43 protein-coding genes, 2 pseudogenes and 1 riboswitch (1 of these 46 cut by a window edge) are annotated in these 57,166 nt (G+C 68.7%); of the genes and pseudogenes, 26 read left to right on the forward strand and 19 right to left on the reverse strand.

Going from position 1 to position 57,166, the window contains the following annotated elements:
* Positions 1 to 191 precede the first annotated feature (191 nt).
* Complete coding sequence (locus LRH25_RS30990) at positions 192 to 1,448, forward strand: hypothetical protein (protein ID WP_141289442.1); 1,257 nt, start codon at positions 192 to 194, stop codon at positions 1,446 to 1,448.
* The gene (locus tag LRH25_RS30995) at positions 1,441 to 2,331 is read left to right on the forward strand and encodes a WcbI family polysaccharide biosynthesis putative acetyltransferase (protein WP_141289443.1); all 891 of its coding nucleotides are present in this window, start codon (positions 1,441 to 1,443) and stop codon (positions 2,329 to 2,331) included. The genes LRH25_RS30990 and LRH25_RS30995 overlap by 8 nt, the downstream gene beginning before the upstream one ends.
* A gap of 28 nt (positions 2,332 to 2,359) precedes the next feature.
* Here the strand turns inward: LRH25_RS30995 and LRH25_RS31000 are convergent, their stop codons facing one another.
* The 4 genes from LRH25_RS31000 to cysD form a co-directional block, all read right to left on the reverse strand.
* On the reverse strand, positions 2,360 to 3,904 hold the full coding sequence (locus LRH25_RS31000; protein ID WP_141289444.1) for a DUF1501 domain-containing protein: 1,545 nt from the start codon (positions 3,902 to 3,904) through the stop codon (positions 2,360 to 2,362).
* Positions 3,905 to 3,912: 8 nt separating this feature from the next.
* On the reverse strand, positions 3,913 to 5,901 hold the full coding sequence (locus tag LRH25_RS31005; RefSeq protein ID WP_231013146.1) for a DUF1800 domain-containing protein: 1,989 nt from the start codon (positions 5,899 to 5,901) through the stop codon (positions 3,913 to 3,915).
* Positions 5,902 to 6,160: 259 nt separating this feature from the next.
* Entirely contained in the window at positions 6,161 to 8,065 is a 1,905-nt protein-coding gene (gene cysN, locus LRH25_RS31010; RefSeq protein ID WP_141290682.1) for a sulfate adenylyltransferase subunit CysN, read from the reverse strand.
* 45 nt (positions 8,066 to 8,110) lie between these two features.
* Positions 8,111 to 9,970, reverse strand: coding sequence for a sulfate adenylyltransferase subunit CysD (gene cysD, locus LRH25_RS32910; protein WP_310742454.1), 1,860 nt, complete (start codon positions 9,968 to 9,970; stop codon positions 8,111 to 8,113).
* 119 nt (positions 9,971 to 10,089) lie between these two features.
* Here cysD and cysQ point away from each other — a divergent pair, with 119 nt between their 5' ends.
* The 3 genes and pseudogenes from cysQ to LRH25_RS31030 all read left to right on the forward strand — a co-directional run.
* Positions 10,090 to 10,878: a 3'(2'),5'-bisphosphate nucleotidase CysQ gene (gene cysQ / locus LRH25_RS31020; RefSeq protein WP_141291934.1), complete on the forward strand. Its 789-nt coding sequence runs from the start codon at positions 10,090 to 10,092 to the stop codon at positions 10,876 to 10,878.
* A 37-nt stretch (positions 10,879 to 10,915) separates the two neighbouring features.
* The gene (locus tag LRH25_RS31025; RefSeq protein WP_231013147.1) at positions 10,916 to 13,018 is read left to right on the forward strand and encodes a capsule polysaccharide biogenesis protein; all 2,103 of its coding nucleotides are present in this window, start codon (positions 10,916 to 10,918) and stop codon (positions 13,016 to 13,018) included.
* A gap of 647 nt (positions 13,019 to 13,665) precedes the next feature.
* Positions 13,666 to 14,499, forward strand: a pseudogene (locus LRH25_RS31030) (capsular biosynthesis protein); the annotation flags it as partial.
* A 56-nt stretch (positions 14,500 to 14,555) separates the two neighbouring features.
* Here the strand turns inward: LRH25_RS31030 and metH are convergent.
* Positions 14,556 to 17,276: a methionine synthase gene (metH, locus tag LRH25_RS31035; RefSeq protein WP_141288618.1), complete on the reverse strand. Its 2,721-nt coding sequence runs from the start codon at positions 17,274 to 17,276 to the stop codon at positions 14,556 to 14,558.
* A gap of 152 nt (positions 17,277 to 17,428) precedes the next feature.
* Positions 17,429 to 17,505, reverse strand: a riboswitch (S-adenosyl-L-homocysteine riboswitch).
* 205 nt (positions 17,506 to 17,710) lie between these two features.
* Between metH and LRH25_RS31040 the strand changes: the two genes are divergently transcribed.
* Both LRH25_RS31040 and LRH25_RS31045 read left to right on the forward strand, forming a co-directional pair.
* On the forward strand, positions 17,711 to 18,727 hold the full coding sequence (locus LRH25_RS31040) for a DUF3466 family protein (protein ID WP_141288615.1): 1,017 nt from the start codon (positions 17,711 to 17,713) through the stop codon (positions 18,725 to 18,727).
* 170 nt (positions 18,728 to 18,897) lie between these two features.
* A complete protein-coding gene (locus tag LRH25_RS31045) occupies positions 18,898 to 19,500 on the forward strand; it encodes a cyclic nucleotide-binding domain-containing protein (protein ID WP_141288616.1) in 603 nt (200 codons plus the stop codon).
* Positions 19,501 to 19,519: 19 nt separating this feature from the next.
* On the opposite strand, the gene LRH25_RS31050 is transcribed toward LRH25_RS31045, so the two are convergent.
* Positions 19,520 to 20,971: an HD domain-containing phosphohydrolase gene (locus LRH25_RS31050; protein ID WP_231013148.1), complete on the reverse strand. Its 1,452-nt coding sequence runs from the start codon at positions 20,969 to 20,971 to the stop codon at positions 19,520 to 19,522.
* A gap of 137 nt (positions 20,972 to 21,108) precedes the next feature.
* On the opposite strand from LRH25_RS31050, the gene LRH25_RS31055 reads away from it, so the two are divergent.
* A complete protein-coding gene (locus LRH25_RS31055; protein ID WP_141291106.1) occupies positions 21,109 to 21,873 on the forward strand; it encodes an alpha/beta fold hydrolase in 765 nt (254 codons plus the stop codon).
* 21 nt (positions 21,874 to 21,894) lie between these two features.
* On the opposite strand, the gene LRH25_RS31060 is transcribed toward LRH25_RS31055, so the two are convergent.
* Positions 21,895 to 22,959 (reverse strand): homocysteine S-methyltransferase family protein, encoded by a 1,065-nt coding sequence (locus LRH25_RS31060; RefSeq protein ID WP_141291108.1) that lies wholly within the window; start codon positions 22,957 to 22,959, stop codon positions 21,895 to 21,897.
* Positions 22,960 to 23,130: 171 nt separating this feature from the next.
* Between LRH25_RS31060 and LRH25_RS31065 the strand changes: the two genes are divergently transcribed.
* The 6 genes and pseudogenes from LRH25_RS31065 to LRH25_RS31090 all read left to right on the forward strand — a co-directional run.
* A complete protein-coding gene (locus LRH25_RS31065; protein WP_375142194.1) occupies positions 23,131 to 24,432 on the forward strand; it encodes a cyclic di-GMP phosphodiesterase in 1,302 nt (433 codons plus the stop codon).
* On the forward strand, positions 24,429 to 26,555 hold the full coding sequence (locus LRH25_RS31070) for an EAL domain-containing protein (RefSeq protein ID WP_231013149.1): 2,127 nt from the start codon (positions 24,429 to 24,431) through the stop codon (positions 26,553 to 26,555). Before LRH25_RS31065 ends, LRH25_RS31070 begins: the two co-directional genes overlap by 4 nt.
* A 60-nt stretch (positions 26,556 to 26,615) precedes the next feature.
* Positions 26,616 to 26,933: a DUF1840 domain-containing protein gene (locus LRH25_RS31075; protein ID WP_141291894.1), complete on the forward strand. Its 318-nt coding sequence runs from the start codon at positions 26,616 to 26,618 to the stop codon at positions 26,931 to 26,933.
* Between the two features lie 2 nt (positions 26,934 to 26,935).
* Entirely contained in the window at positions 26,936 to 27,595 is a 660-nt protein-coding gene (locus tag LRH25_RS31080; RefSeq protein WP_231013150.1) for a histidine phosphatase family protein, read from the forward strand.
* Between the two features lie 147 nt (positions 27,596 to 27,742).
* Positions 27,743 to 28,831, forward strand: coding sequence for a sterol desaturase family protein (locus LRH25_RS31085; protein WP_231013164.1), 1,089 nt, complete (start codon positions 27,743 to 27,745; stop codon positions 28,829 to 28,831).
* Positions 28,832 to 28,949: 118 nt separating this feature from the next.
* Positions 28,950 to 29,981: pseudogene (locus LRH25_RS31090) on the forward strand (sterol desaturase family protein); the annotation flags it as partial.
* Between the two features lie 90 nt (positions 29,982 to 30,071).
* Here the strand turns inward: LRH25_RS31090 and LRH25_RS31095 are convergent.
* From LRH25_RS31095 to LRH25_RS31120, 6 genes are all read right to left on the reverse strand, one after another.
* A complete protein-coding gene (locus tag LRH25_RS31095; protein ID WP_141289540.1) occupies positions 30,072 to 30,863 on the reverse strand; it encodes an L-iditol 2-dehydrogenase in 792 nt (263 codons plus the stop codon).
* Between the two features lie 96 nt (positions 30,864 to 30,959).
* Positions 30,960 to 32,198, reverse strand: a complete 1,239-nt coding sequence (locus LRH25_RS31100) for a hypothetical protein (RefSeq protein WP_141289539.1) — start codon at positions 32,196 to 32,198, stop codon at positions 30,960 to 30,962.
* Positions 32,199 to 32,397: 199 nt separating this feature from the next.
* Positions 32,398 to 33,894 carry a choice-of-anchor tandem repeat GloVer-containing protein gene (locus LRH25_RS31105; protein ID WP_141289538.1) on the reverse strand — a complete coding sequence of 499 codons (1,497 nt, stop codon included), beginning with the start codon at positions 33,892 to 33,894 and terminating at the stop codon, positions 32,398 to 32,400.
* 368 nt (positions 33,895 to 34,262) lie between these two features.
* Positions 34,263 to 35,141 (reverse strand): EamA family transporter, encoded by an 879-nt coding sequence (locus LRH25_RS31110; protein ID WP_141289537.1) that lies wholly within the window; start codon positions 35,139 to 35,141, stop codon positions 34,263 to 34,265.
* Positions 35,138 to 35,701 (reverse strand): phosphonate degradation HD-domain oxygenase, encoded by a 564-nt coding sequence (locus LRH25_RS31115; RefSeq protein ID WP_231013151.1) that lies wholly within the window; start codon positions 35,699 to 35,701, stop codon positions 35,138 to 35,140. The genes LRH25_RS31110 and LRH25_RS31115 overlap by 4 nt, the downstream gene beginning before the upstream one ends.
* Entirely contained in the window at positions 35,682 to 36,386 is a 705-nt protein-coding gene (locus tag LRH25_RS31120) for a phosphonate utilization associated transcriptional regulator (protein WP_141290865.1), read from the reverse strand. The genes LRH25_RS31115 and LRH25_RS31120 overlap by 20 nt, the downstream gene beginning before the upstream one ends.
* Before the next feature lie 135 nt (positions 36,387 to 36,521).
* On the opposite strand from LRH25_RS31120, the gene LRH25_RS31125 reads away from it, so the two are divergent.
* The 6 genes from LRH25_RS31125 (at position 36,522) to LRH25_RS31150 (ending at position 44,221) form a co-directional block, all read left to right on the forward strand.
* On the forward strand, positions 36,522 to 37,556 hold the full coding sequence (locus LRH25_RS31125; RefSeq protein WP_141290867.1) for a putative 2-aminoethylphosphonate ABC transporter substrate-binding protein: 1,035 nt from the start codon (positions 36,522 to 36,524) through the stop codon (positions 37,554 to 37,556).
* 17 nt (positions 37,557 to 37,573) lie between these two features.
* Positions 37,574 to 38,701: a putative 2-aminoethylphosphonate ABC transporter ATP-binding protein gene (locus LRH25_RS31130; protein ID WP_231013152.1), complete on the forward strand. Its 1,128-nt coding sequence runs from the start codon at positions 37,574 to 37,576 to the stop codon at positions 38,699 to 38,701.
* 10 nt (positions 38,702 to 38,711) lie between these two features.
* Positions 38,712 to 40,454, forward strand: a complete 1,743-nt coding sequence (locus tag LRH25_RS31135) for a putative 2-aminoethylphosphonate ABC transporter permease subunit (protein ID WP_141291094.1) — start codon at positions 38,712 to 38,714, stop codon at positions 40,452 to 40,454.
* 40 nt (positions 40,455 to 40,494) lie between these two features.
* The gene (locus LRH25_RS31140) at positions 40,495 to 41,607 is read left to right on the forward strand and encodes a TIGR03364 family FAD-dependent oxidoreductase (RefSeq protein WP_231013153.1); all 1,113 of its coding nucleotides are present in this window, start codon (positions 40,495 to 40,497) and stop codon (positions 41,605 to 41,607) included.
* Positions 41,608 to 41,626: 19 nt separating this feature from the next.
* Complete coding sequence (phnX, locus tag LRH25_RS31145) at positions 41,627 to 42,457, forward strand: phosphonoacetaldehyde hydrolase (RefSeq protein ID WP_141287079.1); 831 nt, start codon at positions 41,627 to 41,629, stop codon at positions 42,455 to 42,457.
* Between the two features lie 63 nt (positions 42,458 to 42,520).
* A complete protein-coding gene (locus LRH25_RS31150) occupies positions 42,521 to 44,221 on the forward strand; it encodes a Na/Pi cotransporter family protein (RefSeq protein WP_141287080.1) in 1,701 nt (566 codons plus the stop codon).
* A gap of 190 nt (positions 44,222 to 44,411) precedes the next feature.
* On the opposite strand, the gene ruvB is transcribed toward LRH25_RS31150, so the two are convergent.
* Positions 44,412 to 45,476: a Holliday junction branch migration DNA helicase RuvB gene (ruvB, locus tag LRH25_RS31155; RefSeq protein WP_141287081.1), complete on the reverse strand. Its 1,065-nt coding sequence runs from the start codon at positions 45,474 to 45,476 to the stop codon at positions 44,412 to 44,414.
* 219 nt (positions 45,477 to 45,695) lie between these two features.
* Between ruvB and LRH25_RS31160 the strand changes: the two genes are divergently transcribed.
* On the forward strand, positions 45,696 to 47,126 hold the full coding sequence (locus LRH25_RS31160) for a serine hydrolase domain-containing protein (RefSeq protein WP_231013154.1): 1,431 nt from the start codon (positions 45,696 to 45,698) through the stop codon (positions 47,124 to 47,126).
* 35 nt (positions 47,127 to 47,161) lie between these two features.
* Here the strand turns inward: LRH25_RS31160 and LRH25_RS31165 are convergent, their stop codons facing one another.
* Positions 47,162 to 47,563 carry a FlxA-like family protein gene (locus LRH25_RS31165; protein ID WP_141287085.1) on the reverse strand — a complete coding sequence of 134 codons (402 nt, stop codon included), beginning with the start codon at positions 47,561 to 47,563 and terminating at the stop codon, positions 47,162 to 47,164.
* A gap of 96 nt (positions 47,564 to 47,659) precedes the next feature.
* Positions 47,660 to 48,673, reverse strand: a complete 1,014-nt coding sequence (locus LRH25_RS31170) for a LacI family DNA-binding transcriptional regulator (protein ID WP_141287087.1) — start codon at positions 48,671 to 48,673, stop codon at positions 47,660 to 47,662.
* Between the two features lie 400 nt (positions 48,674 to 49,073).
* Between LRH25_RS31170 and LRH25_RS31175 the strand changes: the two genes are divergently transcribed.
* On the forward strand, positions 49,074 to 49,730 hold the full coding sequence (locus LRH25_RS31175) for a Crp/Fnr family transcriptional regulator (protein ID WP_141287089.1): 657 nt from the start codon (positions 49,074 to 49,076) through the stop codon (positions 49,728 to 49,730).
* A gap of 51 nt (positions 49,731 to 49,781) precedes the next feature.
* Positions 49,782 to 50,270, forward strand: coding sequence for a copper chaperone PCu(A)C (locus tag LRH25_RS31180; protein WP_141287091.1), 489 nt, complete (start codon positions 49,782 to 49,784; stop codon positions 50,268 to 50,270).
* 12 nt (positions 50,271 to 50,282) lie between these two features.
* On the opposite strand, the gene ruvA is transcribed toward LRH25_RS31180, so the two are convergent.
* Positions 50,283 to 50,855, reverse strand: coding sequence for a Holliday junction branch migration protein RuvA (ruvA, locus tag LRH25_RS31185; RefSeq protein WP_141287093.1), 573 nt, complete (start codon positions 50,853 to 50,855; stop codon positions 50,283 to 50,285).
* Between the two features lie 36 nt (positions 50,856 to 50,891).
* Between ruvA and LRH25_RS31190 the strand changes: the two genes are divergently transcribed.
* On the forward strand, positions 50,892 to 51,887 hold the full coding sequence (locus LRH25_RS31190) for a PhoH family protein (RefSeq protein WP_141287095.1): 996 nt from the start codon (positions 50,892 to 50,894) through the stop codon (positions 51,885 to 51,887).
* Entirely contained in the window at positions 51,887 to 52,357 is a 471-nt protein-coding gene (gene ybeY, locus LRH25_RS31195; RefSeq protein ID WP_141287097.1) for an rRNA maturation RNase YbeY, read from the forward strand. The genes LRH25_RS31190 and ybeY overlap by 1 nt, the downstream gene beginning before the upstream one ends.
* A 16-nt stretch (positions 52,358 to 52,373) precedes the next feature.
* Here ybeY and LRH25_RS31200 read toward each other — a convergent pair whose 3' ends face one another.
* A complete protein-coding gene (locus LRH25_RS31200) occupies positions 52,374 to 53,633 on the reverse strand; it encodes a sensor histidine kinase (protein ID WP_231013155.1) in 1,260 nt (419 codons plus the stop codon).
* Complete coding sequence (locus LRH25_RS31205) at positions 53,623 to 54,948, reverse strand: sigma-54-dependent transcriptional regulator (RefSeq protein WP_141290839.1); 1,326 nt, start codon at positions 54,946 to 54,948, stop codon at positions 53,623 to 53,625. Before LRH25_RS31205 ends, LRH25_RS31200 begins: the two co-directional genes overlap by 11 nt.
* A 236-nt stretch (positions 54,949 to 55,184) precedes the next feature.
* On the opposite strand from LRH25_RS31205, the gene LRH25_RS31210 reads away from it, so the two are divergent.
* On the forward strand, positions 55,185 to 57,166 hold the 5' portion of the coding sequence (locus LRH25_RS31210; protein ID WP_231013156.1) for an ABC transporter permease. Its footprint extends 409 nt past the window's final position; 1,982 of the gene's 2,391 nt are visible here — the first part of the coding sequence; its start codon is at positions 55,185 to 55,187; its stop codon lies off the right edge, out of view.

Genomic DNA, 57,166 nt, shown 5'->3' on the forward strand with positions numbered 1-57,166 from the left:
TGCAACGTGACCGCTGCGGCTCAAGGAATCAAATGACTGCTGTCGCTGCGCTTGAAATGGATTTTGCAGGGCCGACTATTGAGCCCGAGCATCCGAGGCGTGCAAAGAGGCGCCGGGCCCGGCGCGCGCCGCTGGCCGCGTGTTAGGGTGAGGGTTGATCCGCCGCGCATGGGGCGCAGCCGCCTTTCCGCATGAGCTTGTTGATTTCGCTGGGCTTCGACGACCGCATCGAGGCCGACTCCTACGAGGCCGGCCCGCTGAGCTGCCTGAACGCCGCCGCGCTGTGGCGCGAGCAGGTGCTGCAAGGCAAGGCGCTCGAAACCCGGCTGGAAGCGGGCATGGACGCGCTGATGCGCGCCAGCCCAGCGGCCGAGCCACCGCGTGCGCTGATGTCCAACGAGCCCTTGCAGCAGGACCTGCGCGCTGCACTGGCGCGTGGCACGGCCGCCGAGCCGGCCTTGCAGCATTGGCTGCAGGACCTGGTGGTGCTCTACACCCACATCGTGCGAAAGCGCCAGTTGCGCACCGAGGCTTTTTTCGAAGTGCCCATGCCGGCGACCGAGCGCTGGGAACCGCGCTTCTACGCCCGCTACGGCAATGTCGAGCTTCGCGTGATCCAGAACTGGATCGAGCGCCAGCCCGAACTGCGCGAGGCATTGCAAACCGTGCAGGCCGGGCTGGACGACGCGAACAGCATGTACGCGCCGCGCAAGCTGGGCCGTTGGCTGAGCGCCGATGACCTGGCCTTCAACCTGCGCGCCCTGATGACCAACGCCGGCTTCTACGCCGACCTGGACCAGCCCTGGCGCTCGCTGGCGCCGTGGTGCGAGACCTACCTGGCCGCACTCGGCGGGGCCGATCACCTGTTCCCCTATCCCGGCGCGTACCCAAACTTCTGGCCGGTGCAGGCCCACCTCTGGCAGCGCGATGGCCGCGTCGCCGGCCCGGTGCGCTTTCCTGCGCCGGACCGCTTCTACGCCATGCTGGCTGGCCGCAAGCTGCTGTTTGTCACGCCCTTTGCTGACGAGATCGCCGGCCTGCGGGACAGCGGCAGGCTGTTTGGCCTCTACAAGGACCTGCCCATCCCCGACTTCGCGCTGCAGACGCTGCCGGCGCCGATGTCGGTCTACCCGCAGCGCCCGGATGCCGGCTGGCACGACAGCTTCGAGCGCCTGAAGCAGCAGGTGGATGAGGCCTTTGCCCGCCACGAGTTCGACCTCTTCTTTGCGTCCTGCGGCTGCTATGGCCTGCCGCTGACCCACCATGTGCATCGCACACACGGCTGCGCGGCGGTCTACTACGGCAACCACCTCAACACCTTGCTGGGCGTGCGACAGAAGTGCAATGACGGTTTCCTGCCCGAGCGGCGGCTGGACGCCAACTGGGCCGTGAGCCGGCTGGGCGAGATGGAGAACCTGGCGCGCATCGACGGAGGCCGTTATGCCTGATGCCGAGCTGAAGATTGCCGTCGTCGGCAACTGCCAGGCCAGGCCGCTGGCCCAGTACCTGGGGCAGCTGAGCAGCCGGGTCACGGTGCACAGCGTGGCCGTGGTGCACTTGCTGAAAGATGCCGACGAGTCGGTCTACACGCCCGAGTTCGAGGCTGCGGACCTGATCCTGGCGCAGCAGGTGGCCGACGGCTACCCCTGCGGGTTCGTCACCACCAGCGCCTTGCAGGCCAGGTACGGGGGCAAGCTGCGCAGCTGGATCAACCTCTATTACGCCGGCTACAACCCGGAGCTGACCTACATCCGCCCCAGCACCGGCGGTGCGCTGCATGGTCCGCTGGGGGACTACCACCACCGGTTCATCTTCGAGGGCTGGAAGTCCGGGCAGTCGGTGGCCGAATGCGAGCAGCGATGCCTGGACGTGGCGCTGCACGGCAAGCGCTTTGCCGACGCCGCCGAGGCCCCATGGCCGGAGCTGGAGCGGCGCGAAGCCACGGCAGACGTGAAGATCCTGGACTACCTGCGCGAGCACGTGCTGCGCAGCCGGCTGTTCCACACGATGAACCATCCCACGCGGCAACTGCTGCTGGAACTGGCGACCCGGGTGCTGAAACTGGAAGGCCTGGCGGTGGATGGTGTCGGGCCTGGCGCAGCCGAGCCGCTGGGCCAGTTCCGCCTGCCGGTGAATCCGTTTGTGCGCGCCAGCCAGGCGCCCGGATTCGATGGACCCGACCACTACCGTGGCCTGGCTGTCCAGGAAGAAGGCGGGCGCATCATCGGCTTCAAAGGGCCACACGAGTACGCGCTGGCAGCGCTGATCGAAGGCTTCTACCGCCTCTACGACCAGCGCGCCGAGGTGCTGAAGAACGCCCGCATCCGCTGAAGCGGACGTCGGCGCGGCACCGTGAAGTTCAGCCCAGGAAGCCCAGCGTGCGGTCCGCTGCGGACCAGTTGCCCAGGCGCGGCAGCATGTCCAGCAACTGGGCGTCGCTCAGGCCCAGCCAGCGGCCCATGGTGGCGGCGTAGCGCTCCACCGGCATCGAGGGCAGCAGGGCGCCCTGGCTGAGTTGGTCCGGGCTGTCGAACACGCCGTTGCCGCTGGACTTGCCGTAGACCGGCAGCGTGCCGTAGACATCGCCACCGCGCACCGCGCCGCCCATCACGAAGTGATGCGCGCCCCAGCCGTGGTCCACGCCGTCGCCGTTGCTGCTCAGGTTGCGGCCGAAGTCGCTGGCAGTGAAGGTGGTCACGCCGTCGTCCACGCCCATGGCTTGCAGCGCCTTGTCGAAATAGCCCAGGCCGTGCGAGAGGCGGGCCAGCGCAAGCGCGTGGCGGTCGGGCTGGGTGTCGTGGGTGTCGAAGCCGCCGATGCCGACAAAGAAGACCTGGCGCGAGACGCCCAGCGTCTGCCGCGCGGCGATCATGCGGGCCACGGCCTGCAGCTGCTGCGCCAGCGGGTTCACGGCCATCGCGCCGGTGCTGGGGTTGGCATGCATCAGCAGCGCGTCGGTGGCCTGGTTGGTGCCGCTGCCCCAGGGGCCGGCGTCCATCGCCGGCAGGGCGTTGCGCAGCGTGCCTTCGGCGGTGGCCGAGCGGCCCACGACCGCGGCATATTCGCGCTCCAGCACCGAGTTGTTGCGGCTGCTGCTCATCAGCGACACCAGTTTCTGTTGCACCGTGGTCGAGCCGAAGGCGGCGCCCGAGCTGCTGCCGATGCGGATCGCGCCGCCCTGCGAGAGCTGGTAGGCGCGGGCCTGCTGGCCGGCCAGCCACACGGCGTTGCCGTAGATGGACGTGGCGGTGAACATCGAGTTGCCGTTGCCGCTCAGCAGCTGGTCGGCCATGCGGCCGCCCCAGCCGGCGGTGGCGCCTTCGGTGGCCAGCGACTGCCAGGTGCTTTGCTGGTCGTTGTGCGAGAACAGCTTGACCGGCTTCTGGCCGGTGCCGGCCATGTACTGGGCCTTGGTCAGCGGTGCGACCAGCGGGCCGACATTGGCGACCACGCCGGCACGGCCCTTGTTGAACAGCGCGGCCACTTCGGTCATCGCCGGGTGCAGCGCCAGCGTGCGGCCTTGCGCATGCACCGGGTTGATGGGCAGCACACCGCCCAGGCGGGTGTGCACGGCGGTGCTGGTCGGGTCGGCCGGCGTGCCGGCGGCGCCCAGCACCAGTGCGTTGTTGGACGCGCTTCGCGCGGCGGCGTAATTGGCCCAGGAGGCGCTGTCGGTCGCCAGCACGGTGTTGTAGGCGTCGTTGCCGCCGTACAGGAAGACGCAGACCAGCGCGCGGTAGCTGCTGCCGACGGCGGCGCTGGCCTGGCTCATCGCGGCCAGGTTCAGGCCCAGGCCGCCAGCGGTGGAGCCGGCCAGGCCCATGGCGCCAAAGCGCTTGAGCAGTTCGCGGCGGGTGGTGCGGGGCAGGGCGTCCAGCGGGGATTTGGCGGAAGACGAGGACATGATGCGGCTCACTTCTGGACGATGAATTCGGGACTGGTCACGGCCAGCAGCAGCGCAGCGCGCACCCGGTTGAGCTTGGCGGCCGCCACCTTGTCGGCATTGCTGGCGGTGGCCTTGGGAATGGCAATCGAGTTGATCGCCTCGGTCATGCCGGTGATCAGTGCGGCCGGCGGCGTGCCGGTGATCAGCCGGTCGCAGACCTTGCGGGCCAGCGTGTCGGCGTTGGCGGCCAGCGCCACGTCGGCGCTGTAGTCGGTCTGCACGTCCAGGCCGGTGGTCGTGCCGACGGTTACCTTCACGCCGGCGCCGTTGGCCAGGATGTTCATCATCGCGGTGGCATAGCCGGCCACGCTGGTTTCGGTCGTGGCCTGCATTTCCGGCAGCGTCAGGCTGCGCTGGGCTGCTTCGCCGCCTGGCGGCACATAGCCTGGCCGGTAGAAGTTGAAGACAGAAGGCGCCTGCAGCGGCACCTGGCCGATGGTCGCGGCCGGATCGTCCCAGGCGCCGGTCTGCATCAGGCCGCTCAAGGACCTGGTCGGGTAGGCGCGCAGCAGCGCCGTCAGGCGCAGCACCGGCTCGCGCAGCTTGCCGTAGGCGTCGCCGCCAGCCAGCGTGACGGAGCGGGCTTCGTCGTCGATCAGGATGGCGCGCACGACGGCCTTCAGGTCGCCGCGCACGCCAGCGCCGTTGTTCGTGAAGACCTTGGCCACGCGCTGCACGTAGGCGGTGCTGGGGTGGCTGGTGACCAGGCGCTGGATCAGCTGGCGGCCGATGAACGGTGCCACGTTGGGATGGTTGAACAGCGTGTCCAGTGCGGCCTTGCGGTCGGCGGCCATGTCAGGCGTGGCCTGCGCGGCAATGACGCTGCCCAGGATGCGCTTCTCAACCGTCGAGTGCTGGCTGGCGTAGGCCTGCATCGGCAGGATCAGCCGGTTGGGCGACAGCGTGACGCCGGAGGCATAAGGGCCGAAGGCGTTCGGATCGGTGGCGGCCCAGTTGTAGCCGGTGAACACGGCCGACATGCCGAGGATGTCGTCGGTGTTGTAGGTCTCGATGGCGCGGCCGTTGGCGTCCAGCTTGGGCGTGCCGTCCAGGTTCAGCTGCAGCAGGCCGATGGAGAATAGCTGCATCAGTTCGCGGCCGAAGTTCTGGTCCGGCGTGCTGCCGGTCTTGGCGTTGGCTTTCTGGCTGCCAAGGTGCGACAGGTACAGGCCCATCGCGGGGTGCAGGGCGACGTCGTCCAGCAGCGTGCGGAAGTTGCCCAGCGCGTCCCGGTTGAGCATGTCCAGCCAGCTGGCCACGGCCTGCGAACGGCCGGCGCTCAGCTCCTGCATCGAGACGACGAAGATCTCCGACAGTGCAAACGCCACGCGCTGGCGCAGCTGGTCGTCGTTCTTCAGCGCGGCCGTGTAGAAGGACGCGGCAATGGTCGGGTTGCTGGCGGTGCTCTTGGCGTTGGCGGCCTGGATGCTGGTGTTGTCGCTGGCCCAGCGCGTGGTGTGGGCGGCGCGCACCGGCTTGGCCAGCTGCTCGTCCAGCCAGGCGGCCTGGCCAATGCTCATCGCGCGGCTGAGGTCGGCGTCGGTCGGGCCGAAGCTGGCCTGGGTCAGCAGGCGAAAAGCCTGCGGGCGGGTCGCCGGGCCGCTGTAGGGCGTGGCCGTGGCGGCGGCGGCTTCGCTGACCTGGTTGTCCTGGGCCGCGGTGTCGACCGGGGTGTCGGGGGTGGTGGTCTCGGTGGTCGTCGTCGTGCCGGACGTGTCGCCGGTGGCCACGTTGCCGGTGTCTGTGCCCGTGGTCGGCGCAGGGGTCGGCTCGGTGGGCGTCGACGTGCCGGCGCTGGCTTCGCCGCCGCTGCTGGCGGTTGCGGTGCCGGTGCCGGCGTCACCGCCGCCGCCGCAGGCGGTCAGCACGGCACACACGGTGGCCATCAGGGTCCAGCGCCACGGTGGGGCGCTGGGGCGCAGGGAGGAAGAAAGGTGGTGCAGTGTGCCGGCCATGAGAAACCCCGGGGTAACAAGAACCTGGGGGCACACATGGGCTGGCCCCCGACCCTTGTGGTTTCGGCGGCGGAGGGCGGTGACTGAAGTGCCGCGGGCGGCAACAGCGGGCCGGTGCGGTCAGATTGCACGCGGTTGGCCGGTACGGACTGGCATGAAAAAACCCCGCCGCGGCCAGGGCCGGGGCGGGGTTTCGGGGTCAGGGCGTGCCGCGGGGGCCGTGCCTGGCAGCGGTGGCGGGCAGGCCCGCCAGCGGGTCTCAGTCGATCATGCCCAGCGTGCGCAGGCGGGCGATGATCTCGTCGGCGGCCTGGTCGGCGCTGATGACGGCGGTGTTGACGCGCATTTCCGGGTTCTCCGGCACTTCGTATGGCGAGCTGATGCCGGTGAAGTTGGCGATCTCGCCGCGGCGGGCCTTCTTGTACAGGCCCTTGACGTCGCGGTCCTCGGCCACGTTCAGCGGCGTGTCGACGTGGATCTCGATGAACTCACCTTCGCCCAGCAGGCCGCGGGCCATTGCACGTTCGGACTTGAACGGCGAGATGAAGGCGGTCAGCACGATCAGGCCGGAATCGACCATCAGGCGCGCCACTTCGGAGACGCGGCGGATGTTCTCCACGCGGTCAGCCTCGGTGAAGCCCAGGTCCTTGTTCAGGCCGTGGCGGATGTTGTCGCCGTCCAGCAGATAGGTGTGGCGGCCCATCGCGTGCAGCTTCTTCTCGACCAGGTTGGCAATCGTCGACTTGCCGGCGCCCGACAGGCCGGTGAACCACAGCACGCCCGGCTTCTGGCCCTTGGCGGTGGCGCGCGCAGCCTTGTCCACGTCCACGGCCTGCATGTGGATGTTGTGCGAGCGGCGCAGCGCGAAGTGCAGCATGCCCGCGCCGACCGTGTTGTTGGTCAGGCGGTTGATCAGGATGAAGCCGCCGGTGTCGCGGTTGGCGGTGTACGGATCGAAGGCAATCGGGCGGTCCAGCGCCAAGTTCACCACGCCAATCTCGTTGACCTCCAACTGCTTGGCGGCCAGGTGCTCCATCGTGTTGACGTTGACCTTGTACTTCGGCTCGGTGACGGTGGCCGTCACCAGCTGGGTGCCGATCTTCAGCAGGTAGGGCCGGCCCGGCAGCATCGGCTCGTCGGTCATCCAGACGATGGTGGCTTCGAACTGGTCGGCCACTTCGGCGGGAGACTCGGCGGTCGAGATCACGTCGCCACGCGAGATGTCGATCTCGTCTTCCAGCGTCAGCGTGACGGACTGGCCGGCCACGGCCAGCGGCAGGTCGCCGTTCATCGTGACGATGCGCTGGACCTTGCTTTCCTTGCCCGAAGGCTGGGCGCGGATGCGGTCGCCCGGCTTGATCATGCCGCCGGTGATGACGCCGGCGAAGCCGCGGAAGTCCAGGTTCGGCCGGTTGACCCACTGCACCGGCATGCGGAACGGTTCCTTCTGCAGGCGCTCCTCGTCGATTTCGCAGGTTTCCAGGAAGCCCAGCAGCGTCGGGCCGTGGTACCAGGGCGTCTTCTCGCTGGCGACGATCATGTTGTCGCCCTTCAGGCCAGACAAGGGGATCGAGGTGATGTCGTTCAGGCCGATCTGCTTGGCGAACTCGCGGTATTCCTCGTCGATCTGCTTGAAGACCTTCTCGGAGTAGTCGACCAGGTCCAGCTTGTTGATCGCCAGCACCACCTTGCGGATGCCGATCAGGCTGACCAGGTACGAGTGGCGGCGGGTCTGCGTCAGGATGCCCTTGCGCGAGTCGACCAGGATCACGGCCACGTCGGCGGTTGAGGCGCCGGTGATCATGTTGCGGGTGTACTGCTCGTGGCCGGGGGTGTCGGCGACGATGAACTTGCGGCGGTCGGTCGAGAAGAAGCGGTAGGCCACGTCGATCGTGATGCCTTGCTCGCGTTCGGCGGCCAGGCCGTCGACCAGCAGCGCGAAGTCGATGTCGCCGCCTTGCGTGCCCCATTTCTTCGAGTCGTTCTCGATGGCGGCAAGCTGGTCTTCGAACAGCATCTTCGACTCATACAGCAGCCGGCCGATGACGGTCGACTTGCCGTCGTCCACCGAGCCGCAGGTGATGAAGCGCAGCAGGCTCTTCTGCTCATGCTGCTTCAGGTACTTCTCGATGTCGACCGAGATCAGGTCCGAGGTGTGGGCCATGGTGATTCCTTGAATTTGGTGCGGTAAAGAAGAACGGGCGGCGGCTTAGAAATAGCCTTCCTGTTTCTTCTTTTCCATGGACGCGGCGCTGTCGTGGTCGATCATGCGGCCTTGACGCTCCGAGGTCTTGGTCAGCAGCATTTCCTGGATGACGTCCGGCAGCGTGGCGGCTTCGGATTCGACGGCACCCGACAGCGGGTAGCAGCCCAGCGTGCGGAAGCGCACGCTCTTCATCATCGGCACTTCGCCTTCGCGCAGCGGGAAGCGGTCGTCGTCCACCATGATCAGCGTGCCGTCGCGTTCCACGACCGGGCGCTTGGCCGCGAAGTACAGCGGCACGATGGGGATGTTCTCCATGTAGATGTACTGCCAGACGTCCAGCTCGGTCCAGTTGGAGATCGGGAAGCAGCGGATCGACTCGCCCTTCTGCTTGCGGCCGTTGTACAGGCGCCAGAGTTCCGGGCGCTGGTTCTTCGGGTCCCAGCGGTGCTGTGCCGAGCGGAACGAGAAGATGCGTTCCTTGGCACGGCTCTTCTCTTCGTCGCGGCGGGCGCCGCCGAAGGCCACGTCGAAGTTGTACTTGTCCAGCGCCTGCTTCAGGCCTTGCGTCTTCCACATGTCGGTGTGGATGGACGAGCCATGGGTGAAGGGATTGATGCCCATCTCCATGGCTTCCGGGTTGTGATAGACCAGCAGGTCCATCCCGGTTTCCGCGGACATGCGGTCGCGCAGCTCGTACATCGCCCGGAACTTCCAGGTGGTGTCCACGTGCAGCAGGGGGAAGGGCGGCGGGGCCGGGTAGAAGGCCTTCCGGGCCAGGTGCAGCATCACCGCTGAGTCCTTGCCAACGGAGTAAAGCATCACCGGGTTGTCAGCCTCGGCGACGACCTCGCGCATGATGTGGATGCTCTCGGCTTCCAGGCGCTGCAAATGGGTCAAGCTCATGGTGGTGGTATCCGTGGTGGGCTGGGAAAAGAGAGAAGGGACAGCGGCCGCCGCCGGGCGGGCCGGAAGGATCGCTGGGTGCGGGCGCGGCGCCAGGAAGGCGGCCGCGGTCTTGGTTGCCACGGCTGGGGCCGCGGACGTGGGTTTGCTGACCGCCGGCTCAGCATCTGCTGCGCGCGGCGGCACCTCGGCGGCGCTGCGGGCCTGCGGTGCGACCGGGCAGGTGTGCAGCGCCAGGCGGGCTTGATGCGCGGCCTGCCAGGCCGCGACCGACGGTGCGCGGCTCAGGTCGGGCCCTTGCAGGTAGACGGTCCAGTGGCCGGGCGTGGCGCGCAGCAGCCGGTCGAGAAAGTCGAGGTAGGTGTCGGCCGAGGCCAGCTTGGTCACCGGCAGCCAGCTCAAGGTGCCACGCGGCGAGATCGCGACGATCAGGCCGCCGGGCGCCGGCCGGTCCGGGTGGTTCAGCGTGCCGGCCCAGGCCAGGTGGCGCTGGCGGCTGCGGGTGGCGTGCAGGGCCGGATCCCACTGCTCGGCCACCCAGGCGCGGCCGGCTTCGCTTTGGGCAGCCAGTTCGCGCAGCGGGTGCATCGCCAGGCCCCAGCGCTCCAGCAGCCGGGCCAACGCACGCGGCTGCAACTGGGCGCCAAAACGCTGCCCGGCCAGCGCCTGCACAGCATTGGCATCCCATAACAGTGACGGGCTACCGGCTTTTTCGGGTGGCTGGCCCAAAGCGGCGGTGCGCAGTGCCTCTTCCTGTTGCAGACTCAGCACCCGGCCATCGCCCTTGGGCCGGCCGCGGGCGCCGACGTCGATCGCCGCCCAGCCGCCCGCCGTGAAGGCCTGGCAGGCCTTGATGATGGTGGGCACGCTGAGGCCGGTCTCGGTTCGGATCTGTGCCAGGCTGCGGCCGTCCACCCGCAACTGCACCGCGCGGCGACGGCGCAGGTTCAGTTGTTGCATGTCGGGGGTGGAGGCGGGCACGAACTGAGGTCAATAAATGTTTTAGGGAGTTTATTCTGCCACTCGACATGCACAATGCCGTATCCCTCATTTGAAAACCTCATCTGAAAGTAACTTCCATGAGCATTGCTACCGCTGACGCCGCCGGCCTGTTGTCCCAACTGACGCCCCTCATCCGCGACGCCGGCAAGGTGATCATGGACATCTATGCCACCGACTTCGATGTGACCAAGAAAGGCGACGAGTCGCCGGTCACCCAGGCCGACCAGAAGGCGGAAGACGTCATCCTGGCCGGCCTCGCGAAAATCGCGCCAGGCGTGCCGGTCGTTGCCGAAGAAGCCGTGGCCGCCGGCAAGATCCCGGATGTGAGCGACCGCTTCTTCCTGGTCGACCCACTGGACGGCACCAAGGAATTCATCAGCCGCAACGGCGAGTTCACCGTCAACATCGCGCTGATCGAAAACGGCAAGCCGGTGCTGGGTCTGGTGTTCGCGCCCGCTGTCGGCGGTGCTGCCGGCCGCCTGTTCACCGGCGCGGCCGGCCTGGGTGCCTGGCTGGAAGACGCCGAAGGCAAGCGCGAGATCAAGACCCGCGCGGTGCCGGCCGAAGGCCTGACCGTGGTGGCCAGCCGCTCGCATGGCGACGAAACCGCGCTGGACGCTTTCCTGAACGGCCGCACCGTGGCCTCGCGCACCAACGCCGGCTCGTCACTGAAGCTGTGCCTGGTCGCTGCCGGCGAGGCCGACCTGTACCCGCGCCTGGGCCGCACGATGGAATGGGACATTGCCGCAGGCGACGCCGTGCTGCGCGCCGCCGGGGGCCGCGTCACCGTGGTGGCCGATGGCGCCGACCTGCGCTACGGCAAGCCCGGCTTCGACAACCCGCACTTCGCGGCCTCGGGGTTCTGATCGTTTCCGCGGCCCGCCTCGCGGTGGGCCCTTTCGTGTGACTTCGCCTGACTGGTTGGCTTCGCTGCGCTGTGCCGTGCTGCACGGTCGCGGCGTGGCCGGTGTCAGCACGCTGCCGGCGCTGCTCGCGGATCTGCAACTGGTCTCGCCGCGCCAGGCCGCCACTGCCGGCGCGCAAGCCGTGCTGGCCTGGGGTCGCAAGCCCAGTGCCGAGCGGGCGCTGGCCTGGGGTCGGGCGCACGGCCTGCCGCCGTTGTGGCTGGAAGACGGCTTTGTGCGGTCGATCGGCCTGGGTGCCGACGACCCTCCGCTGTCTGTGGTGCTGGACGACGAAGGCATCTATTACGACGCCAGCGGACCGTCAAGGCTGGAGCGGCTGATCCGCCAGCCGCTGGACGATGCGCAACGCACGCGCGCGCTGGCGCTGCAGGCCCAGTGGCAGGCGGCAAGGGTCTCCAAGTACAACCAGGCCCGCGAAGCCTTGCCGGCCGGCTTGCGGCTGGACGGCGGCGAGGTGCTGGTGGTCGACCAGACGGCGGGCGACGCCTCGATCGGCTTTGGCGCTGCGTCCGCCGCCAGTTTCACGCGCATGCTGCAGGCGGCGCTGGATGAGCATCCACATGCGCGCATCCTGCTGAAAGTGCACCCCGACGTGGTGGCCGGCCGCAAGCGTGGCCACTTCGGGGCCTTGAGCGCTGCGCTGCGCAGTCGCGTCACGCTGCTGGGTGAGTCGCTGCATCCGGCTGCGCTGCTGAGCCAGGTCGCAGCGGTGTATGTCGTCACCTCGCAAATGGGTTTCGAGGCCTTGCTGTGGGGCAGGCCGGTGCGCTGCTTCGGCCTGCCGTTTTACGCCGGCTGGGGGCTGACCGGCGATGACCAGCCGGTGCCGGCGCGGCGCCAGCCAGCCGAGACCGCGGCGCTGGTGCATGCCGCACTGGTCGACTACCCGCGTTACCTGGACCCGGAAACCGGCGTCCGCTGCGAGCCCGAGCGCCTGCTGGCCTGGATGGGCCTGCAGCGGGCCGAGCGCGAGCGTTTCCCGCCGCGCTTGCACGCGGTCGGCTTTTCCGGCTGGAAGCGGCCGGTGCTGCGGCGCTTCCTGGCAGGCAGCGAACTGAGCTTCACGCGTGCCGGTGCGGCAGTCGCCAGTGGCGAGCCGGTCGTCGTCTGGGGCCAGCGCGAACTGCCGGCGCCGCCGCCCGGCCGGCCGGCGCCAGCCGTGATCCGGGTCGAGGATGGTTTCCTGCGCTCGGTCGGCCTGGGTGCGGACCTGGTGCGTCCGCTGTCCTGGGTGCTGGACGACCTGGGCCTCTATTACGACAGCAGCCGCCCGTCGGCGCTGGAGCGCTGGTTGAACCAGGCCAGCTTCTCGCCGGCGCTGCGCGAGCGCGCCGCGGCGCTGCGCGCACAGTTGCTGGCGCTGGGCCTGACCAAGTACAACCTGGGCGGCGGGGGCTGGGTCCGGCCCGCGGGCGCTGCGGGCCGGCGGGTTGTGCTGGTGGTCGGGCAGGTCGAGTCGGACGCCGCCATCGTCCATGGTGCGCCCGGAATTCGCACCAACATGGGGCTGTTGCAGGCGGTGCGCGAGCAGCGACCGCAGGCCTGGCTGGTCTACAAGCCGCACCCGGACGTGGTTGCCAAGCTGCGCGCCCAGGGCGATGGCGAGGGCGAGGCCAGGCGTTGGTGCGACGAAATCCTGCCGCAGGCGCCGATGGACACCTTGCTGCGCCAGGTCGATGAGTTGCATGTGCTCACTTCGCTGGCGGGTTTCGAGGCATTGCTGCGCGAGGTGCCGGTCGTGACATGGGGCTGCCCGTTCTACGCCGGCTGGGGCCTGACCGAAGACCGGCTGCCGCAGCCTCGGCGCGAGCGCCAGCTGTCGCTGGATGAGCTGACCGCCGCGGTGCTGATCCTGTATCCGCGCTACGTCAGCCGCCGTTCCGGCGCCTTTGCTTCGCCGGAATCGGCTGCCCAGGAATTGCAGGACTGGCGCGACAGCAGCGTGGCCCAGGCCGGCCCACCCAGCCTGGGCCGGCGCGGCCTGCGCCTGGCCTTACGCTGGCTGGTCGCCCTGCGGCGCAGCGGGGTGCCGCTGCGCCAGCGCCCGGCGCTGCCGCCGCCGGACACAAAAGACAGCTGAATTTCGCCAGCAGCCTTCACGAGCTCGCGGCTTGTGTCGATAAGCCCCATGAAGGTATCGGTGAAATCAGGATTTGTCTGACATGGACGAAAGTCAAGCTCTGACACAGTTTGCATTGCTTGCGTCCCGGTACACCTATTTGAGGGATCGTCAGCACCACTTGCCGCGCATAGACTGCAATCAGTGCTGACTAGAGGGTGTTCCCTTGGTTTGTCGACCCTTCGCAAGGGTTTTGTGAGGTTTTTCGCGTCTGCTGCGGATCATCCCGTGGGTTGAGCCGGCAGTCGGGCATGTTTGTCGCTTTGCGTTGACGCGGCCTTTCCGGCCGCGTCTCGTGGGCACGCTGGTCACACCGTTTTGTCGTTCGCATGATTCCGATTTCCCTAGACCGCCTGCTGTCTCAGCGTCGCACGCTGCTGCTGCAGGGCCCCATGGGCCGGTTCTTTGCCACCTTGGCGAAGACGCTGCGCGACCATGGGCAAACGGTCTGGAAGGTCAATTTCAACGCGGGTGACGAGTTCTATTTTCCCGAACAGGATGGCGCCTGGGCCTTCAATCAGCCACCGGCGGAATGGCCTGCCTGGCTGCGTGAACGCCTGGTCTCGCATCAGATCGACGCGCTGGTGCTGTTTGGCCAGACCCGCGCGATGCATGACACGGCGCTGGCCGAAGCGCGTGCGCTGGGCATCACCGTCTATGTGTTCGAGGAAGGCTACCTTCGGCCGGACTACGTGACGCTGGAGATCGGCGGCGTCAACGCAGAATCGTCCATCCCGCGCGACGCGGCCTTCTACCGCCGGCTCAACATCGAGCCGCAACCGGCGCCGCAGCCCACGCATCAGCAGTTTGGCGAAGTGGCCGACATTGCGATGACCTATGCCACCGAGCTGTGGAAAGGCCGTGCGCGTTACCCGCATTACGAGCACCACCGCTGCCTGCATCCGGTCCGCGAGGGCCTGCGCTGGGTTCGGGGTGGCATGCGCAAGTGGAAAAACCGCTGGCTGGAAAGCGACATGCTGGGCTTCCTCAGCCACCCAGCGCAGCACAAGCGCTACATGCTGGTGCCGCTGCAGGTCCACAACGACAGCCAGATCATCCACCACTCGCGTTTTGGCACCGTGCCGAACTTCATCGAAGAGGTGATGGCTTCGTTCGCGGTGCATGCGCCGGCCGATCAGCTGCTGGTCTTCAAGCACCATCCGCTGGACCGGCCGTACAACGACTACCGCCGCCTGATCGCCCGCCGGGCGACGGCGCTGGGCGTGGCGCACCGGGTGCACTACATCCATGACCAGCACCTGCCAACGCTGCTGATGCACGCTGCCGGCGTGGTCACGGTCAACAGCACCACCGGCCTGCAGTCCATGTACCACAGCACGCCGGTGATCACGCTGGGCGAGTGCTTTTACGCGGTGCCGGGCATGGTGCATGCCGGCCCGCTGTCCGAGTTCTGGCGCCACCCCGGCACGGTGGACAAGCGCCTGTTCGCGCGCTTTCGCGCCCACCTGCTGCGCGAAACCCAGCTGAACGCCAGCTTCTACGCCGAAACGCCTGGCCTGCCGTCCAGCACCGAGACCAACCGCCGCCGCGCGCTGTCTTCGTCCATGCCCAACGCGTCGGCCCAGGCTGCCAGCTGGTCCTCGCCGACCGTGCCGACATTGAAATAAGTCGCCTTCGGGTGGGCCAGGTAAAAGCCGCTGACGCTGGCCGCCGGCGTCATCGCCAGGCTTTCGGTCAGGCCCATGTCGATCTCGCCACAGGCCAGCAGTTCGAACATCGGGCCCTTCACGCTGTGGTCCGGGCAGGCCGGGTAGCCAGGCGCCGGGCGGATGCCGCTGTACTTCTCGGCGATCAGCTCGGCATTGCTCAGCGCCTCGTCCGGTGCGTAGCCCCACAGCTCCATGCGCACGCGCTGGTGCAGCCGCTCGGCAAAGGCTTCGGCCAGCCGGTCGGCCAGCGCCTTCAGCATGATGGAGGAATAGTCGTCCTGCGCGTCCTCGAACTGCTTGGCGCGCGCGTCGGCGCCCAGCCCTGCGGTGACCGCGAACAGGCCGATGTAGTCCGGCTGCGTGCCCTTGGGCGCGATGAAGTCGGCCAGCGAGCGGTTGGGCCGTTTCACGCCATCGACCACCGGCCGCACCGTCTGCATGCGCAGCGGCGCCCAGCGCATCAGCACCTCGCTGCGCGACTCGTCGGCGTAGACCTCGATCACGTCGTCGTCCACCGTGTTGGCCGGCCAGAAGCCCAGCACCGCGTTGGCCTGCAGCCAGCGGCCATCGATGATGCGCTTGAGCATGGCCTGGCCGTCGGCCAGCACCTTGCGTGCCTCGACGCCGACCACCGCGTCATCCAGGATCGCCGGGTACGGGCCGGCCAGGTCCCAGGTCTGGAAGAACGGGCCCCAGTCGATGCACTGCGCCAGCTCGGCCAGGTCGTATTGCTTCATCACGCGGCGGCCGAGGAAACGCGGCTTCACCGGCGCCTGCGACCAGTCCAGCGGCGTCTTGTTGGCGCGGGCCTCGGCCAGCGTCACCAGCGGCGTGGCCTTCTTGTTCGCATGCAGCTCGCGCACGCGCTGGTAGTCGGCGTTCAGCGTCTCGATGTAGGCCGCGGCGCGGTCGTCGCTCAGCAACTCGGCGCACACGCCCACTGCGCGCGAAGCGTCCGGCACGTAGACGATGGGACCGGCGTAGTGCGGCGTGATCTTCACCGCGGTGTGCACCCGGCTGGTGGTGGCGCCGCCGATCAGCAGCGGCGTGCCACGCTCGCGGAAATACGGGTCGCGCTGCATTTCGGCGGCCACGTGCTGCATCTCTTCCAGGCTGGGCGTGATCAGGCCCGACAGGCCGATGATGTCGGCGCCTTCCTCGCGCGCCTTGGCCAGGATGTCCTGGCAAGGCACCATCACGCCCATGTTGACGACCTCGAAGTTGTTGCACTGCAGGACCACCGTGACGATGTTCTTGCCGATGTCGTGCACGTCGCCCTTGACCGTCGCGATGACGATCTTGCCCTTGGCCTTGGCGTCGCCGCCAGCGTCCACCAAGGCCTTTTTCTCGGCCTCGATGTAGGGCAGCAAATGGGCCACGGCCTGCTTCATCACGCGGGCGCTTTTCACCACCTGGGGCAGGAACATCTTGCCGGCGCCGAACAGGTCGCCGACGATGTTCATGCCGGCCATCAGCGGGCCTTCGATCACATGCAGCGGCCGGCCGCCATCGGCCTGGATCGCCTGCCACACCTCTTCGGTGTCCTCGTTGATGAACTCGGTGATGCCGTGCACCAGCGCGTGTGAGAGCCGCTCGGTCGCCGGCGCCGCGCGCCAGGCCAGCCGGGCGCTGTCGTCCTTGGCCGCGCCCTTGACCTGCTCGGCCACCTCCAGCAGCCGCTCGGTCGAGTCCGCGCGGCGGTTCAGCACCACGTCTTCCACGCGTTCGCGCAAGTCCGCGTCCAGCTGGTCGTACACGCCGACCATGCCGGCGTTGACGATGCCCATGTCCATGCCCGCCTGGATCGCGTGGTACAGGAAGACCGTGTGGATGGCCTCGCGCACCGGCTCGTTGCCGCGGAAGCTGAACGACACGTTGGACACGCCGCCCGAGACCTTGGCACCGGGCAGGTTTTGCTTGATCCAGCGCGTGGCGTTGATGAAGTCCACCGCGTAGTTGTTGTGCTCCTCGATGCCGGTGGCGATCGCGAAGATGTTCGGGTCGAAGATGATGTCTTCAGGCGGGAAGCCCACGCCTTCGACCAGCACCCGGTAGGCGCGTGCGCAGATCTCGGTCTTGCGCGCGAAGGTGTCGGCCTGGCCTTGCTCGTCGAAGGCCATGACCACGGCGGCAGCGCCATAGCGCCGCACCAGCGTGGCCTGGCGCTTGAACTCGGCCTCGCCTTCCTTCAGCGAAATGCTGTTGACGATGCCCTTGCCCTGCAGGCACTTCAACCCGGCCTCGATCACGCTCCACTTCGACGAGTCCACCATGATGGGCACGCGCGCGATCTCCGGCTCCCCGGCAATCAGGTTCAGGAAACGCACCATGGCGGCCTGGCTGTCCAGCATCGCCTCGTCCATGTTGATGTCGATCACCTGCGCGCCGTTTTCGACCTGCTGGCGGGCGACGGCCAGCGCCTTCTCGAACTCGCCGGCCAGGATCATGCGGGCGAAGACCTTGGAGCCGGTGACATTGGTGCGCTCGCCGATGTTGACGAACAGCGACTGCGCGTCGATGGCCACAGGCTCCAGCCCGGACAGCCGCATCGGCGGCGGTGCCACGGCGGTGTCAGAGCTCGAATCGGGAACGTCGGGAACGTCGGGAAGGTCGGCAGAGGCAGAGGCGGAGGGCATGGCGCGGTCGTGCGGCAACACGAGGAGATGAAGAAAATCGGCCCGAGCGGGCGGAGCTCACCCAGGTCGGGTGAGCGTCGTTGTCATCTACCCAAGCCTGACAGCGCGGGATCACCGCGCTGCTGCAACGCTCCTTGGAAGCCTGATTTTAGCGGCCTGCGACCCGACGTGCCGGCGCTCGCCCCACCCCCACGATCCAGTGCGGGTCAGCTACCCTTTCGGGTAGGCCGCTCGACGCAGGGGGCTCCTACACTTTTTGGCAGGTCTCAACCCACGTTTTTCACATCAAGGAAACTGCCATCAAACCCCTCACCGCCCCCCTGGCCGCCGCTGCGCTGGCCTGCCTGATGCTCGCCGCCACCTCGGCGCAAGCTGCACCCACCTATCGCATCAAGGACCTGGGCGTCGGGCCGGATGGCTACTCCAGCCAGGGCCTGGCGATCAACGACCAGAACGTCGTCGTCGGCTGGATCCAGAAGGAGCAGTACGGCGCCCACATCGCCGTGGCCTTCCAGCCCGATGGCAGCATCGTCACCCTGGGCACGCTGCCCGGCGACACCTCCAGCTTCGCCACCGGCATCAACAACGCCGGCCAGATCGTCGGCTACAGCGGACCGTCCGACTCGCCTGGCGCCTTCCTTTACGACCCCGTGACCGGCATGCAGGCGCTGGGCAGCTTCGACCCCGCGCACCGCTACAGCATGGCCGCCGGCATTTCGGACAACGGCACCGTCGTTGGCCAGAGCAACACGGTGGACGGCGTGCCGCATGCCTTCACCTGGACGGCGGCCACCGGCATGGTCGACCCGTTCCCGAAGAAGGGCGCGGCGGACGCCTCGGGCATCAACGCCAGCGGCCAATGGGTGGGCCACTACGACAAGACCGACGCGACCATCGGCGTGCGCGTCAGCGCCGAAGGCAAGGTCAACCAGCTCGGCGCCTTCAGCCCGCTGGCGCCCTACAGCTACGGCAAGGGCATCAACAGCAAGGGCCAGGTGGCTGGCTACAGCGCCGACCCCGACACCCTCACCAGCCGCGCCTTCCTGTGGGACAAGAAGAAGGGCATGATCGACATTGGCGTGCTGCCCGGCGGTCTCTACAGCAATGCGCTGAAGGTCAATGACGCCGGCCAGGTCGTCGGCATTGCCGACAAGCCCGCCCGCCGCGGTTCCACCAACGTGGCGTTCTACTACGACAAGAAGACCGGCATGGTGGACGTCTCCACCCTGATCGACCCGGCCGACCCGCTCTACGGCAAGGTCCAGTTCGACGCCGGCCAAGGCATCAACAACAACGGCGTCATCGTCACCAACGGCATCCAGGGCGAGGACTATCACGCCTATCTGCTGATCCCGGTGAACTGAAGTGTCACGGGGCGGGTCGGTCCGCCTCTGTCCGTAAACCGGTACAAATCGGCGCCATCGCACACTGCGCTGGCGCCTGCTGCGCTTTCGGACCAGTCCAGCCGCTAACCTGACGGGATGTGTGCCTGCCGGGGTTCCGGCGCGAGAATGGGCGCGCCTTGCCGTTGCCCATGAACTCCACCTTACCCGCCGCCCACGACCCCTACCTGATCGAGCTGGCTGCCGAGCTGTTGCGCCGGCCCAGTGCGCTGGCCGACCTGCAGGCCGAGGAGGCCCGCACCGTCGTCAGCTACATGCGACTGTGGCAGTGCGACGAAGGCGCGGTGCTGCTGCGCGAGGGCGAGCAGGCCGACACCGGCCACATGCTGCTGGTGATCGACGGCGAGGTCAGCGTCGAGAACACCGTTGTCAGCCGCACCGACCCGCTGATCGTCACCGTGCTCGGCCCGGGCAGCCTGATCGGCGAGATGGGTTTGCTGGACGGCGCGCCGCGCGCGGCCTCCTGCATCGCGATGACGCCGGTGCAGGCCGCCTCGCTGTCACGCGGCGCCCTGCGCCGGCTGATGATCGACGAACCGGCGGTGGCCGCCAAGCTGCTGGCCAACATCTCGCAGGGCATGGCCCAGCGGCTGCGCGAAGCCGGCCGCCAGCAGCGCGTCTACAGCCAGCTGGTGCGGGCCATGCAGGAAGAGATCAACGAGCTGAACCACCAGCTGCAGCAGGTGATGGGCGGCGCGTTGAACCGCGCCGCGCGCCAGTCCGACCAGGACTGATCGCCCCAGGCGCCGCGGGCTACAGCAGCCCCAGCGTGAAGGCCTTCAGCGTGGCGGCCGCGCGGGTCGAACATTCGAGCTTGCGGAATACGCTCTCAATGTGGGTGCGCACCGTGCTCGGGCTGATGCTCAGCGCCCGCGCCACCTCCTTGTTGCTTTCGCCCAGGCTGATGCGCCGCAGCACGTCCGCCTCGCGGCCACTGAGTGTCACCGCCGCGCGGGCTGGTGCGCGCGGGCGGGCGCCAGCCGCGGCGGCGATGGCGGCTTCAACCACGGCCGGGTCGAACATGCCACGCGTCGCCTCGCCGCGCAGCAGCTGCGCTGCGGCGTCAGCGTCATGCGCCAGCCGCCACGGCCGCGGTGAGCGCAGCGCCACCAGCGCGGCTGCGGTGGCCAGCACCCGCTGCGCTTGCGACAACGCGGCGCCCGACAGGCTGCGGAAGGCGCCGCTGCCGTCCAGCTTTTCCCAGGCATGCGACGCCAGCTCGGCCTCGGTCTTCAGCCGCTGGATCGCGCCGGCGGCGCGGAAGGTCCAGTAAGGCATCAGCCGCAGGCGTTCGCGCTCGCCGGCCAAGAGCCGGCCCGCCTTGTTCCACAGGTGATTGGGCAGCGCGGCGCGGCCAATGCCGTGCAGCAGGCCGGCGCGGTGCAGCTGTGCCGCGGCGTCTTCGTCCAGTCCGAGCAGGCGCGCGGTGGCCTGCGCCGCTTCGGCGACCTGGCGCGACTGGCCGGCCAGCCAGGGCAGCTTGAGGTCGGCCACGTCGGCCACCAACGCCAGCGGCACGCGGCGATCAGCCTCGTCAACCGTTTCGCGGGCTGGGCTGGGCTCATCGAGCGCCGCCAGCCAGTCCGCCGCCGCGCTGCAAGCCAGCGTGGCCAATGCCGCCGGGTATCGGCTACCGCCCGCGGCGCGCACGCGGGCCAGCGCCTCGGCCTGCCCGTGCACCTGCGAAAGGATTTCCAGCTCGCTGGCAATCGCCACCTGGTAGACCACCGCCGGCACCGCTTCGCCGCCCAGTTGCCCCGGCTGTCCGCCGCCGTCCCAGCGCTCGAAGACCTGGCGCAGGCCGGCTTCCACCGCGGCGCCCATGCCGAGCTGGCGCGCGATGTCGCCAGAAACCTCGCAATGGATCTCGGCCAGCGGCGCCACCGCGCGCTGCTCCTGCAGGCTGAGCGGTCGCAAGGTCTGGGCGAACATCTGCTCGCGGCCGGCCACGTCGTCGCCCAGCAATTGGTCGAAGCCGGCCGCGTTGGCAGTGCAGCCGGACCAGCGCAGCAGCGCCACCGCCTCTGCCGCCTGCTGCTCGGCCGCCTGGCCACCAGACGCGAGCGCCAGCCAGCCGGCCAGGCGCGCGGTGCGGTGGGAATGGTCGGTCGGCCGGCCCATGCTGAGGTCGCCGATGAAGGCGAAGGCGCGCACGGCGTCGCTGACCGCCACGTCGGGGGTGGCCACAGGGGAATCGGCAGGCATGGGGGAGGGAAGCGGAATGCGGCGGAGGGGCGCCAGCCTCGGTCAATCGACCGATGCCGGAAATGCGCCGGAATTTCGACACTGACGGCACGCGTTCAGAACGACGCGCACTCTAACCTCCTCACCGGAACCGCATCATGAACACCCGTCTCGCGCTCTCTTCCCTCGCCCTCGCTGCCGGTCTGATCGGCGGCACCGCCCCGGCCCTGGCGGCCGAGCTGCCTTCCGTCGTGCTGGTGCATGGCGCCTTTGCCGATGGCTCCGACTGGGCCAAGGTCATCCCGCTGCTGCAGGCCCAGGGCGTGCACGTCACCGCGGTGCAGAACGGCCTGGAATCGCTGGCCGGCGACGTGGCCGCCACGCAGCGCGCGGTGGCCCTCCAGAAGGGCAAGGTGGTGCTGGTCGGTCACTCCTGGGGCGGCCAGGTCATCACCGAAGCCGGCGTGAACGACAAGGTCGGCGCGCTGGTCTATGTGGCCGCGTTTGCCCCCAGCGTGGGTCAGGCCGCTGGCGAGCTGGGCCAGGGCTACCCCACGCCGCCCGGCATCGCCAAGCTGGTGCCCGACGCGCAAGGCTTCCTGTCTCTGCCGCCGGCCGCCGTGGCCGAGGACTTTGCGCAGGACGTGCCGGCCGCGCAAGCCGCGGTGATGGCGGTCACCCAGGGCGCCATCCAGGCCAAAGCCTTTGGCGACAAGGCGACCGTGGCGGCCTGGCAGACTCGCCCGTCCTGGTACATCGTCAGCGCCAACGACCGCATGATCGACCCGGACCTGGAGCGCGCGATGGCCAGGAAGATCGGCGCCACCGTGACCACGCTGCCGACCAGCCACGTGCCGCAGCAGTCGCGCCCGGCCGAAGTGGCCGCGGTGATCCTGCAGGCGGTGCAGGCGGTCGCCCGCTGAGCGTGCGGGCCAGCCGTCAGCTCAGGCGGCTTCTTTCAGCAGCGGGCTGAACAGCTTGTCCTGCACATGCCGCGGGCGGTAGTTCTTGACCTGCTGCGCGATGGCGGCGATGTGCGCTGGCGTGGTGCCACAGCAGCCGCCGACAATGTTCAGGAAGCCTGACCTGGCGAATTCGCCCATCAGCGAGCCCGTCACGTCCGGCGTCTCGTCGAAGCCGGTGTCGCTCATCGGGTTGGGCAGGCCGGCGTTCGGGTAGCAGCTGACGAAGGTGTCGCCGGCAATGCGGCTCAGCTCTTCGATGTACGGCCGCATCAGCGCCGCGCCCAGCGCACAGTTCAAGCCCACGGCCAGCGGGCGCGCATGGCGCACCGAGTGCCAGAAGGCGCCCACGGTCTGGCCTGAGAGGATGCGGCCGGAGGCGTCGGTCACGGTGCCGGAGATGATCACCGGCAGGCGCTCGCCGGTGGCTTCCATCAGCTCGTCCAGCGCGAAGATCGCGGCCTTGGCGTTCAGCGTGTCGAAGATGGTCTCGACCAGGAACAGGTCGCAGCCGCCGTCCATCAGCGCCTGGGCCTGCTCGTAATAGGCGGCGCGCAGTTCGTCGAAAGTCACGTTGCGGGCGCCGGCATCGTTCACGTCGGGGCTGATGCTGGCGGTGCGCGGCGTCGGGCCGAGCGCGCCAGCCACGTAGCGCGGATGCTCGGGCGTGCTGATCGCGTCGCAGGCCTCGCGCGCCAGCCGGGCGGCGGCCAGGTTCATCTCGCGCGCCAGGTGGCCCAGGCCGTAGTCTTCCTGGGCGATGCTGGTCGCGCCGAAGGTGTTGGTCTCGACCATGTCCGCGCCGGCCTGCAGGTACTGGTCGTGGATCTCGCGGATCACGTCCGGCCGGGTCAGCACCAGCAGGTCGTTGTTGCCCTTCAGGTCTTTCGGGTGCCCGGCCAGCGCGGCATTGCGGAAATCGGCTTCGCCCAGCTTGTAGCGCTGGATCATCGTGCCCATCGCGCCGTCGATCAACACGATGCGCTGGCGCAGCAGCGCGGGCAGCGCCTGGGCGCGGGTGTACGGGGCGGCATTCGTGGCGGTCATGCCGCGATTGTAGGAAATGAGGCCAGCCCCTTGGTCAGCGGGTTTGTGCAGCCTGCCCGCCAGCGGTTCATTGCCGGTTCAAGTTCTGCCCGCCATTGGCCGATCTACTGCCCGACGGGACCGCATTTCGCAGCGGTCCGTGACAGGGACAGGGACAGGCACATGACAGCGATGGTGGCGATTCAGGATTTGCGCGTGGGGATGTTCATTCATCTGGACCTGGGCTGGATGTCGCACCCGTTCCCGCTTTCCAGCTTCAAGATTGGCTCGGTCGAACAGATCGAGATCATCCGCGGGCTGGGGCAGAAGCAGGTGCGCTGGAGCCCGGAGCGCAGCGACGAGGCCGTGGCCGGCGCGGGCAACGCTGCCGAGGTCCAGGCCGCCGAAGCCGCCGAGGCCCAGGCAGCTGCCGCCGTCGCTGCCAAGCCGCCAGTGGACCCGGCCACCGAAGCGCGCCGCCTGGCCGCGGCGCGCCAGGCCGCTGAGGTGGCCGCGCTGCGCCAGTGCGAGCGCCAGTACGGCGAGGCTTGCCGCGACCTGCGCCGCATGACCGATCGGGTTGCCGCCGCGCCCGAAGAGGCCCGTGACCGCGCCCAGCAGCTCACGCGCGCGATGCTGGACAAGATGCTGCAGGACGGCGAGCTGTGCGTGCGGGTGCTGGGCGAGCCGTCTGGCGACCGGGCGACCGCGCATGCGATGAACGTCACCGTGATCTCGCTGCTGCTGGCCCGTTCGCTGAGCATGAGCGAACCCGACCTGATGGACCTGGGCACCGGCGCCTTGCTGCACGACATCGGCAAGATCCAGCTGCCTGACCGGGTGCGCCTGCCGCGTGACGATTTCTCCGCCGCCGAACAGGCGCTCTATCGCGACCACGTGGCCCAGGGCGTGATCCTGGGCCGGCGCATGGGCCTGCCGACCGGCGCGCTGCTGGTGCTGGCCCAGCACCACGAGCATGCCGACGGCAGCGGTTTTCCGAAGGCGGTCAAGCTCGACGCGATCTCGCCGGCGGCGCGCATCGTCGCGATGGTCAACCGCTACGACAACCTCTGCAACGCCGCGCTGCCCTCGCAGTCGCTGACGCCGCACGAATCGCTCTCGCGCATGTTCGCGCAGTCGCGCAACCGCTTCGACGCGGCCATCCTCAGCGGCTTCATCCGCTTGATGGGCATCTACCCGCCGGGCTCGCTGGTGCAGCTCAGCGACGAACGCCATGCGATGGTCATCTCGGTCAATGCCGCACGGCCGCTGAAGCCCAGGGTGCAGGTCTTCGAGCCGCGCCCTTCCGGTGACCGCATGGTGCACCTGGACCTGGACCATGTGCCGGACCTGGGCATTCGCCGCAGCCTGAAGGCAGAGCACCTGCCGGCCCGCGTGGCCGAGTGCCTGACGCCGCGGCTGCGGGTGGCGTATTTCTTTGACGTCGAACCGGCGCAGGCGCAGGGCGAAAAAGCGCTGGCGGAGGCCGTGTGAGCGCGAGCCCGACGCTGCCCGGCGCCGACTGGCTGGCCGCGCTGGACGAACCGGCCTGGCTGGTCGACGCTGCGCAGCTGACGCTGCTGCAGGCCAACCCGGCCGCCGCCGCCTGGCTGGGCCAGCCGCTGGACCAGCTCGCTGGCCGTGCCGCCGATGAACTGCTGCCCAGCCTGGAGGACGCCGTCTTCTGGGCCGACGTGCGCGCTGGTCGGCCGGGCCGGCTGGTGTCCGACACCGAGCTGCCGCGGGGCGACGGCCAGGTGGTGCAGATCCACCGCCGCATCGTGCCCCTTGGCCCGCAAGGGGAGGCTGCCGCGTGCTACCTAGTCAGCTTGCGCGACCGCAGCGCCGACAGCCGCGTGGCCCGCGAACGCGAAACCCTGCTGGCCGAGCTGCGCGCCACGCTGGAAGCCACGGCCGACGGCATCCTGGTGGTGGACATCGCCGGCCGCATCCGTGCCTTCAACCGGCGCTTCGCCGCGATGTGGGACCTGCCTGCCGCGGTGCTCACCGAGCAGGACGACCCGGCGGTGCTGGACTGGATGCGCCAGTCGGTGCTGCAGCCGACCGACTACCAGCGCCGGCTCGACGAGATCGACGCCCAGCTGCTGCTCAGCGCCACCGACACCGTGCCGCTGCTCAACGGCACGCTGCTGGAGCGCCACACCCAGCCGCAATGGAGTGCCGGCCGGCCCATCGGCCGCGTCTACTCCTTCCGCCCGCTGCACCGTGGCCGTGCCGCGTTGCCGCGCGAGGAAGAAGCCGTGCTGTCGTCCGGCGAAGACGAGCTGACCGGCTGGCCCAACCGCAGCGCGCTGCTGACCTGCCTGGACGAGGCGGTGATCCGCGCCCGCACCAGCGGCCAGTCGCTCACCGTGCTGTGCGTCGAATACGACCGCCAGGCCTTGTTCGCGGTGGACGGCGATGCCCGCGCCCGTGTGATGGCCGACCTGATCGAAGGCCTGCGGGCCCACCTGAATGCCTCGCAGCGCGTGGCCCGGCTCGGCGCCGCGCGTTTTGCCATCCTGCTGCCGGACGCCAGCGAAGCCCGCGCCGCGCCGCTGGTGCACCGCCTGCTGGACACCGCGCGCCGCTCGGCCCAGGGCCTGCTGGCCACCGCTGGCGTGCCGCTGCAGATCGGCATGGCCGTCTATCCGCAGTCCGGCCTGGGGGCGGACGACTTGCTGCAGCACGCCGAACAGGCCTTGCACCGCGCCCAGGCCCAGGCCGGTGCGGACGCGGCCGATCCGCTGGCCTGGCTGCAAGTCCACCAGCTGACTGCCCAGCCGCTGCCCGACGGCCGCCGGCAGCAGCGCCTGGAGCGCGCGGTGCACGAAGGCCTGGCGCACCCGGCTTTCCGGTTGCACTACCAGCCGCGCGTGGACAGCCACACCGGCCAGGTCCAGGCGGTTGAGGCGCTGCTGCGCTGGCAGGACCCGGAAGACGGCCTGCTGCTGCCTGCGCTGTTCCTGCCGCTGGCCGAGCGCGCCGGGCTGATGGGCGCGCTGGACGACTGGGTCATGGAGCACGCGCTGCGCCAGGCCGCAACCTGGCGCGCCGCCGGCTGGGTCCAATCCTTGACGGTCAACGTCAGCGCTGCCGCCTTGTGCCAGCCGGCTTATGCGCGCCGCGTGGCCGCGCTGCTGGAGGCCACCGGCTGGCCCGCCCGGCTGCTGGAGCTGGACCTGCAGGAAGCCGCGCTGCAGCGCGACCCGGAAACCGCGCTGTACAACCTGCAGGCCTTGCAGCGCCTGGGTGTGCGCCTGGTGCTGGACGACTGGGGCACTGGCGACTGCTCGCTGGGCCTGTTGCGCCGCTACCCCTTCCACGCCGTCAAGCTGGACCGCAGCCTGATCCGCCAGGTGCCGCGCCAGGCCGCTGAAAACGCCATGGTGCAAGGCCTCGTCTCGCTGGCCCGCGCGCTGGGCCTGCAGGTGCTGGCCGAGGGCGTCGAACACGCCTCGCAACGCCAGTTCGTGACCCAGGCCGGCTGCGACGGCTGGCAAGGCCTGCTGGCGTCCGCTGCGCTCGACGCGCGGGCCTGTGAACGCGGGGTGTTGGCACGGGCAGCGGCCTTGGCTCAACGTGTTCAAGCGCCACCGCGCGCGGCCAACGAATAAGTAAAGCCCGGGCGGCACAATGCGGGCATCGCTTCCGAGCGCAACCCGTGGAGAGCCGCGATGTACAAGTTCAAGAGCAAGGCCACCGCCGACCTGATCATGCTGGCGCCCAATGGTGACCAGGTGCTGAGCCTGATCGGCAAGGCCCCTGCCGCCCAGGGCATCATCGACGTGGCCGACCTGCCGGCCGCCATCGACGCACTGACCCGCGCCGTCGAAGCCGAGGAAGCTGGCAGTGGCGGGAAAGACGAAGCCGAGACCGATGAGCCGGCCAAGGCCTCGACCGATTCGGTCTCGCTGCGCCGCCGCGCCTGGCCGATGATCGAGATGATGAAGCGCAGCCTGGCCGAAAAACAACCGGTGGTCTGGGGCGTTTGAGCATGCAGGATGTGACCCGCGTCATTGCCGTGCGCCATGGCGAAACCGCCTGGAACGTCGACACCCGTTTGCAGGGCCAGCTCGACGTGCCGCTGAACCCACGCGGCCGCGAGCAGGCTCGCCGTGCCGGCCTGGCGCTGGCGCACGACAAGCCCGATGTGATCTACGCCAGCGACCTGTCGCGTGCCTTCGACACCGCGCAGGCGATTGCCGACGCGGTCGACATGACGGTGCTGCCGGACCCCGGCCTGCGCGAGCGCCACTTCGGCATCTGGCAGGGCCACACCTATGCCGAGGTCGAACAGACCTGGCCGGACCTGAGCGCCAAATGGCGCGCCCGCCTGCCGGACTTCGGCCCCGAGGGCGGCGAAACCCTGCTGGGTTTCTACGAGCGCAGCGTGGCCACCGCCGCCCGCCTGGTCAGCGCGCATCCGGGCCAGACGGTGGTGCTGGTGGCCCATGGCGGCGTGCTGGACTGCCTTTACCGCGCCGCCTCGCGCATTGCGCTGAACGCGCCGCGCACCTGGGAGCTGCCCAACACCGGCATCAACCGCCTGCTGTGGACCGGCGACGGCTTCACGCTGATCGGCTGGGCCGATGTGCACCACCTGGACGACGAGGCCCGCGACGAATCGGCCGACCGCGTGGGCCACGCCGCCTGAGCCTCGGCCACCCCGCGCCCCGCCGCGGCCGGTTGCCATTTCTTGCACCTTCGCGGCTGCGCCGTTTGGCGAGCGCCGCTAGCATGCCGCGAGACCCACTTCGTGGCGGCCGCGGCTGCCCTTGCCATCATGCTTCGGCCGTTGCAAGTGATTGTGCTGGTCACGCCGCTGTTCTTCCTGCTGATGGCCCTCGAGTGGTGGGTGGGCCGCCGGCGGGGCGTGGCTTGCTACCGATTGAATGACGCGATGGCCGCTGTCGGCCTGGGCGTCTGCAGCCGGCTCACCGGCCTGTTCACCAAGCTCTTCACGACCGGCATCTACGTCTGGGCCTGGAGCACGCTGGCGCCGTGGAAGCTGCCGAACAATGCCTGGTGGGTCTGGGTGCTGGGCATGCTGGTCTACGACTTCTGCTACTACTGGCTGCACCGGGCCAGCCACGAGGTCGCGTTTTTCTGGGCCTCGCACGTGGTGCACCACCAGAGCGAGGACTTCAACCTTTCCACCGCGCTGCGCCTGACCTCCGGCGGCTGGCTGGGCAGCTGGCTGTTCTACCTGCCGATGGCGCTGCTGGGCTTTTCGCCGCTGGTCTTCGTCACCGCCAGCCTGTTGGACCTGGTCTACCAGTTCTGGGTCCACACCCGGCTCATCGGCAAGCTTGGCTGGTTCGACCGCTGGCTGTGCTCGCCGAGCAACCACCGGGTGCACCACGCGGCGAATGACCGCTACCTGGACCGCAACTACGGCGGCATCCTGATGGTCTGGGACCGGCTGTTCGGCAGCTTCACCCCAGAAGACAACGTCGAGCCCATCGTCTACGGCACGCGCAAGCCGCTGCGCAGCTGGAACCCGGTCTGGGCCAACCTGGAAGTGTTTGCCGCGCTGGCCCGCGACAGCTGGCACACACAGGCCTGGGGCGACAAGCTGCGCGTCTGGCTCAAGCCACCGGGCTGGCGGCCGGCGGACGTGGCGGCACGCTTTCCCAGCGCGCCGTTCGAGCTGCAGCGGCCGCCGTACGATCCCCGCTTCAGCCGCGCTGCGATGTTCGGCGCGCTGGCGCTGTTTGCCGTCGCGCTGGTTCTCAGCGGCGTGCTGCTGTGGACGGCGCACCGGCAGGCGCCGTGGGTCCTGGTCGGCGGCGTGGCGCTGGTTTTGGCTTGCCTGGTGCTGGCGGGGCGCTTGTGCAGCGGCGCACCCAGGGCTGCCCGGGCGGCCACACTCACCGCTGAAAGTGCGTGACCTGACCCCTCATTGCGTGACGTAAACGTCAGGCTTTCCCCGCTGGCGCGACGGGGCGTGCAGCGCCAAGATCCGGCGACTGTTTTTTCGTTGCGGCCGCCTTGCAGCCGCTCGCGCCATGACGCTGCAACCCGCCCAAGTCATCGTGCTGGCCACGCCAGTTTTTTTCGTGCTGATCGCCATCGAGTGGTGGGTCGGCCACCGCCGCGGCAAGCCGAGCTACCGGGTCAATGACGCGATCGCCAGCGTCGGGCTGGGCATCTTCAGCCAGTTGACCGGGCTGTTCACCAAGCTGTTTGCGCTGGGCCTGTATGCCTGGGTGTGGGAGCACTGGGCGTTCTGGCAGCTGCCGGACAACGCGCTGTGGGTCTGGCTCAGCGGCCTCTTGCTGTACGACTTCTGTTACTACTGGCTGCACCGCGCCGGCCACACGGTGGCCTTTTTCTGGGCCGCGCACGTGGTGCACCACCAGAGCGAGGAATACAACCTGTCGACCGCGCTGCGGCAGACGTCTTCGGGCTGGCTGGGCAGCTGGCTGTTCTACCTGCCGCTGGCGCTGCTGGGCTATTCGCCGCTGGTGTTCGTCACGGTGGGCCTGATCGACCTGCTGTACCAGTTCTGGGTCCACACGCGGCAGATCGACCGCCTGGGCTGGTTCGACCGCTGGCTGTGCTCGCCGAGCAACCACCGCGTGCACCACGCCGTGAACGACCGCTACCTGGACCGCAACTACGGCGGCATCCTGATGGTCTGGGACCGGCTGTTCGGCAGCTTCACCCCAGAAGACAACGTCGAGCCCATCGTCTACGGCACGCGCAAGCCGCTGCGCAGCTGGAACCCGCTGTGGGCCAACCTGGAGGTTTACGCGGCGCTGTGGCACGACAGCCGGCACGCCGCGTCCTGGGCCGACAAGCTGCGCGTGTGGTTCAAGCCACCCGGCTGGCGGCCGGCGGACGTGGCGGCGCGGTTCCCGGGCGCGCCGTTCGAGCTGCAGCGCCCGCTGTACGACCCGCCGGTCAGCCGCGGCGCGCTGTGGGCCAGCGCAGCGCTGTTCGTTGCCGCGGTGTTGCTGACCTCGGTGCTGCTGTGGACCGCGCACGAGCAGGCGTCTGGCGTGCTCTGGGGCGGTGCGGCTGGCGTGCTGGTCTGCCTGGTGCTGGCCGGGCGTTGCCTGGGCCGGCCGCTGGACGAATCGGCCCAGGCCAGCCGCAGTCCGGTTGCCAAAGGTGCCTGAACCCGTTCAGCTCATCCAGTTGCCGCCGTCGACATTCAGCGTCTGCGCGGTGATGTAGCGGGCCTCGTCGCTGGCCAGGAAGACGGCGGCCCCGGCAATGTCCTGCGGCGTGCCCATGCGGCCCAGCGGCACGGCCTTGCCCACCGCGATCTTCTTTTCGCCCAGCGCCAGGCCTTCGTACTTCGCGAACTGGGCGTCCACGTGCTGCCACATCGGCGTGTCGATCACGCCCGGCGCAATGCCGTTGACGCGGATGCCGTGCGGCGCCATCGCCAGCGCGGCGGACTGGGTGTAGCTGATGACGGCGGCCTTGGTCGCGCAATAGTGGGCCACCAGCGCTTCACCGCGCCGGCCGGCTTGCGAGGACATGTTGATCACGCTGCCGCGCACGCCGTGCGCCACCATCTGGCGCAGCACCGCCTGCATCGTGAAGAACATGCCTTTCACGTTGATGTCGAACAGGCGCTGGTAAGAGGCTTCGTCGGCTTCCAGCACCGGGGCCATGTCGAACACCGCGGCGTTGTTGAACAGCACGTCGATGGCGCCGAAGCCGGCGCTGGCCGCTTCCACCAGCGCCGCGATGCTGGCGGCCTGCGCCACGTCGGCCTGCTGGTAGCGCAGTGTTTCGGGATGCGCGGCCTGCAAGGCCTGCACGCCGGCGGAAGCTGCGCTGCCGATGTCGGCAATGGTGCAGCGCGCGGCTTCGGCCAGGCAGGCCTGCGCAACGGCCAGTCCGATGCCGCCGGCGGCGCCGGTCAGCAGCACATGTTTTCCCGCCAGGCGGCCCGTGGTGTCCATGTCGTCTCCTTGGTTCGGCTGGGGTGCCGACTTGTCCGACGATAGGAACTCTGGATGTTTTGTGCCGGTACTTTGCCGCCGGCCTGCCGATACTTCTCAGTCGAGCAGCCGGAAGGCCATGCCGATTTGCGAGCCGTAGATCGGGTAGCGCACCTTGATGCGGTAGCCGCGCAGCTTGCTGGCGTCCCACTCGCGCTCGGCGCAGGCCAGGCGGATCAGCTCCGGGTAACGCGCATATTCCGGCAGCCGGAAGGCTTCCGGGCCGCGGCCGAGGAACTGCACGGTTTCGACCATGTCCATGCGGTCGCCGAAGCGGCTGGGGTCGTCCGGGTGGGCAATGCCGCGGATCACCGTGTCGTACAGCCGCAGCTCGGGCTGGATGTCGGGCCAGACGTCGTCGTGCAGCAGCGCGTCGATCACGCAGCATTCGGTCGGCGGCTCGGCGTGCGCGGCCATGCCGCTGGTCGGGCCACCGGCGCCGCGGCGGGCCCGGTGGGCGTTGTTGTAGACCTGCACGTAGACGATGTCGTGGCCGCGGCCCTGCTCGCGGCTCAGCGGCAGGCCGAAGACGGAGGTCTGGATCACGCGGCCGTTCTGTTCGGTCTGCAACTGCTCGGGCTGCACGCTGGAGAACTGGCGCAGCAGCAGGTCTTCCATGCCGGAGACCGGCTGGCCGTTCAGGCTCAGCGCCTTGAAGCGGCTTTCTTCCGGGCTCAGCGAGGAGAAGTTCAGCCGCAGCAGGCCCGAAGGCTTCAGGCGCCGGCAGCCCAGCAAGGCGTCGATGCCGAGGCCGTCATGGCGCTCGGGGTTGTCGCGCGAGGGGTAGACGATGCCGGTGGACAGCACCAGGTCGGCCTGCACGCCGCGCAGTGCGCTGGTGGCCTTGAAGGCCAGCGTCTTCTGGCGCAACTCGATCGCGGCGCGCGACTCCAGCACCCATTCGCTGAGCACCGTGTCCAGCGTGGCGCGGTCGCCGAACTGCACGTCGACAAAAGTCTCGAAGGCCTGCACCGCGGCGGCAGCGCGCGAGAGGTGGCCAGGATCGAGCTTGGTGCGCTCGGCGCCGCGCAGCATCTGGGCCAGCACCTGGGCGCCGGGGATGTTGACCAGCGTGGTCAGCGGGTCGCCGCTGCGCACCGAGGACAGCAGCCGGGAGACGGCAGATTGGCCCAGGCCGAGTGCAGCCTGGAAGGCTTTCTGGTCGCGAGCGCCCTTGTCTTCGATGGCGGCGAGCAGCGCGCCGACGGCAGTCTGCAGTTCATTGCCCAGCGCTTCGGTGTGGCGGCGCAAGGCCAGGTCGGCTTCACTGGCCGAGGACGGAAACTGGGAGTTCATGCCGGCGAGGATACAAGCAGGAGCAGGCGCGCCGGACGCTCCGCCTGGCGTGGCGGGGCGCCCGGCGCGGACGAACGGCGCCGTGCGAGGGCGAAGGCACCGTTCGGACGTGGTTGCATGAGGAAACGCCGGGCCGTCCCAAGTTTCCTCATCCCCCTCGGGGGGCGGGCCGGGCAAAGCCCGGTCCTTGGGGGCACGCTCAGGGCTTGGGCAGCACGTGCAGGACCTGGGTCGAACTGGTCGAGCCTTGCGCGTTCGAGCAGGTCAGCACGTAGGGGTAGTCGCCCAATTCGGTCTGCCTGATGGTTTTGGTGCCTTCAGTCGCCACCTGGCCCGAGTCCCAGGTGCCGGTGACGGCGCACGAGTCGGCGTATTGCGAGTACCAGGCCAGCTTCATGAGTTTGCCCGGCGTCGTGTTGCTGGTGGTCATCGGCGGGTTGATCTGGTCGATGTAGAACTGCACCGCCGGCTTGGGCAGGATGGGGGCCGGGAAGGCCGCCGGGTCCACCTTCAGGATCGCGCCAGCGCTGTTGGCGCCGCCAGCGTAGGCGGGAACGTACAGCATGCCGTCGCTGCCCTTGGTCAGGCCAGCCTGCACCGCGAAGGCGCTGTCGGTCAGCGAGACCACGCCCACCAGCTTGCTGGTAGCGGGGTCGATTTCGATCAGCGTGCCGTAGCTGCGGCTCGGGCCGCCGTAAGGCGCGCTGCCGTACAGGTGGCCGTTCGGGCCGACGACCAGCGGCGAGGTCGGGAATTCGCCGTTGGTGATGTCGTCGAACTTCAGCACGGTCTGGAAGTTGCCCGCGCCGTTGAAGCGGTAGACCGAGCCGTAGTCGGCGCCGTTGCTGTTGGTCGTGCCGTACACATAGCCGTCGGCCGGGTTCGTCACCAGGCTGGCCTGCGGGTTGATGCTTTCGACGGTGCTGTCGAACGAATGCAGGACCTGGAAGCCGCTGCCGTCGCGGGCCATCTTGAAGGCCACGCCTTCGCCGGTGTTGCCGCCGCTCGAGGTCACGCCGTAGAGCAGGTTGTCGGTGCCCAGTGCCAGGCCGTGCGGGTTGCCGCCGGAGGCGTCGCCAGCGAAGCTGTGGATGACGGTGAACTTCTCGCCGCTGGGCTGCATCTTGAAGATCGCGCCGCGGCCGAACTCGCCGCCGCCGATGGCAAAGCCATACAGCAGGCCCTTGCTGTCCTGCACCAGCGCGCCGCCGGGGTAGGCGCCGTCGCTGCCGTTGAACACGTGCAGCAGCTTGAACTTGCCGCCGGGCACGTACTTCCACAGGCTGCCGTATTGTGCTGCGCCCTGGCCGGTCGAGGCATTGCCGTAGACCGAGCCGTCGCTGCCGACCATCAGGTCACCGCGCGGCGAGCCGCCTTCGGTCGAGCCGTCAAAGGTGTGCACCACCTTGTAGCCGCTGCCGTTGGTCTTGACGCGGAACACCAGGCCCCAGCCGCTGTCGGGCGAGTTGGTCAGCGCGGTGCCATACACATAGCCGTCCGGTGCCTGGACCATGGCGCCGTAGGGCTGGGCGCCCTTTTCGGCGCCGGGCATGGAGGCGATGACCGTGGTCGGGTCGGCCGCCAGCGCGGTGCCGTGCAGGCCCCACGAAGTGATGGCCAGCAGGCTGGCAAGGGTCAGGCCCGTGAATCGGCGCTTCGACCCGCCGAGAACGACATCCGCAATGTTTCGAGACACAAGGAACTCCTAGGGGTTGGGGGAGGTGCTGCCCGCTTGTTGCGGGTCGGCTACCGCTCGCGTGTTTGGGGTGCGCGACGGCCGGGAGCAAGCCGGCGCCCTCATGGGGCGCAGACCAGCCAAGAAGCAGACGCTGACGCGAGGAATCGTGTCCCTTGCACGCTGGCCCGGCACCGCGCTGCCGTGAGGGCAGTAGCGGGCTCGTGTCAGCGTTGTGTCAACGCCATGAACGTCAGCATAAAGCCTTCGCCACAGTTCCACAAGATTTCTAACGTATATGCATCACATATTTTTGGGGAATGAAAACACGCCAGAAATCAGCGGGTTCAGACGTAAGCACGAGGCGTGCCGGCGGCCCCGGCTGGCCCTCAGTGCAGCCGCAGCACGATGATGCCGGCGACGATCACCGCGGTGCCGCCAGCGCGCTGCCAGCCGAAGGGTTCGCGCAGCAGCAGCGTGCCGATCAGCGCGGCAAACAGCACCGAGGTCTCGCGCATGGCGGCCACCATCGCCACCGGCAGCAGCGTCATGGCCCACAGCGCAATGCCGTAGCTGCCGAGCGACGCGACCGTGCCGCCCAGTGCAACCGGCCAGCGCGCCGTCATGTAGGCGCGCGTGGCGGGCCATTGCGCGCGGCGCTGCCACAGCACCAGCGAAAGGTAGGGCAGGCCGTCGAGCAGGAACAGTGCGGCGACATAGCGCCCGGCGTCACCCGAGACGCGCACGCCCACGCCGTCCACCAGCGTGTAGCCGGCAATGAACACGGCGTTGAGCAGCGCAAAGCGCAGCGCCTTGCGGCGGCGCGCCGGGTCGCCTTCGTTTGCATGGCGTGACAGCCCCAGCGCCAGCACGCCGGTGCAAATGGTCAGCACGCCGGCCCAGCCCATGAAGGACAGGCTTTCGCTGATCAGCGCATGGCTGCAAAGGGCGACCAGCAACGGTGCGCAGCCGCGCATCAGCGGATAGGTCAGCCCCAAGTCGCCGTGCTTGTAGGCGCCAGCCAACGCGATGTAGTAGCCGATGTGGATCGCCGTCGAAGCCAGGATGTAAGGCCAGGCCGAAGCATCCGGCAGGCCCAGCCACAGCATCAGCGGCGGCGCGACCAGCGTGCCCAGGCCGTGGATCAGTCCGGTGTCCAGCGCCTTGTCGGTGGACGACTTGATCAGCGCGTTCCAGCTCGCATGCAGCAATGCCGCGCCCAGCACCGCCAGCAGCACCCAGCCGCTGCCGGGTGTGCCGCCGCTCAAGGCGCCACCGCCAGCAGGCAGCGCCGTGCGCGGGCCAGGTAGTGCGCCAGGTCAGGCGTGGACAGGCCCGCGGTCTTGGCTGCGTCGTCCCAGCGGCGCAGCTGCACCGCCTCGGCGGCCCCTGGTGCGGCAATGAAGGCCCGCGCCTGCTGCGCGCTGAACACGCCGCCCTGCAGCGCCAGGCTGCGCACCGAATCGGCCGACAGCTGTTCGCGGTAGCCATCGTCGGTCGCGCAAAGGTAGCGCTTGGCGTTGACGTGGCCGGCGATGGCGCGCAGCACGCGCGGGCCGAACAGCGGCTTCAGGTGTGGCAGCACGGCGGTCTGGTGCTGGTCGTCCACTCCGTGCAGCGTGGGCGTGTCGCCATGCGCTGCGGCCGTCAGCAAATGGCCAAGGTCGTGCAGCAGCGCGGCCGTCACCAGTTCGTCGTCGGCGCCGGCCTGCTCGGCCAGCCGGGCGGTCTGCAGCGCGTGCTCGGTCTGCGTGACCGGCTCGCCGCTGTACATCGTGCCGCCATGCGCTGCGAACAGTGTTTCGATGTCAGCCAAGGTGAGCGACATTCGCAGCCCCTTGCGCTTGCTGCGCCTTCACGTGGTTCTGCAGCGTGCGCTCGCGGCTGTTCATCGTGTGCTGGAACATGGCATCGCCCGCGGCCTCGGCGTCGCCAGCGGCAATCGCCTTGACGATCTGCCGGTGCTCGCGGGCGTAGATCGCCATCGACTCCGCCGTCAGGTTTTGCCGGCGGTGCAGCGAAAGTTCGTTGATCAGCTTGCGGTAGGTGGCCGTCAGCTTGGCATTGCCGGCCAGCTCCAGCAGGCGGTCGTGCAGCTGCAGGTTGAGCTGGTGGAAGTCGTTGGCGTCGCTTGCCTTGGCGGCGCTGTCCATCGCGTCGACCAGCTTGCGCAGCTCGCGCACCTCGGGAGCCTTCAGCGTGGTGGCCAGCTTGCGGCCCACGTACTGGTCCATCATCGCGCGCACCTCGAAGATCTCCAGCACCTCGGCGATGGGCAGCTCGCGCACGAACACGCCGCGGTTCTTCTCGGTGCGCACCAGGCCGGCCTGCTCCAGCATGCGAAAGGCCTCGCGCAGCGGCCCGCGCGAAACGCCCAGTTGAGCGGCCAGCGCGGCCTCCGGCAGCTTGGCTCCGGCGCCCAGCTCGCCGCTCAGGATCATGCGTTCGATCTCGGTCTGCACCAAGCTTGGCAGCGAGGTGCCCTGAAGCTGTGCAATGGTCGGTGTGCTCATGCCGGAATCTTAGGGGAACTCGCGCCAGTTTGGAGATTGTCAACAATCTTTCATCTTCAATCCGCAGAATGCGAGGCTGGTCTTGATCTTGCGAGCACCGTCGCAAGGACCGTTCATTCATCTGCAGGAGTTTGCATGCGCTTTCTGAAATCGATGTTGGCTGCCGTGATCGGCCTTGTGGCCGCCACCGGTGCCCTGGCCGAGAAGACTTCGTTGACCGTCTACACCGCGCTGGAGACCGACCAGCTGAAGGCTTACCAGGCGGCGTTCAACCAGGTCAACCCGGACATCGAGATCAAGTGGGTGCGCGACTCCACCGGCGTCATCACCGCCAAGCTGCTGGCCGAAAAGGCCAATCCGCAGGCCGACGCGGTCTGGGGCGTGGCGGCATCCAGCATGGCGCTGATGGCGCGCGAAGGCATGCTGGAAGCCTACGCGCCGCTGAACCTCGACGCGATCATGCCGCAGTACCGTGACAAGAAGTCGCCGCCGGCCTGGTGGGGCATGGACGTGTTCGGTGCCACCGTCTGCTTCAACACCGTCGAGGCCAAGAAGAAGAACATTCCCATCCCCACCAGCTGGAAGGACCTGACCAAGCCCGAGTACAAGGGCCAGATCGTGATGCCCAACCCGGCCTCATCGGGCACCGGCTATTTCGACGTGGTCGCCTGGCTGCAGCTGTGGGGCGACGATGCAGGCAAGGGCGGCGGCTGGAAGTACATGGACGCGCTGCACGAGAACATCGCGCAATACACCCACTCCGGCTCCAAGCCTTGCAACATGGCGGCGGCCGGCGAGTTTGTGGCCGGCATCTCATTCGAGTACCGCGGCCAGTCCAACAAGGCCAAGGGTGCGCCCATCGAGCTGGTGTTCCCCAAGGAAGGCCTGGGCTGGGACCTGGAATCGTTTGGCATCCACAAGGGCACCAAGAACCTGGCGGCAGCGAAGAAGCTGGCCGACTGGGCTTCGAGCAAGGACGCGATGCTGCTCTACGGCAAGAACTTCGCGCTGACGGCCCAGCCCGGCGTCGCGCCCAAGCTGCCCAACATCCCGGCCGATTACGAGTCCCGCCTGATCAAGATGGACTTCGAATTCGCCGCGGCGAACCGCGAGCGCATCCTGGCCGAGTGGACCAAGCGCTACGACGTCAAGAGCGAAAAGAAGAAGTAAGCCCAGGCTGGCCCGCGATGCTGCAAGCCCAAACCCAAGCCCCGGCAGGCGACGTGTCGGCAAGCCGCGAACCTTGCCTGTCGCTGCAAGGCGTGGCCAAGCAGTTCGGCGCTTTCACCGCGCTGGAAGACATTGACCTGGCCATCGCGCCAGGCGAGTTCGTCTGCTTCCTCGGGCCTTCGGGCTGCGGCAAGACGACCTTGCTGCGCATCATTGCCGGGCTGGAAACCCAGAGCGCCGGCACGCTGGTGCAAGCCGGGCGGGACATCTCCCGCCTGCCGCCGGCCGCGCGCGACTACGGCATCGTCTTCCAGTCCTACGCGCTGTTCCCCAACCTCAGCATTGCCGACAACGTCGGCTACGGCCTGGTCAACCGGCGCCTGCCTCGGGCACAAGTGGCCGCGCGGGTCGAGGAACTGCTGGCGCTGGTCGGCCTGCCGGGCAGCGGCGCCAAATACCCGGCGCAGATGTCCGGCGGCCAGCAGCAGCGCGTGGCGCTGGCGCGCGCGCTGGCCACGTCTCCTGGGCTGCTGCTGCTGGACGAGCCGCTGTCGGCGCTGGACGCCATCGTGCGGGTGCGGCTGCGTAACGAGATCCGCGCGCTGCAGCGCCAGCTGGGCCTCACCACCATCATGGTCACGCACGACCAGGAAGAGGCCCTCTCGGTGGCCGACCGCATCGTGGTGATGAACCGCGGCCGCATCGAGCAGGTCGGCACGCCGCTGCAGATCTACCGCGAGCCGGCTTCGGCCTTCGTGGCCGAGTTTGTCGGCAAGGTCAACCGGCTGCCAGCGGTGGCGGAGGGCGACCGCTGGTTCCGCTGCGGCGCACACCGTTGGCAATGCCCCGCAGGCCAGGGCAGCGACTTCCGGCCCGGCGCGCCAGTGCTGCTGTACCTGCGGCCGGAGGACCGCGTCGTCGGCCCACTGGCGGCTGACACGCCTGGTCTGTGCGGAGGCCGGGTCGAGCACGTCGAGTTCCTGGGCGGCAACTGCCTCGCGACGATCCGCGTGGACGGCCTGACCGAGACGCTGCTGCTGCAGTTCTCGCTGAACCAGATGGACGAGTTCGAGGTCAGCGAAGGCCGCACGCTGCGCTTTGCCTTGCGCACCGATCGGCTGCGCGTGTTCCCGGCCGCAAGCTGAGCCGAAGCGCATGTTGCTCAAACGCTTGCTGTTTCCCGACCAGGCTGGCGCCGTGCTGGTGGCCAGCGCGCCGCGCCAGCGGGTGCACTGGACGGACCGCATTGCCCACCTGGGACTGCTGGCGGTTGCCGCGCTGCTGCTGGTCGGCCTGATCGGCCCGCTGCTGGCGCTGCTGGCCCAGGCTTTCAGGCCCACGTCCGGCGACAGCAGCCATTGGGGTGCCTTTGTCAGCTACCTGGGCTCACCCGCGCTGCTGCAAAGCCTGGGCCACAGCGTCTTCGTGTCGGTGCTGGTGGTGCTGCTCACGCTGCCGCTGGCGTTTGGTTTTGCCTATGCCTTGACCCGCAGCATGATGCCGCTCAAGGGCCTGTTCCGCACCATCAGCCTGCTGCCGCTGCTGGCGCCGTCGCTGCTGTCGGCCATCTCGCTGATCTACTGGTTCGGCAACCAGGGCATGGCCAAGGACTTCTGGCTTGCGCTGGGTTTCGACGGCATCTACGGCGCGTCCGGCATCGTGCTGGCCGAGTGCTTCGCGGTGTTCCCGCACACGCTGATGATCCTGGTGACCGCGCTGTCGCTGGCCGATGCCCGGCTCTACGAAGCGGCCGACGCGCTGGGCACCACGCGCTGGCGCAGGTTTTTCACCATCACGCTGCCAGGCGCGCGCTACGGGCTGATCTCGGCCGCGATGGTCACCTTCACGCTGGTCATCACCGACTTCGGCGTGCCCAAGGTGGTGGGCGGCGACTACAACGTGCTGGCCACCGATGTCTTCAAGCTGGTCATCGGCCAGCAGGACTTCCAGCGTGGCGCGGTGGTCGCGCTGCTGCTGCTCGCGCCCGCCGTGCTGACCTTCGTTGTCGACCACTTCGTGCAGCGCCGGCAGATGGCTTTGCTGAGTGCCCGTGCCGTGGCGCTGGTGCCGCGCCGCGCGCCGGGTTTCGATGCGCTGATGACCGCCTACTGCGGCTTGATCGCCGCGCTGATGCTGGCCATGTTCGGCATGGCCGTGTTCGCCTCCTTCGTCAGCTTCTGGCCCTACAACCTTTCCTTGAGCCTGCAGCACTACACCATGGGCCTGGTGGACGCCGAGCTTGGCGACGCACTGATCAACAGCCTGAAGCTGGCCGCCAGCACTGCGCTGATCGGCCCGGTGGTGGTCTTCATCGGCGCCTACCTGATGGAGAAGACGCGCGGGCTGGACGCGCTGCGCCCGCTGCTGCGGCTGATGGCCATGCTGCCGATGGCGGTGCCTGGCCTAGTGCTGGGCCTGGGCTGCATCTTCTTCTTCAACGCGCCGGGCAACCCGCTGAATGGCCTGTACCAGACCTTTGCGCTGTTGGTGCTGTGCACGGTGGTGCACTTCTACACCACCGGTCACCTGACCCTGGTCACCGCGCTGAAGGCCATCGACCCTGAATTCGAAGCCGTGTCGGCCTCGCTGAAAGTGCCGTTCTACCGCACCTTCTGGCGCGTCACGCTGCCGATCTGCCTGCCGGCGCTGATCGACGTGTCGCGCTACTTCTTCGTCAACGCGATGACGACGATCTCGGCCGTGGTCTTCCTCTACACGCCCAATTCCAAGCTGGCCTCGGTGGCCATCCTGAACCTCGACGACGCGGGCGAGATCGGCCCGGCCTCGGCCATGGCGGTGCTGATCGTTGCCACCTCCACGGTGGTCAGCCTGCTGTACATGGCGCTGTCCGCCTGGGCCCAGCGCCGCACCCAGGCCTGGCGGGCACCTGCACATTGAGACGCCTGAATCGAACGTGACCTGCTCTTCAACTCACCCATTGCATTACGACCTCATCGTCGTTGGCGCCGGCATCGTCGGCCTGGCCCACGCCTACACGGCCGCGCGCCGCGGCCTCAAGGTCTGCGTCGTCGAGCGCGACGCAGCCTGCGTGGGCGCGTCCATCCGCAACTTCGGCTTCATCACCGTCACCGGCCAGGGCGCGGGCGACACCTGGCGCCGCGCGCGCCGCGCCCGCCAGGTGTGGGGCGAGGTGGCCCCGCAGGCCGGCATAGCGGTTGTGCACCAGGGCCTGTACCTGACGGCATTCCGCCCGCAGGCGTTGGCGGTGGTGGAGGCCTTCCTGCGCACCGAGATGGGCGAGGGCTGCGAACTGCTGGACCTGCCGGAGGCCGCGCGCCGCGCACCCTCGCTGCAGCTGGACGGCGCACAAGGCGTGCTGTACAGCCCGCACGAGATGCGCGTCGAGTCGCGCACCGCCATCGCGCTGCTGGCGCAGTGGCTGGCCGAGGTCCACGGCGTGATGTTCCGCTTCGGCGAGGCGGTGCTGGAGGTGGCCACGCCGCGCGTGCGCACCTCGCGCGCCGTGCTGCATGCCGAGCGCGTGGCCGTCTGCACCAACACCGAGCTCCACGGCCTGTTTGCCGAACGCATTGCGCCTCATGACCTGCGCCTGTGCCAGCTGCAGATGTTGCGCGTGCGGCCCGAGCCGGGCTTCCAGCTGCCGGGCTCGGTCATGGCCGACCTGAGCCTGGTGCGCTACCACGGCTACAGCAAGCTGCCGGAGGCCGCGCCGCTGCTGGCGCAGATGCAGCGCGAGGAGGGCGAGTCGCTGCAGCACGGCATCCACCTGATCGTCGTGCAGAGTGCCGATGGCTCGCTGGTGGTGGGTGACTCCCACCACTACGGTGCCGCGCCGCTGCCGTTTGCCGACCAGCGCGTGGACGACATCATCCTGCGCCACCTGCGCGAGACGCTGAAGCTGCGCGAGGCCACGGTGACCGAGCGCTGGGTCGGCCTCTACCCCTCGTCCGCCAGCACCGACTGCCTGATCGACAGTCCTGACGAAGCCACGCGTGTCGTGCTGGTCACCAGCGGCACTGGCGCCAGCACCGCCTTCGGCATCGCCGAGGACGTTTTCGGTGACTGGTGAGCCCCTCGCAGAACATCCCATGACATCGAACACATCCCTCCCTGCCACCGATCCACTCAAGGCCGTCGTCTTCGACTGGGCCGGCACGCTGCTGGACTTCGGCTCCTGCGCGCCGATGGGCGCGTTTGTGCGCCTGTTCGAGCGCTACGGCGTGAAGCTCGGCATCGACCAGGCCCGCGGCCCGATGGGCATGGCCAAGTGGGACCACATCCACGCGCTGGGCCAGTTGCCGGAGGTCGCGGCCCAATGGCTGGCGCGCCACGGCCAGCCGTTCAGCGACGCCGACGTGGATCACCTCTACGAAGTCTTCACGCCGATGAACGCCGCCGTGGTGGCCGACTTCGCCGAGGCCATTCCCGGCGCGCCGCTGATGCTGGCCGCGCTGCGCGCACGCGGCCTGAAGATCGGCTCCACGACGGGCTACAACCGGCCCATCATGCAAGTCCTCACGCCACTGGCGCAGGCCCAGGGCCTGGTCGCCGACAACCTGGTTTGCGCCGGCGACCTGGCCGAGGGCCGGCCTTCTCCGCTGATGATGTATCGCTGCTTTGCCGACCTGGGCGTGTGGCCGGCACACAGCGTGGTCAAGGTCGACGACACCGGCGTGGGCCTGCAGGAAGGCCTGAACGCCGGCACCTGGGCCGTGGGCGTTTCGGTCAGCGGCAATGCGATGGGCCTGTCGCTGGCCGAGTGGCAATCGCTGGGCGTTGCAGAACAAGCCCGGAGGCGTGAAAAAGCCGCATCCCAGCTGAGCGAAGCGGGGGCACACTACGTCATCGACAGCGTGGCCGAACTGCTGCCTGTCATCGATGACATCCAGGCCCGCTTGTCGCGAGGTGAGCGGCCCTGAGTCCTTCCAAAAGGCTGGCCCTTCGGCCGGCCAAACCAGGCAAAAAGGCACACGTTTCTCGTCATGCTGTACCTGCTGAACCTGCTGGCGGCGATTGCGCTGCTGGTGTGGGGCACCCACCTGGTCCGCACCGGCATCCTGAAGGTGTTCGGGGCAGGGCTGCGCCGGCTGATCCAGGCCAGCACCGGCACGCGCGCCAGCGCGGCGCTGGCGGGGCTGGGCGTCACGGCGCTGGTGCAAAGCAGCGGGGCCACCAGCCTGATCGCGTCATCCTTCGTCAGCCAGGGCCTGATGTCGCTGTCGACCGCATTGGCAGTGCTGCGCGGCGCAGACGTCGGCACCGGCCTGGTCACGCTGCTGTTCTCCTTCAACCTGGCCTGGCTGTCGCCCTTGTTGCTGCTGGCTGGCGTGGTGTTGCACCTGTCGCAAGAGGGCAGCACCGCGGGCCGCCTGGGCGGCGTGCTGATCGGCCTGGGCATCATCACCTTGGCATTGCGCCTGATCGGCCTGGCGACCGAGCCCTTGCTGGCCGCGCCGCAGATGAAGATGCTGCTTGGCGGTGTGCGCAACGACGCGCCGCTGGAGCTGCTGGTCGGCGCGGTGCTGGCGCTGATGAGCTACTCCAGCCTGGCCGCGGTGCTGCTCACCGCCGCGCTGGCTGGCACCGGCATCGTCTCGCTGGAAGTGGCGTTTGGCCTGGTGCTGGGCGCCAACGTGGGCAGCGGCCTCAGCAGCCTGCTGACGACCATGCACGCGCCCATCGAAGGTCGTCGTGTGCAGCTGGGCAACTTCCTGTTCAAACTGGCGGGCGGCTTGCTCGCCGCGCCTTTTGTGCACGGGCTGGCGCAGTCGCTCGGGCCGCTGCGGCCGGGCGCCGCTTCGTGGGTGGTGCTGTTCCACCTGAGCTTCAACCTGGCCTGCGCGCTGCTGTTCCTGCCGGCCACCGGCGCGATGGCGCGGCTGGTCGGCCGCTGGGGCGAGACGCCACCTGTCTCGCCGAATGCGCTCGCGCTTCACGCCACTGGCCCGCGCCACCTGGACCCGGAGGTGCTGGACACACCGCAACTTGCCATGTCCTGCGCCGCGCGCGAGGCTTTGCACCAGGCCGACCTGGTCGAGACCATGCTGCGCGGCCTGCTGCCGGTGATGCGCGACAACGACCTGGCGCTGTCGGCCGAGCTGCGCCGCCTGGACGACCAGGTCGACACGCTGTATTCGGCCATCAAGTACTACCTGACCAAGATCCAGCGCAGCTCGCTGTCCGAGCGCGAGGGCCGGCGCTGGGCCGACATCCTCGCCTTCACGATCAACATGGAACAGATCGGCGACGCGGCCGAGCGGGTGCTGCAGGACCTGGAGGACAAGAAGATCCGCCCCGGCCGCAACTTCTCCGAGGCCGGCATTGCCGAACTGGCCGAGCTGCACGGCCAGCTGCTGAGCAATCACCGGCTGGCGATGAGCGTCTTCCTCAGCGGCAACGAACAGGAAGCCCGCGACCTGCTGGCCCAGAAACGCCGCTTCCGCGACCGCGTGCAAGCCTGCGCCGCCAACCACTTCGACCGCCTGCATGGCAACACACCGGAGAGCATCCAGACCAGCTCGCTGCACCTGGACCTGCTGACCGAGCTGCGCCGCATCAACTCGCAACTCTGCTCGATTGCGTATCCGACGCTGGAGGCGGCTGCAGCACGCGATGCGGTGCAGCAAGCGCAGCCGGCGGTCTTGAGTGCGGCCCCGAGGCCGATACCTTTTCGGTCGGACTGAGCGTTTGAATCCCAGTGCGTGGTGCCGCGCCGAGGTCGCGTGAAAATAAATGGGGTCAGAGTCAATTTATCTTGAGATACCTCAACTCGCTGGAACCGGCGTGCCCGATAAATTGACTCTGACCCCATTTATTTGAAGCACCGCCGTGGCGGAGGCGAGCCAGGGGAACCGAGGCCAGCTCGGTGGTCGCTCAACCCTCGAACAGATCGCTGCCCCGCTGCGGTGGCGTCACACCCAGGTGGCGGTAAGCCATCAAGGTGGCCACCCGCCCACGCGGCGTGCGCTGCAGGAAGCCCTGCTGGATCAGGTAGGGCTCGATCACGTCTTCGATCGTGCCGGGCTCTTCGCCAATCGCGGCGGCCACGTTTTCCAGGCCGACCGGGCCGCCGTCGAAGCGGTGCACCACGGCTTCGAGCAGCTTGCGGTCCATCAGGTCGAAGCCGCGTGAGTCCACGTCCAGCATCTTCAGCGCGGCGTCGGCCATTTCGCGGGTGATGCGGCCGGTGCCTTTGACGTCGGCGTAGTCGCGCACGCGGCGCAGCAGGCGGTTGGCAATGCGCGGCGTGCCGCGGCTGCGGCGGGCGATTTCGGTCGCGCCTTCGACGTCGATGGGCGCGTTCAGCAGCCGCGCCGAGCGGGTCACGATGCGGGCCAGTTCCTCGTCGGTGTAGAACTCCAGCCGGGTGACGATGCCGAAGCGGTCGCGCAGCGGGTTGGTCAGCATGCCGGCGCGGGTGGTGGCGCCCACGAGCGTGAAGGGTTGCAGGTCCAGCTTGATCGAGCGGGCGGCCGGGCCTTCGCCGATCATGATGTCGATCTGGTAGTCCTCCAGCGCCGGGTACAGGATTTCCTCGACCACGGCCGAGAGCCGGTGGATCTCGTCGATGAACAGCACGTCGTTCTTCTCGAGATTGGTCAGGATGGCCGCCAGGTCCTTGGGCTTTTCCAGCACCGGACCGCTGGTCTGGCGCAGGTTCACGCCCAGCTCATTGGCAATGATGTGGCTCAGCGTGGTCTTGCCCAGCCCCGGCGGGCCGAACAGCAGCACATGGTCCAGCGCCTCGCTGCGCTTCTTGGCCGCGCCAATGAAGATCTCCAGCTGTTCGCGCGCCTTCAGCTGGCCGACGTATTCGTCCAGCCCCTTGGGCCGCAGCGCGCGTTCCTGCGCTTCTTCCTGCGGCGTCACCGGTTGCGCGGTGACCACACGGGCCGGCCGGCTGGCGGCGGGGCCGAAATCGTCGGTCTGGATGGACATACAGGGATTATGGCCGGCCGGGACCGTGGCGGGGCTCAGTCTTGCAGCGGAACGGCCGCGAACATGGTGCGGTTTCTGGACGGGTGGCTTGGCAGATGCCCTGCGGCGCCGAAAGCTCGTCGCGGCTCGTCCCTTTCATTGCCCGCTTCGTCGCAGGCGGCTTGAAGCGCCCATGTCACGGTGGGAGGCTTGGCATCTTCCATGTCTGGCCAAAATCCCATGCCTACTCACAACCTTGTGCCCGCCCGTCGCCGCTTGTTCGGCCATGGCATCCGGCTCGCTGCAGTCGCGGTCATTGCCTTCAGTCCCGTCCTGCAGGTCCTGGCGGCGGCGCCGGCACCTGCCGAGCTGCGCGCGCAGCTGGACACGCTGCTCGCCAACGCAGTGCCGGCCGATGGGCCCGGCGCGGTGATGCTGGTGGCCCGTGGCGACACGGTGCTCTACCGCAGCGCGCGTGGCATGGCCAGCATCGAGCTTGGCGTGCCGCTGTCGCCGGACCAGGTGCTGCGCATCGGCTCGGTGACCAAGCAGTTCTCGGCGGCGGCCTTGCTGCAACTGGTGGACCAGGGACTGGCGAAGCTGGACGATCCGCTGTCCAAATACCTGCCGAGCTACCCCGGCGCAGACGGCATCACGCTGCAGCAACTGCTCAACCACACCTCGGGCGTGAAGAGCTTCACCAGCCTGCCGCGCTACATGGGCAATCCCATTCGGCGGGACCTGAGCACCGCGGAGATGATCGCCGAGTTCAGCGGCCAGCCGGTGGACTTCGCGCCCGGCGCGTCCTGGGCGTACAACAACTCCGGCTACGTGCTGGTGGGCGCGGTGATCGAGGCCATCACGAAGAAGACCTGGCACGCGCAGGTGGCGGCCATGCTGCAGCCGCTGGGCCTGGGCCGCACCCAGTATGACGATCCGGATCGCGTCATTTCCGGCATGGTGTCGGGTTACAGCAGCGGCGCCGCGGGCGTGGAGCGTGCGGGCCTGGTGAGCATGACGCAACCGCACGCAGCCGGCGCCTTGGTCAGCACGGTGGACGAACTCTGGCGCTGGAACCTGGCCCTGCATCGCGGCCGGGTGCTGAAGCCGGCGACCTACCTGCGCATGGTCACGCCCGAAGGCGCCCCGGCGCAGAAGGCGGCCTACGGCGATGGCATTTATGCCGAGACGCTGCGCGGCCAGCCCATGCTGCAGCACGGCGGCGGCATCCACGGCTTCAAGTCGGTGCTCATCTGGCTGCCGGCGGAGCAGCTCAGCGTGGTGGTGCTGCACAACAGCGACAGCAGCGCGCTGAACGTCGGCAACCTGGGGCGGCGAGTGGCAGCCATTGCCCTGGGCCAGCCCTTTCCGGATGGCCCCAAGCTGGACCTGCCGGTGAGTGAACTGGAGAAACTGCAAGGCGTGTGGCGCGCCGCTGGCAGCTCGGCCGCGGCGGATGACCGCTTGCTGCGTGTGAAGGACGGCGCCTTGTATGCGCAACGCGGTGAGGGGCGGCCACTCAAGCTGCGGCCCATCGCCGGCGGCCTCTTCCTGTTTGAGAACGCCCTGCACCGCCTGGAGACCGCGCCTGGCAGCGAGACGCTGCGCTACTTCGAGGGGGGCGAGGGCGACGGCGAGACCTGGCGCCGGGTCGGTCCGTTGCCGCCCTGAATGCATCGGGCGGCCTGCGGGCCTGCGGTCGCCGCTCAGGCGTAGGTGTCGATCTGCAGGCCCAGGCGGCGGGCGGGATCTTCGTCCTTCTTGCCCGCCAGCGGGTCGGCCGGATCGGACTGCGCTTGCGCCTGTGTGTCCTTCGATTCGCTGGACTTGGCTTCGCTCGCCTTGCGCCTGGCCTCGGCGTCCTGCGTGGCCTTGTTCTGCAGCGCGGTGATCTGCTGCTGCACCGACTGCATCTGCATCTGCAGCAGTTGCTGCTGCTTCTGCTTGTCCTCGGCACTCAGCGTGTCGTCCTTGGCCAGGTCCTTCAGGTCCTGCGCCAGGGTCTGCAACTGTTTTTGCAGCGCGGCGATCTGCGAGGCGGTGGTGGACGAGCTGCCGCTGCTGGCGCTGGCGGCGTTGGCGACAGTGGTGGAGGCGGCGACTTGCATGACCAGGATTTCGGCCTGGCTGTCTTGAAGCTGTATGTGATTTACGCAGTCGACACAAAGGGAGCCGCTGGCCGGGCCTGCGCGGGGAGGCGGCGTTCAGCCGGGAGCCGGCCCCAGCGAGTTGCGCAGCACCAACTCGGGCTGGAATTCGTGCACCAGCGGCAGCGACATTGCGTAGCACTGGTTCAGCAGCATGCGGCAGGCGTTCAGGCCCATGTTGTCGATGGCGATGCGGATGCTGGTCAAGCTGGGGCTGAGGTAGGCGGCCATTTCGTCGGCGTCGTCGTAGCCGATCACCGAAACCTCTTCCGGCATGCGTTTGCCGGCGGCATGCAGCCGGGCGATGGCGCCCATCGCCATCAGGTCATTGCAGCAGAACAGGCCGGTGAATTGTGCGCCGCCGGCCAGCAGCGCGCCGGTGGCCTCCGAGCCGCCCTTGGCGGTGAAAAGCCCGTCCACGCAGGGCACCTGCTCGCGGGCGATGCCGGCCGTGGCCAGCTCGTCGAAAAAACCCTGCAGGCGCTGCCGATTGTCCGGCGCCTCGGCCAGGCCGGCAATCACCGCCAGCTGCCGGTGGCCGTGGTCCAGGAAGGCCCGCCCGGCCAGCCGGCCGGCGGCGTGGTGATCCACCGAGAAACATGCGGCCTTCATGCGCACCACTTCGCGGTTGACCACGGCCACATGCGGGAAACGCTCCTGGAGGGCCAGCAGGTCTGCATCGGTCAGCGCGTTGGTGGTCACCAGGATGCCGTCGCAGCCGCGGTCCATCAGGAAGCGCACGCCGTCCTGGGCCTGGCGGCGCATGCTGGCCTGGCCGCAGCCATTGGCCGCGACCATGTGGCGCTCGTGGCTGCGCAATTCGCTTTCCACCGCATGCAGCATCGGGCCGTAGAACGGGCCCTTGAAGTCCGGCACATAGACGCCGATGGTGCCGCTGACCTGCGTGACCAGCGCGCGGGCAATGGTCGACGGCCGGAAGTCCAGCGTCTGCACCGCCGAGGCCACGCGCGCTGCCGCCTTGGCCGAGAACGAGCCGCGGCCGGAGAGCACCCGCGAAGCGGTGCCCACGCCGACGCCGGCGAGCTGGGCCACATCCTTGATCGTCGGCATCGTGTCTGTTTGAAAGCGGAATCGCTGGGGTCATTCACCGCCCGCCTGTTGCGCCGCAGCGCCTGGATCGCCTTGCTGGCGATCCTCGGTCAGGCCGTGGTGCCGACGGTGTCACGCCTGCTGGTGGCGGGCAATCCCACGTTGAGCGGCTGGGCCGGACTCTGTACACCTCGGGGTACCCGCCGGGTGGCCCTGGCGCCAGACCCGGGGCGCCGTCCAGCCCGGGGCTCGCCGGCAGCAGCGTGGGCAGGCGCATGCATTCGGCCGGCAGGGTCGGGTGCAGGCTGTCTACAATGATTCAGTGTTTTCCCTGAGTTAGCTTGCTGCCGTTTGTTGATCTTCCGCAACCCACGCTGCCAGCCCTTGTCGTACCAATGGAAGCCGTCTGGGACGGATCGTCATGACCTTTGATTCACGAGTTTCGCTGCGCGATGACCCGGTGCAGCAGTTGGCCTGCGGTGATGTGTTGTTCGAGGCCGGTGGCATGGGCACGGTCTGGCAGCTGACGGCAGGTGCGTTGCGCCTGGACCGGGCCACGGTGGACGGCCAGCGCTTCATGCAGATCGTGCTGCCTGGCGACCTGATCGGCCTGGAACTGCTGGCGGCCTACCCGTATGCCAACACCGCGCGCGCCATCGTGCCCAGCGAAGCCCGCCGGCGGGTGCTGGCCAGTGACGCCGAGCGCCGGCTGGTCCTGATGGAAGGCCTGCTGCAGCAGCAGCGCCGCGGCGAGGACCTGGTGGCGCTGCGCAGCAGCTCGGCGCAGGACCGGCTGAAGGCCTTGCTGCTGATGCTGGCGCCGGAGGACGACGCACCGTGGATCGGCGAGGAGGCCCATACGCCCCTGCCGACCATCAAGGACATGGCAGCCATCATCGACACTTCGCCCGAGACCGTCTCGCGCATCTTCGCCAACCTCAAGCGCACCCAGATCCTCGATGGCCGCGAGCGCCAAAGCGCGCGCTTCAGCCGCGCCCGCCTGCGCGAAAGCGAATGGCCGGCCGGCATGACGCGCAGCGACGGTGGGGCCCGGGTGCGCGATCATCTGGGGGCCTGAGCGGCTGCGGCTGCATCTCATGGCCACCCGACAGCAGGAGACAAAACACCGATGCAAGCTTTCAAGACCCCGTCCTTCTTCACCCGAGCCACATGGGCGCTGGGCCTGCTGGCTGCCAGCGCAGCAGTGCTGGCCGAGCCGCCCGCGGTGACCGACTTGTGGGTGCGCGGCACCGTCGCCCAGCAAAAGGCCACCGGGGCCTTCATGCAACTGCGCTCCGCCCAGGGCAGCCGGCTGGTTAGCGTGGCCACGCCGCTGGCCGGCATGGCAGAAGTGCACGAGATGAAGATGGTGGGCGACGTGATGAAGATGGGCGAAGTGGCGGGCGGCCTGGAGCTGCCAGCCGGCAAGGCCGTCAAGCTCCAGCCCGGCGGCTTCCACGTCATGCTGATGGACCTGAAGCAGCCGCTGAAGGCCGGCGACCAGGTGCCGCTGACGCTGACCTTCAAGAATGCCGACGGCAAGACGGAGCAGTTGACCGTGCAGGCGCCGGTGCGCGCGCTCGGAGCTTCAGCGCCCGGCCCTGCGCTGGAACATTGAGCCCGAAGGGACTCAGCCCAGCGACTTCAACGCCAGCTTGATGCCTTCGCTGACGCCCACGTCCGGCGGCAGCTTCTTCAGCGCCGCCGCCGCGTCCTTCTCGTTGTAGCCCAGCGCCATCAGCGCCTGCACGATGTCGGCCTGCGCGTCGGTCGCCACGCTGGCGCCCACGCCCGGCAGTTCGGCGCCCAGCTTGCCCTTGAGCTCCAGCAGCAGCCGCTCGGCGGTTTTCTTGCCAATGCCCGGCACCTTCTGCAGCCGCGCGCCTTCCTGCCGTGTCACCGCGCCTGCCAGGTCCGAGACCGACAGGCCCGAGAGAATGGACAGCGCCGTGCGCGGCCCGATGCCGCTGATCTTCACGACCTCGCGGAACGTGGCCCGCTCTTCTGCCGTCAGGAAGCCGTAGAGCAAGTTGGCGTCTTCGCGCACCACCTGGTGCACCAGCAGCGTCACCTTCTCGCCCAGTCCCGGCAGGTTGTAGAACGTGCTCATCGGCACGTCCACCTCGTAGCCGACGCCCTGCACGTCAATGAGCACCAGCGGAGGGGACTTTTCCGCAATCAAACCCGTGAGACGACCGATCATGTGCGGGATTATCGTTTGGCTCACAATCGCGCCCCAATGATCCTCCGCCACACCTTTTCCCCGCTCGACAACACACGGCTGGCCCACCTCTGCGGCCCGTTGGACGAGCACCTGCGGTCCATCGAGGCCATGCTGCCGCTGAGCATCACGCGGCGGCAGGGCGCGTTCAAGATCGATGGCAGCAAGCGCGACGCCGAGCGCGTGCTGGCGATGCTGGAGATGCTCTACGAGCGGGCAAAAAAGCCCATCACTGCCGAGACCTTCCAGCTGGCGCTGGACGACCTGCGCCGTGGTGGCGCGCCGGTGCACCTGCCGGACGCGGCCGAGGGCGACATCGTGCTGCACACCCGGCGCGCCGACCTGACCGCGCGCACGCCAAACCAGTTACAGTACCTGCGCCACATCATGGCGCACGACATCAGCTTCGGCATCGGCCCGGCCGGCACCGGCAAGACCTTCCTGGCGGTGGCCGCGGCGGTGGACGCACTGGAGCGCAGCTCGGTGCAGCGCATCGTGCTGACGCGCCCGGCGGTGGAAGCCGGCGAGCGGCTGGGTTTCCTGCCGGGCGACCTGACCCAGAAGGTCGACCCCTACCTGCGCCCGCTGTACGACGCGCTGTACGACCTGATGGGCTTCGACCGCGTGACCAAGGCCTTCGAGAAGGCCACGCTGGAGATCGCGCCGCTGGCCTTCATGCGCGGCCGCACGCTGAACCATTCCTTCATCATCCTGGACGAGGCGCAGAACACCACGCCCGAGCAGATGAAGATGTTCCTGACCCGCATCGGCTTCGGCTCCAAGGCGGTGGTGACCGGCGACGTGAGCCAGATCGACCTGCCGCGCGGCATGCCCAGCGGGCTGATCGACGCGGCCGAAGTGCTGCGCGACGTGAAAGGCATTGCGATGACCCGCTTTACCTCGGCCGACGTGGTGCGCCACCCGCTGGTGGCCCGCATCGTCGACGCTTACGACAGCCAGCGCGAAGAGCGCGAGCGCGTGCATGAACGGCAGCGCAAGCTGGAGACGCGCTGATGGCCGGCGTCAAGCCCGCTGCAAAGCCCGAGCTGAGCCTTTCGCTGCAGTTCGCCGACCCGGCGCACCGCGCCCAACTGCCGCGCCACAAGGTCATGCGCTGGATCCGCGCCGCGCTGGAAGCGCCGGGCGAGATCACGGTGCGCATCGTCGGCGAGGAAGAAGGCCGTCGCCTGAACCACGAGTTCCGTCACAAGGACTACGCGACCAACGTGCTGACCTTCGACTACGAGCACGAGCCGCTGGTGATGGCCGACCTGATCCTCTGTGCGCCGGTGGTCGAGAAGGAAGCCAGGGAACTCAAGCTCCCCGTGGCCGACCACTACGCCCACCTGCTGGTGCACGGCACCTTGCACGCCCAGGGCTACGACCACGAGGACGACGACGTCGAAGCCGAAGCCATGGAAGCCCGCGAAACTCAGATCCTGCTCGGGCTGGGCCTGCACGATCCGTATCCGGACAAGCGCTGAGCGACTGCGGCCTGGCTCAGAACCCCAGCACGAAACAGGCGCCGCCACTTGGTCGCTTGGCGTGGCGCACGGTGCCGCCGAGGCCGTGCACCAGTTGCCTCACGACCGCCAGCCCGATGCCGCGGCCCTGGGCCTTGGTGGAGAAGAAGGGCGTGAAGACCTGGGTTTCCAGGCCTGGGGCCACGCCGGGACCGTTGTCGCTGACGGTGATGGCCAGTCGACCGCCTCGACCCAGGCGCGCTTGCAGCAGCAAAGCCGGTGCGGCGCCGGGGTCATGGTGATCGGTTCGCTGGAGACAGGCTTCCAGCGCATTGCGTGCCAGGTTCAACAGGGCCTGTTCGAGTTGGGCGGGATCGGTGCGCAGTTGCAGGCTGTCAGGGGTGACTTCGCAACGCACCGTGCCACCCGCTGCCGACCAGTCCGCAGCCACCAGGTGCTGCACGCCAGACAGCAACTGCGCCACCTCCACCACCTGCCATTGCGGCGCCGGCCACTGGCTGACCGAGCGGTAGCTTTCCACGAAGGCCAGCAGCTGTGCCGACCGGCGGGCGATGGCCTCCAGCGCTTCAGCCAAGTCCGGTTGCGCCTGCGCGGCTTCGGCAAGCAATTCGATGGCGCTACCAGAGAGCGACGCGATGGGCGTCAGCGAGTTCATGATCTCGTGCGTCAGCACCCGCACCAGTTGCTGCCAGGCCACCAGGGCCTCGGTTTCAAGTTCCGATTCGATGGGCATCAGTGCGACCAGCCGCGTGGTCTCATTTCCCAATTGCAGCGGTGCGCTGGCCATCAATGCACGCTCGCTGCCTCGCTCGCCCTCGAAGCTCAGCACTTCGCGGTGTCTGCCTTCGGTTGGCGTTCTCGCGACCCGTTCTCGCAGCGCAGCTGCAGCCACGCCGCCGGGCGCGCCACCCGGTGCCATCAGCCGGCGTGCGGCCACGTTCAGCGGCAGCGCTTCGAGCGCATCCACACGCCAAAGTGCTACCGGCGCATGTGCGAGCGCCGCTTCCAGCGCCCGGTGCTGTACCAGATCCGCATCGCGCTGGGCGGCGGTGGGCGGCGGCTCTGCCAATGCGATGGGTGCCGGCGCCCGCAGCCCGCGCAGGTGGTACAAGCCCAGCGCAAGCAGAGCGGCTGCGGTCAGCGCCAGTGCCGACAAGGTGCGCGGCGAATCGGCGCAGGCCACGGCGGCTGCGCTGATGGCGCACAGGCCAAGCGCGCTGATGGCCACGCCTGTCCTGCGGTGTCGCGTGGGATTGGCGGTGCCGTCAGAGCCCATGTTTTTCCAGCCGCCGGTACAGGGCGGCGCGGCTCACGCCCAGCAGTTTGGCAGCCTGGCTGATGTTGCCCTGGGCTTGCGCCAGCGCGGCTGCCACGGCGTCGCGTTCGCGTCTTGCGAGGTGCAGCGGGGCCTTGCCCTCCACGGCGGCAACGGCATGGAGGGGCAGCGCAAAGTCTTCTGGCTGAAGCACCGACCCGGTGGCCAGGATGCTGGCGCGCTCGCATGCATGGCGCAGCGCGCGCACATTGCCGGGCCAGTCGTGCCCTTGAAGGACCTGGGCGGCTGCCTCGCTGAGCCCGCGCAGCGGCTTGCCGTGTTGACGGGCGTAGAGGGCAAGATAGTGCGCGGCCAGCGGCAGCACGTCGTCTGGGCGATCTCGCAGTGGGGGCACGCGCAGCACGATGGTGTTGAGCCGCCACAGCAGGTCAGCGCGGAACTGCTGAGGGTCGAACAAGCCGGCTTCCGGCAGGTTGGTGGCGCTGACGATGCGCACGTCCACCGCTTCGGGGGTGTCGGCGCCCAGTGGCGTGACCTGCCTGCGCTCCAGCGCCGTCAGCAGCTTGGCCTGCTGCGGCAGCGGCAGGTTGCCGATTTCGTCGAGGAACAGGGTGCCCCCGCGCGCAGCCTGGAAGCGGCCGGCACGGGCCTGGCGTGCGTCGGTGAAGCTGCCGGCGCGGTGGCCGAACAGTTCGCTCTCGAAGGTGCTGGCCGGCAGCGTACCCATGTCCACCGCCAGGAAAGGCCCGGCTGTGCGCTTGGAGGCCTGGTGCACGGCCTGCGCCACCAGTTCCTTGCCCACGCCGTTTTCGCCGAGGATCAGCACATTCGCTTCAGTGGGCGCGACGCTGGCGATCTGCGCGCGCAGGGCTTGCATGGCAGGTGAGCCGCCCAGCAGCGGCGAGCCCGCTGCGCTGGCGGGTGCGCGCCGCGCCAGTGCAGCGGCAATGCTGGCCACCATGCGGGCGTTGTCCCAGGGCTTGGTGACGAAATCAACGGCGCCCAGTTGCAGCGCCTGCACCGCCAGATCGACTTCGGCATAGGCGGTCATGGCGATCACTGCCGGCGCGTCGCGGCGTGCGGCGAGTTGCCGCAGCACCGTGAGCCCATGCGCGCCGTCGGCTTCGCCCGGCGCGAAGTTCAGGTCCAGCAGCAGCAGGTCGGGCTTGAAGCGTTCGATGGCGGCCAACAGGCCCCCAGGCTGCTGCAGCGTCATCACTTCGCTGAAGCGGCGCCGCAGCAGCAGCCGCGCAGCCGTCGCCACATCGGCGTCGTCATCGAGGATCAGCAGGCGGGGCAAAGGCGCTTCGGTCATGCGGGCTGGCATCTTGCCAGCGCCTGCGCATGCCTCGCAAACTGGCGCAGCGAAAGTGTCCGCTTCCGGACGCCCGGGTGTGCGAAGGCGCACGCCAGGCGCAGTGGCGTTGTCGCCAAGTCCTTGATTTTCCGGGGTGGGCTTGCTGGCACCCGCCTTGCAAAGTGCGGGTCATGAATTTTCGATTCGGCTTGTTGGGCGTCTGGCGCCGGGTGTGGCGAAGCCCCACGCAAACCATGATTGCCATCAGTGCGCTGGGCTTGGCAATGGGGCTGGCCTGCCTGGCCGCGGCATTGGTGCGGGATCATCTGCAAGCCGATGCAGGGGTGCTGGCCTCGTCCGGCGTGGTGACCTTCGAGCGGCGCGCACGAGGCTCCGAGGGCAACGCTGTGGCCGAATGGTCCGGGTTTGTGCCCGCCTCTGCCCTGCGGGAAGCCCTGCAGGCGGAAGGCGCCCCCATGGCGGCCAGCGCCCGGGTGGACAGCGTGAACTGGGCTTTGCGGGGCACTGGCCGAGCGGTGCGGATGCGCGCCATGCTGGCGGATCCAGAGTTGACCTCCCTGTTCATGCTGCCGGTGCGTGCCGGAGACCTGTCGGCCGTGCTCACCCGGCCCGATGGTGTGGCCCTGACCGAAGCGGCCGCGGAGCAGCTGTTCGGTGCAGAGGGGTCGCCGGGCGATTGGCTGGGTCGCCAGGTTCGGCTTGCCGGGCCAGAAGCAGCGGGCACGCCCACCACCTGGACGGTGGCGGCCGTGCTGGGGCCGGTGCCTGCCCAGGCGATGCTGCGCGAGTTCGATGCCATTTTTGGCTTCGACTCGGCGCCGGTGCGGGCGCGAGGGCAAAAGCTTGGTGGATGGTGGTTCGCAGGCAGCGCGCTGTATGCCCGGCTGCTGCCGCAGGCGCACGCGGAACAACTCGGAGCCTGGGCGCAGCGGGCTGCCGATCAACACCGCCAGTTGAACAGTCCGGGCGACGACTATCGCGCCATGTCGCTGGACGAATGGGGCTTGCGAGGCGACGGCAGCACCCTGCGCTGGCGGCAGATGCTGAGCCTGGGGCTGGCGGCCCTGGTCACCTTGCTGCTGGCTGCGGTGCATGTGGTGAACCTTGGCAGCGTCAGCTTGCTGCGCCGCCAGCGCGAGATCGCGCTGCGCAAGACGCTGGGCGCGGGGCCGGGCGCCCTGTGGCTGATGCTTTGTGGTGAGGCGCTGGTGGTGGCGATGGCGGCCAGCCTGCTCGGTCTTTTGCTGGCCTGGTGGGTCACGCCGCTGGCCGAGGCGCTGCTGCCGCACCGGTTTGATCACCCCGTGCTGTCGCCTGCGTCTGTGGTCGCCAGCCTGGCCGGGGGCGCGCTGCTGGCGCTGCTCACCGGCGCGCCTTTGGCATGGCTGGCACTGCGGGTGCCTTGCGCGGCTGCATTGGCGGGCCGCGCGCATGACGAGGGCCGTGGTGCCCGTGGGTTGCGGCGGGCGCTGACCGCGGTGCAGTTCGGTGCAGCGGCGGGGCTGGCGACGGTGGCGCTGACGGTGGCGGCCCAGGGCTGGCTGGCCGGCGAAAGGGAGTTGGGCTATCAATTGCAGGGGCGCTGGGGCCTGGACCTGCCAGATGGCGAACTGGCCGGGCTGCTTTCGGGTGCCGAGCAGACCGTGGCGCCTGGGCCGGACCTGCTGCTGGCGTCCTTGGCACGTTTACCGGGGGTGGTGCGGGTGACCAGCAGTTCGGATCTGCCCGGGCGCAACCAGCTCGGTTTTTCGGGCGAGTTCCAGCGGCCAGGAGGTCGGGTGGTGGCGATGCGCATTGCGAGCCGCATCGGCCCGGGATTCTTCGAGACCTATGGCGTGCCGCTGCTGGCGGGGCGTCTCTCTGCGGACCATCGTGTCGAGGCGCAGAGCGGCGCGGTGGTGCTGGACCGCAGCGCCGTGGCCGCGCTGGGATTTGCCAGCCCCGAGGCGGCCATTGGCCAGGTGCTGCAATCGGCGCTCAGGCAAGGCTCGCCTGCAAAAACGGTGGCGGCGGTGGTGCCCGATCTTCGATTGGAGAGCGCACGCGAGCCGCATGTGCCCACCTTGTTCGATCTGACTGCGCTGCGGCAAGCTGCGCTCACGCTGTGGACGCGCGATGCCGCAGCCACCCGTCAGGCGCTGCCCGCCTGGGTGGCGCAATGGGTGCCGGAGGAAACCGTCGTGGCCTCGCCCGTGGCCGAGCAACTGGCCGTGCA

This window comes from Ideonella azotifigens, assembly GCF_021043325.1.
Lineage (GTDB): Bacteria > Pseudomonadota > Gammaproteobacteria > Burkholderiales > Burkholderiaceae_C > Ideonella > Ideonella azotifigens.

Bases quoted from the DNA above. Each gene is read 5' to 3' on its own strand.
- LRH25_RS31115 (WP_231013151.1), bottom strand. From the start codon at position 35,701: ATGTCGCTCACCTTGGCTGACATCGAAACACTGTTCGCAGCGCATGGC.
- LRH25_RS31120 (WP_141290865.1), bottom strand. From the start codon at position 36,386: ATGAGCACACCGACCATTGCACAGCTTCAGGGCACCTCGCTGCCAAGC.
- LRH25_RS31165 (WP_141287085.1), bottom strand. From the start codon at position 47,563: ATGCAAGTCGCCGCCTCCACCACTGTCGCCAACGCCGCCAGCGCCAGC.
- LRH25_RS31175 (WP_141287089.1), top strand. From the start codon at position 49,074: ATGACCTTTGATTCACGAGTTTCGCTGCGCGATGACCCGGTGCAGCAG.
- ruvA (WP_141287093.1), bottom strand. From the start codon at position 50,855: ATGATCGGTCGTCTCACGGGTTTGATTGCGGAAAAGTCCCCTCCGCTG.
- LRH25_RS31000 (WP_141289444.1), bottom strand. From the start codon at position 3,904: ATGTCCTCGTCTTCCGCCAAATCCCCGCTGGACGCCCTGCCCCGCACC.
- LRH25_RS31135 (WP_141291094.1), top strand. From the start codon at position 38,712: ATGTTGCTCAAACGCTTGCTGTTTCCCGACCAGGCTGGCGCCGTGCTG.
- LRH25_RS31205 (WP_141290839.1), bottom strand. From the start codon at position 54,948: ATGACCGAAGCGCCTTTGCCCCGCCTGCTGATCCTCGATGACGACGCC.
- cysD (WP_310742454.1), bottom strand. From the start codon at position 9,970: ATGCAACAACTGAACCTGCGCCGTCGCCGCGCGGTGCAGTTGCGGGTG.
- cysN (WP_141290682.1), bottom strand. From the start codon at position 8,065: ATGGCCCACACCTCGGACCTGATCTCGGTCGACATCGAGAAGTACCTG.
- LRH25_RS31080 (WP_231013150.1), top strand. From the start codon at position 26,936: ATGCAGGATGTGACCCGCGTCATTGCCGTGCGCCATGGCGAAACCGCC.
- metH (WP_141288618.1), bottom strand. From the start codon at position 17,276: ATGCGGCTGTCCGGGCTGGAGCCTGTGGCCATCGACGCGCAGTCGCTG.
- LRH25_RS31100 (WP_141289539.1), bottom strand. From the start codon at position 32,198: ATGAACTCCCAGTTTCCGTCCTCGGCCAGTGAAGCCGACCTGGCCTTG.
- LRH25_RS31075 (WP_141291894.1), top strand. From the start codon at position 26,616: ATGTACAAGTTCAAGAGCAAGGCCACCGCCGACCTGATCATGCTGGCG.
- LRH25_RS31060 (WP_141291108.1), bottom strand. From the start codon at position 22,959: ATGACCGCCACGAATGCCGCCCCGTACACCCGCGCCCAGGCGCTGCCC.
- LRH25_RS31170 (WP_141287087.1), bottom strand. From the start codon at position 48,673: ATGCCGACGATCAAGGATGTGGCCCAGCTCGCCGGCGTCGGCGTGGGC.
- LRH25_RS31200 (WP_231013155.1), bottom strand. From the start codon at position 53,633: ATGGGCTCTGACGGCACCGCCAATCCCACGCGACACCGCAGGACAGGC.
- LRH25_RS31130 (WP_231013152.1), top strand. From the start codon at position 37,574: ATGCTGCAAGCCCAAACCCAAGCCCCGGCAGGCGACGTGTCGGCAAGC.
- LRH25_RS31095 (WP_141289540.1), bottom strand. From the start codon at position 30,863: ATGGACACCACGGGCCGCCTGGCGGGAAAACATGTGCTGCTGACCGGC.
- LRH25_RS31050 (WP_231013148.1), bottom strand. From the start codon at position 20,971: ATGCCTGCCGATTCCCCTGTGGCCACCCCCGACGTGGCGGTCAGCGAC.
- LRH25_RS31055 (WP_141291106.1), top strand. From the start codon at position 21,109: ATGAACACCCGTCTCGCGCTCTCTTCCCTCGCCCTCGCTGCCGGTCTG.
- LRH25_RS31065 (WP_375142194.1), top strand. From the start codon at position 23,131: ATGGTGGCGATTCAGGATTTGCGCGTGGGGATGTTCATTCATCTGGAC.
- LRH25_RS31180 (WP_141287091.1), top strand. From the start codon at position 49,782: ATGCAAGCTTTCAAGACCCCGTCCTTCTTCACCCGAGCCACATGGGCG.
- LRH25_RS31005 (WP_231013146.1), bottom strand. From the start codon at position 5,901: ATGGCCGGCACACTGCACCACCTTTCTTCCTCCCTGCGCCCCAGCGCC.
- ybeY (WP_141287097.1), top strand. From the start codon at position 51,887: ATGGCCGGCGTCAAGCCCGCTGCAAAGCCCGAGCTGAGCCTTTCGCTG.
- LRH25_RS30995 (WP_141289443.1), top strand. From the start codon at position 1,441: ATGCCTGATGCCGAGCTGAAGATTGCCGTCGTCGGCAACTGCCAGGCC.
- LRH25_RS30990 (WP_141289442.1), top strand. From the start codon at position 192: ATGAGCTTGTTGATTTCGCTGGGCTTCGACGACCGCATCGAGGCCGAC.
- phnX (WP_141287079.1), top strand. From the start codon at position 41,627: ATGACATCGAACACATCCCTCCCTGCCACCGATCCACTCAAGGCCGTC.
- LRH25_RS31125 (WP_141290867.1), top strand. From the start codon at position 36,522: ATGCGCTTTCTGAAATCGATGTTGGCTGCCGTGATCGGCCTTGTGGCC.
- cysQ (WP_141291934.1), top strand. From the start codon at position 10,090: ATGAGCATTGCTACCGCTGACGCCGCCGGCCTGTTGTCCCAACTGACG.
- LRH25_RS31040 (WP_141288615.1), top strand. From the start codon at position 17,711: ATGCTCGCCGCCACCTCGGCGCAAGCTGCACCCACCTATCGCATCAAG.
- LRH25_RS31045 (WP_141288616.1), top strand. From the start codon at position 18,898: ATGAACTCCACCTTACCCGCCGCCCACGACCCCTACCTGATCGAGCTG.
- LRH25_RS31160 (WP_231013154.1), top strand. From the start codon at position 45,696: ATGCCTACTCACAACCTTGTGCCCGCCCGTCGCCGCTTGTTCGGCCAT.
- ruvB (WP_141287081.1), bottom strand. From the start codon at position 45,476: ATGTCCATCCAGACCGACGATTTCGGCCCCGCCGCCAGCCGGCCGGCC.
- LRH25_RS31190 (WP_141287095.1), top strand. From the start codon at position 50,892: ATGATCCTCCGCCACACCTTTTCCCCGCTCGACAACACACGGCTGGCC.
- LRH25_RS31150 (WP_141287080.1), top strand. From the start codon at position 42,521: ATGCTGTACCTGCTGAACCTGCTGGCGGCGATTGCGCTGCTGGTGTGG.